This is a genomic window from Streptomyces sp. ALB3, from assembly GCF_044385685.1.
In the GTDB taxonomy this organism is placed as follows: domain Bacteria; phylum Actinomycetota; class Actinomycetes; order Streptomycetales; family Streptomycetaceae; genus Streptomyces.
In genome coordinates, this window is sequence record NZ_JBISCE010000026.1 from 447,435 (window position 1) to 502,746 (window position 55,312).

The 55,312-nt window shown below is 72.8% G+C and carries 54 protein-coding genes and 1 pseudogene (2 of these 55 only partly in view); 24 read left to right on the forward strand and 31 right to left on the reverse strand.

The window, feature by feature from the left end; translation table 11 throughout:
* The 10 genes in view from ACHFIV_RS14005 to ACHFIV_RS14050 are tightly spaced (at most 11 nt apart) and all read right to left on the reverse strand, a layout consistent with a single transcriptional unit that may run on beyond the window.
* On the reverse strand, nt 1-1,024 hold the 5' portion of the coding sequence (locus ACHFIV_RS14005) for a glycosyltransferase family 9 protein (RefSeq protein WP_398967644.1). The gene continues 8 nt to the left of window position 1, outside the view; the window shows 1,024 of its 1,032 coding nt (coding positions 1-1,024); the start codon lies at nt 1,022-1,024; its stop codon lies off the left edge, out of view.
* The gene (gene rfaE2, locus ACHFIV_RS14010) at nt 1,021-2,508 is read right to left on the reverse strand and encodes a D-glycero-beta-D-manno-heptose 1-phosphate adenylyltransferase (protein ID WP_398967647.1); all 1,488 of its coding nucleotides are present in this window, start codon (nt 2,506-2,508) and stop codon (nt 1,021-1,023) included. Before rfaE2 ends, ACHFIV_RS14005 begins: the two co-directional genes overlap by 4 nt.
* Entirely contained in the window at nt 2,505-3,128 is a 624-nt protein-coding gene (locus tag ACHFIV_RS14015; protein WP_398967649.1) for an SIS domain-containing protein, read from the reverse strand. The genes rfaE2 and ACHFIV_RS14015 overlap by 4 nt, the downstream gene beginning before the upstream one ends.
* Nucleotides 3,125-4,366: a glycosyltransferase gene (locus ACHFIV_RS14020; protein WP_398967651.1), complete on the reverse strand. Its 1,242-nt coding sequence runs from the start codon at nt 4,364-4,366 to the stop codon at nt 3,125-3,127. Before ACHFIV_RS14020 ends, ACHFIV_RS14015 begins: the two co-directional genes overlap by 4 nt.
* Complete coding sequence (locus ACHFIV_RS14025; RefSeq protein ID WP_398967654.1) at nt 4,363-5,325, reverse strand: glycosyltransferase; 963 nt, start codon at nt 5,323-5,325, stop codon at nt 4,363-4,365. The genes ACHFIV_RS14020 and ACHFIV_RS14025 overlap by 4 nt, the downstream gene beginning before the upstream one ends.
* On the reverse strand, nt 5,322-6,329 hold the full coding sequence (locus ACHFIV_RS14030) for a glycosyltransferase family 9 protein (RefSeq protein ID WP_398967657.1): 1,008 nt from the start codon (nt 6,327-6,329) through the stop codon (nt 5,322-5,324). Before ACHFIV_RS14030 ends, ACHFIV_RS14025 begins: the two co-directional genes overlap by 4 nt.
* Nucleotides 6,326-6,880 carry a D-glycero-alpha-D-manno-heptose-1,7-bisphosphate 7-phosphatase gene (locus ACHFIV_RS14035; protein WP_398967660.1) on the reverse strand — a complete coding sequence of 185 codons (555 nt, stop codon included), beginning with the start codon at nt 6,878-6,880 and terminating at the stop codon, nt 6,326-6,328. Before ACHFIV_RS14035 ends, ACHFIV_RS14030 begins: the two co-directional genes overlap by 4 nt.
* Nucleotides 6,877-7,866: a glycosyltransferase family 2 protein gene (locus ACHFIV_RS14040; RefSeq protein ID WP_398967663.1), complete on the reverse strand. Its 990-nt coding sequence runs from the start codon at nt 7,864-7,866 to the stop codon at nt 6,877-6,879. The genes ACHFIV_RS14035 and ACHFIV_RS14040 overlap by 4 nt, the downstream gene beginning before the upstream one ends.
* The gene (locus ACHFIV_RS14045; protein WP_398967666.1) at nt 7,863-9,497 is read right to left on the reverse strand and encodes a carbamoyltransferase; all 1,635 of its coding nucleotides are present in this window, start codon (nt 9,495-9,497) and stop codon (nt 7,863-7,865) included. The genes ACHFIV_RS14040 and ACHFIV_RS14045 overlap by 4 nt, the downstream gene beginning before the upstream one ends.
* 11 nt (nt 9,498-9,508) lie before the next feature.
* Nucleotides 9,509-10,504 (reverse strand): NAD-dependent epimerase/dehydratase family protein, encoded by a 996-nt coding sequence (locus tag ACHFIV_RS14050; RefSeq protein WP_398967668.1) that lies wholly within the window; start codon nt 10,502-10,504, stop codon nt 9,509-9,511.
* 494 nt (nt 10,505-10,998) lie between these two features.
* Here ACHFIV_RS14050 and ACHFIV_RS14055 point away from each other — a divergent pair, with 494 nt between their 5' ends.
* From ACHFIV_RS14055 to ACHFIV_RS14085, 7 genes are all read left to right on the forward strand, one after another.
* Entirely contained in the window at nt 10,999-11,220 is a 222-nt protein-coding gene (locus ACHFIV_RS14055; protein WP_398967671.1) for a DUF6480 family protein, read from the forward strand.
* Nucleotides 11,221-11,447: 227 nt separating this feature from the next.
* A complete protein-coding gene (locus ACHFIV_RS14060; protein WP_398967674.1) occupies nt 11,448-12,014 on the forward strand; it encodes a DUF2243 domain-containing protein in 567 nt (188 codons plus the stop codon).
* Nucleotides 12,014-12,841: a cytochrome c oxidase assembly protein gene (locus ACHFIV_RS14065; RefSeq protein WP_398967677.1), complete on the forward strand. Its 828-nt coding sequence runs from the start codon at nt 12,014-12,016 to the stop codon at nt 12,839-12,841. Before ACHFIV_RS14060 ends, ACHFIV_RS14065 begins: the two co-directional genes overlap by 1 nt.
* A 661-nt stretch (nt 12,842-13,502) precedes the next feature.
* Nucleotides 13,503-14,771 (forward strand): MFS transporter, encoded by a 1,269-nt coding sequence (locus ACHFIV_RS14070; protein ID WP_398968218.1) that lies wholly within the window; start codon nt 13,503-13,505, stop codon nt 14,769-14,771.
* Between the two features lie 49 nt (nt 14,772-14,820).
* A complete protein-coding gene (locus ACHFIV_RS14075) occupies nt 14,821-15,072 on the forward strand; it encodes a hypothetical protein (protein WP_398967679.1) in 252 nt (83 codons plus the stop codon).
* 290 nt (nt 15,073-15,362) lie between these two features.
* Nucleotides 15,363-15,566, forward strand: a complete 204-nt coding sequence (locus ACHFIV_RS14080) for a cold-shock protein (protein WP_030861277.1) — start codon at nt 15,363-15,365, stop codon at nt 15,564-15,566.
* 195 nt (nt 15,567-15,761) lie between these two features.
* On the forward strand, nt 15,762-16,058 hold the full coding sequence (locus tag ACHFIV_RS14085) for a hypothetical protein (protein WP_398968221.1): 297 nt from the start codon (nt 15,762-15,764) through the stop codon (nt 16,056-16,058).
* A 111-nt stretch (nt 16,059-16,169) separates the two neighbouring features.
* Here ACHFIV_RS14085 and ACHFIV_RS14090 read toward each other — a convergent pair whose 3' ends face one another.
* Nucleotides 16,170-16,958 (reverse strand): VOC family protein, encoded by a 789-nt coding sequence (locus tag ACHFIV_RS14090; RefSeq protein ID WP_398967681.1) that lies wholly within the window; start codon nt 16,956-16,958, stop codon nt 16,170-16,172.
* Nucleotides 16,959-17,370: 412 nt separating this feature from the next.
* Nucleotides 17,371-18,432 (reverse strand): YihY/virulence factor BrkB family protein, encoded by a 1,062-nt coding sequence (locus ACHFIV_RS14095; RefSeq protein WP_398967684.1) that lies wholly within the window; start codon nt 18,430-18,432, stop codon nt 17,371-17,373.
* 264 nt (nt 18,433-18,696) lie between these two features.
* Between ACHFIV_RS14095 and ACHFIV_RS14100 the strand changes: the two genes are divergently transcribed.
* Nucleotides 18,697-19,797 carry a glutamate--cysteine ligase gene (locus ACHFIV_RS14100; protein ID WP_398967686.1) on the forward strand — a complete coding sequence of 367 codons (1,101 nt, stop codon included), beginning with the start codon at nt 18,697-18,699 and terminating at the stop codon, nt 19,795-19,797.
* Between the two features lie 66 nt (nt 19,798-19,863).
* Here ACHFIV_RS14100 and ACHFIV_RS14105 read toward each other — a convergent pair whose 3' ends face one another.
* On the reverse strand, nt 19,864-20,829 hold the full coding sequence (locus tag ACHFIV_RS14105; RefSeq protein WP_398967689.1) for a pirin family protein: 966 nt from the start codon (nt 20,827-20,829) through the stop codon (nt 19,864-19,866).
* 121 nt (nt 20,830-20,950) lie between these two features.
* Here ACHFIV_RS14105 and ACHFIV_RS14110 point away from each other — a divergent pair, with 121 nt between their 5' ends.
* Nucleotides 20,951-21,298 carry a tetratricopeptide repeat protein gene (locus ACHFIV_RS14110; RefSeq protein ID WP_398967691.1) on the forward strand — a complete coding sequence of 116 codons (348 nt, stop codon included), beginning with the start codon at nt 20,951-20,953 and terminating at the stop codon, nt 21,296-21,298.
* A gap of 281 nt (nt 21,299-21,579) precedes the next feature.
* On the opposite strand, the gene ACHFIV_RS14115 is transcribed toward ACHFIV_RS14110, so the two are convergent.
* Entirely contained in the window at nt 21,580-22,245 is a 666-nt protein-coding gene (locus ACHFIV_RS14115; RefSeq protein WP_398967694.1) for a 4'-phosphopantetheinyl transferase, read from the reverse strand.
* On the reverse strand, nt 22,242-23,150 hold the full coding sequence (locus tag ACHFIV_RS14120; RefSeq protein ID WP_398967696.1) for a metallophosphoesterase family protein: 909 nt from the start codon (nt 23,148-23,150) through the stop codon (nt 22,242-22,244). The genes ACHFIV_RS14115 and ACHFIV_RS14120 overlap by 4 nt, the downstream gene beginning before the upstream one ends.
* A 155-nt stretch (nt 23,151-23,305) precedes the next feature.
* Between ACHFIV_RS14120 and ACHFIV_RS14125 the strand changes: the two genes are divergently transcribed.
* From ACHFIV_RS14125 to ACHFIV_RS14145, 5 genes are all read left to right on the forward strand, one after another.
* On the forward strand, nt 23,306-24,190 hold the full coding sequence (locus ACHFIV_RS14125) for an SDR family oxidoreductase (RefSeq protein WP_398967699.1): 885 nt from the start codon (nt 23,306-23,308) through the stop codon (nt 24,188-24,190).
* A gap of 38 nt (nt 24,191-24,228) precedes the next feature.
* The gene (locus tag ACHFIV_RS14130; RefSeq protein ID WP_398967702.1) at nt 24,229-25,716 is read left to right on the forward strand and encodes an aminotransferase class I/II-fold pyridoxal phosphate-dependent enzyme; all 1,488 of its coding nucleotides are present in this window, start codon (nt 24,229-24,231) and stop codon (nt 25,714-25,716) included.
* 48 nt (nt 25,717-25,764) lie between these two features.
* Nucleotides 25,765-26,136, forward strand: a complete 372-nt coding sequence (locus tag ACHFIV_RS14135; protein WP_398967704.1) for a VOC family protein — start codon at nt 25,765-25,767, stop codon at nt 26,134-26,136.
* 122 nt (nt 26,137-26,258) lie between these two features.
* Nucleotides 26,259-26,795, forward strand: coding sequence for an isochorismatase family cysteine hydrolase (locus tag ACHFIV_RS14140; RefSeq protein WP_398967707.1), 537 nt, complete (start codon nt 26,259-26,261; stop codon nt 26,793-26,795).
* A 190-nt stretch (nt 26,796-26,985) separates the two neighbouring features.
* Entirely contained in the window at nt 26,986-27,585 is a 600-nt protein-coding gene (locus ACHFIV_RS14145; RefSeq protein WP_398967709.1) for a flavodoxin family protein, read from the forward strand.
* Here ACHFIV_RS14145 and ACHFIV_RS14150 read toward each other — a convergent pair.
* Nucleotides 27,530-27,922: pseudogene (locus ACHFIV_RS14150) on the reverse strand (SgcJ/EcaC family oxidoreductase). The gene ACHFIV_RS14145 and the pseudogene ACHFIV_RS14150 overlap by 56 nt on opposite strands.
* Nucleotides 27,923-28,162: 240 nt before the next feature.
* On the opposite strand from ACHFIV_RS14150, the gene ACHFIV_RS14155 reads away from it, so the two are divergent.
* A complete protein-coding gene (locus ACHFIV_RS14155; protein WP_398967712.1) occupies nt 28,163-29,374 on the forward strand; it encodes a phosphatidylserine/phosphatidylglycerophosphate/cardiolipin synthase family protein in 1,212 nt (403 codons plus the stop codon).
* A 247-nt stretch (nt 29,375-29,621) separates the two neighbouring features.
* Entirely contained in the window at nt 29,622-30,050 is a 429-nt protein-coding gene (locus ACHFIV_RS14160; protein WP_398967714.1) for a hypothetical protein, read from the forward strand.
* A 135-nt stretch (nt 30,051-30,185) separates the two neighbouring features.
* On the opposite strand, the gene ACHFIV_RS14165 is transcribed toward ACHFIV_RS14160, so the two are convergent.
* Entirely contained in the window at nt 30,186-31,145 is a 960-nt protein-coding gene (locus ACHFIV_RS14165; RefSeq protein ID WP_398967717.1) for a MerR family transcriptional regulator, read from the reverse strand.
* 93 nt (nt 31,146-31,238) lie between these two features.
* Here ACHFIV_RS14165 and ACHFIV_RS14170 point away from each other — a divergent pair, with 93 nt between their 5' ends.
* The 5 genes from ACHFIV_RS14170 (at nt 31,239) to ACHFIV_RS14190 (ending at nt 37,719) form a co-directional block, all read left to right on the forward strand.
* The gene (locus tag ACHFIV_RS14170; protein ID WP_398967720.1) at nt 31,239-32,756 is read left to right on the forward strand and encodes an alpha/beta fold hydrolase; all 1,518 of its coding nucleotides are present in this window, start codon (nt 31,239-31,241) and stop codon (nt 32,754-32,756) included.
* Between the two features lie 199 nt (nt 32,757-32,955).
* Nucleotides 32,956-34,215, forward strand: a complete 1,260-nt coding sequence (locus ACHFIV_RS14175) for an NAD(P)/FAD-dependent oxidoreductase (RefSeq protein WP_398967723.1) — start codon at nt 32,956-32,958, stop codon at nt 34,213-34,215.
* A complete protein-coding gene (locus ACHFIV_RS14180; RefSeq protein WP_398967726.1) occupies nt 34,212-35,420 on the forward strand; it encodes a lycopene cyclase family protein in 1,209 nt (402 codons plus the stop codon). Before ACHFIV_RS14175 ends, ACHFIV_RS14180 begins: the two co-directional genes overlap by 4 nt.
* Nucleotides 35,417-36,151: a class I SAM-dependent methyltransferase gene (locus ACHFIV_RS14185; RefSeq protein ID WP_398967729.1), complete on the forward strand. Its 735-nt coding sequence runs from the start codon at nt 35,417-35,419 to the stop codon at nt 36,149-36,151. Before ACHFIV_RS14180 ends, ACHFIV_RS14185 begins: the two co-directional genes overlap by 4 nt.
* 62 nt (nt 36,152-36,213) lie before the next feature.
* On the forward strand, nt 36,214-37,719 hold the full coding sequence (locus tag ACHFIV_RS14190; protein WP_398967731.1) for an FAD-dependent oxidoreductase: 1,506 nt from the start codon (nt 36,214-36,216) through the stop codon (nt 37,717-37,719).
* A gap of 3 nt (nt 37,720-37,722) precedes the next feature.
* Here the strand turns inward: ACHFIV_RS14190 and ACHFIV_RS14195 are convergent, their stop codons facing one another.
* The 5 genes from ACHFIV_RS14195 to ACHFIV_RS14215 all read right to left on the reverse strand — a co-directional run bounded on the left by ACHFIV_RS14195 (nt 37,723) and on the right by ACHFIV_RS14215 (nt 43,130).
* Complete coding sequence (locus ACHFIV_RS14195; protein WP_398967733.1) at nt 37,723-38,730, reverse strand: DUF5914 domain-containing protein; 1,008 nt, start codon at nt 38,728-38,730, stop codon at nt 37,723-37,725.
* Complete coding sequence (locus tag ACHFIV_RS14200) at nt 38,727-39,713, reverse strand: phytoene/squalene synthase family protein (protein ID WP_398967736.1); 987 nt, start codon at nt 39,711-39,713, stop codon at nt 38,727-38,729. Before ACHFIV_RS14200 ends, ACHFIV_RS14195 begins: the two co-directional genes overlap by 4 nt.
* Entirely contained in the window at nt 39,710-41,248 is a 1,539-nt protein-coding gene (gene crtI / locus ACHFIV_RS14205; protein WP_398967738.1) for a phytoene desaturase family protein, read from the reverse strand. Before crtI ends, ACHFIV_RS14200 begins: the two co-directional genes overlap by 4 nt.
* Nucleotides 41,245-42,426 carry a polyprenyl synthetase family protein gene (locus ACHFIV_RS14210; protein WP_398967741.1) on the reverse strand — a complete coding sequence of 394 codons (1,182 nt, stop codon included), beginning with the start codon at nt 42,424-42,426 and terminating at the stop codon, nt 41,245-41,247. Before ACHFIV_RS14210 ends, crtI begins: the two co-directional genes overlap by 4 nt.
* A gap of 215 nt (nt 42,427-42,641) precedes the next feature.
* Nucleotides 42,642-43,130 carry a carboxymuconolactone decarboxylase family protein gene (locus ACHFIV_RS14215; protein ID WP_398967744.1) on the reverse strand — a complete coding sequence of 163 codons (489 nt, stop codon included), beginning with the start codon at nt 43,128-43,130 and terminating at the stop codon, nt 42,642-42,644.
* 121 nt (nt 43,131-43,251) lie between these two features.
* Here ACHFIV_RS14215 and ACHFIV_RS14220 point away from each other — a divergent pair, with 121 nt between their 5' ends.
* The gene (locus tag ACHFIV_RS14220) at nt 43,252-44,211 is read left to right on the forward strand and encodes a pirin family protein (RefSeq protein WP_398967747.1); all 960 of its coding nucleotides are present in this window, start codon (nt 43,252-43,254) and stop codon (nt 44,209-44,211) included.
* 106 nt (nt 44,212-44,317) lie between these two features.
* On the opposite strand, the gene ACHFIV_RS14225 is transcribed toward ACHFIV_RS14220, so the two are convergent.
* The 3 genes from ACHFIV_RS14225 to ACHFIV_RS14235 all read right to left on the reverse strand — a co-directional run bounded on the left by ACHFIV_RS14225 (nt 44,318) and on the right by ACHFIV_RS14235 (nt 46,340).
* Complete coding sequence (locus tag ACHFIV_RS14225) at nt 44,318-44,752, reverse strand: DUF2267 domain-containing protein (protein ID WP_398967750.1); 435 nt, start codon at nt 44,750-44,752, stop codon at nt 44,318-44,320.
* 319 nt (nt 44,753-45,071) lie between these two features.
* A complete protein-coding gene (locus ACHFIV_RS14230) occupies nt 45,072-45,506 on the reverse strand; it encodes an Hsp20/alpha crystallin family protein (RefSeq protein WP_398967753.1) in 435 nt (144 codons plus the stop codon).
* A gap of 267 nt (nt 45,507-45,773) precedes the next feature.
* On the reverse strand, nt 45,774-46,340 hold the full coding sequence (locus tag ACHFIV_RS14235; protein ID WP_398967756.1) for a hypothetical protein: 567 nt from the start codon (nt 46,338-46,340) through the stop codon (nt 45,774-45,776).
* Nucleotides 46,341-46,774: 434 nt separating this feature from the next.
* Between ACHFIV_RS14235 and ACHFIV_RS14240 the strand changes: the two genes are divergently transcribed.
* Together ACHFIV_RS14240 and ACHFIV_RS14245 are read left to right on the forward strand one after the other, a co-directional pair.
* Complete coding sequence (locus tag ACHFIV_RS14240) at nt 46,775-48,091, forward strand: APC family permease (RefSeq protein WP_398967759.1); 1,317 nt, start codon at nt 46,775-46,777, stop codon at nt 48,089-48,091.
* 252 nt (nt 48,092-48,343) lie between these two features.
* Nucleotides 48,344-48,682: a GNAT family N-acetyltransferase gene (locus ACHFIV_RS14245; protein ID WP_398967762.1), complete on the forward strand. Its 339-nt coding sequence runs from the start codon at nt 48,344-48,346 to the stop codon at nt 48,680-48,682.
* A 42-nt stretch (nt 48,683-48,724) separates the two neighbouring features.
* Here the strand turns inward: ACHFIV_RS14245 and ACHFIV_RS14250 are convergent, their stop codons facing one another.
* The 6 genes from ACHFIV_RS14250 to ACHFIV_RS14275 form a co-directional block, all read right to left on the reverse strand.
* The gene (locus ACHFIV_RS14250) at nt 48,725-50,263 is read right to left on the reverse strand and encodes a glycoside hydrolase family 43 protein (RefSeq protein WP_398967765.1); all 1,539 of its coding nucleotides are present in this window, start codon (nt 50,261-50,263) and stop codon (nt 48,725-48,727) included.
* A gap of 281 nt (nt 50,264-50,544) precedes the next feature.
* Nucleotides 50,545-51,231 (reverse strand): (2Fe-2S)-binding protein, encoded by a 687-nt coding sequence (locus ACHFIV_RS14255; protein WP_398968224.1) that lies wholly within the window; start codon nt 51,229-51,231, stop codon nt 50,545-50,547.
* Nucleotides 51,232-51,615: 384 nt separating this feature from the next.
* Nucleotides 51,616-52,224: a class F sortase gene (locus tag ACHFIV_RS14260; RefSeq protein WP_398967767.1), complete on the reverse strand. Its 609-nt coding sequence runs from the start codon at nt 52,222-52,224 to the stop codon at nt 51,616-51,618.
* Between the two features lie 96 nt (nt 52,225-52,320).
* Complete coding sequence (locus ACHFIV_RS14265; protein ID WP_398967770.1) at nt 52,321-52,683, reverse strand: hypothetical protein; 363 nt, start codon at nt 52,681-52,683, stop codon at nt 52,321-52,323.
* 101 nt (nt 52,684-52,784) lie between these two features.
* Nucleotides 52,785-54,815, reverse strand: coding sequence for a sensor histidine kinase (locus tag ACHFIV_RS14270; RefSeq protein ID WP_398967773.1), 2,031 nt, complete (start codon nt 54,813-54,815; stop codon nt 52,785-52,787).
* Nucleotides 54,799-55,312 carry the 3' portion of a response regulator transcription factor gene (locus tag ACHFIV_RS14275; RefSeq protein ID WP_398967776.1) on the reverse strand. 209 nt of this gene lie beyond the right edge of the window, so the window shows 514 of its 723 coding nt (coding positions 210-723); its start codon lies beyond the right edge, outside the window; its stop codon occupies nt 54,799-54,801. Before ACHFIV_RS14275 ends, ACHFIV_RS14270 begins: the two co-directional genes overlap by 17 nt.

Genomic DNA, 55,312 nt, shown 5'->3' on the forward strand with positions numbered 1-55,312 from the left:
ACCCGTTCGCCTCCGCGGCCCGGAAACCGCTCCTGCTGCCGGCCGTCCTCCCCCGGTCGATGTGCGACAGGACCGAGGCGACCACCTCACCCGTGCCGATACGGAGCAGCAAGGGGTCGGCCACCGTGCCGTGCGGGTCACCGGGCGGGCCGGGGTGCCAGAGCGCGGTGTGGAGCGGGTCGCCCGGGGGCGGCCCCCACAGGCGCGGGGCGACCGGGCCGAACAACGTCACCGAGGGCGTGCCGTGGGCGACTGCGAGGTGGGCGGGCCCGGTGTCCCCGCTGACCAGGCACGCGGCCTCGGCGACCAGGGCGGACAGCTCGGCGAAGGGCAGCCCTCCGGACAGCACGTCCCCGGATGCGACCCCCGAGGCGCCGGCCACGGCCGCCGTCAGTTCCTCCTCGCCGGGACCGCCGGTCACCACGACTCTGCGACCGGCCGCGAGGACCGCCCGGATCACGGTGGCGTAGCGGTCGGCCGGCCAGCGCCGGGCGGCGGCCTCGGCACCGGGGTGCACCACGACGGCGCCGGGCGCCGGGGAGGGGCCCGGCGGAGGGGAGAGCAGGACGTCCCCGGGATCCGCCTCGATGCCGTAGGCCCTCAGGAGCCGGCACCACCGTTCCCGCTCGTGGTCCTCGCGCCGCCACACGGGTGGCGCGGTCGGACCGGGGGACGGACAGGCGTACGACAGGATCCGCCGCGGGCCGAGCGCGGCGAGCGCCGCGTGACTCTCCGGACCGTTGCCGTGCAGGTCCACGGCGACGTCCGGCGGGGCACCGTGCCACCCGGTGAGTTCCGGGACCCCGCGTCGGGGGGCCGAGGCCGGAAGGAGCGTGTCGACGGCGCCGGTGGCCGAGGCGGCGTCCCGCAGCGGGGCCGGAGCGGCGAGCACGGTCTCATGGTCCGGGAAGGCGCGGCGCAACCCCCGCAGCGCGGGCACCGCGGCGAGGAGATCACCGAGGCCCAGGGCGCGCAGGACGAGCACGCGGGGGCGCCGGGCGGCGACCGGAGCGGACACCGTCACCGCCTCCTGGCCGCACGGCGGTCACCGGTGGCCGGTCCGGGTCCGAGGGCCGCCCGTTCGGCGAGCCGTGTGGTGGAACGGCCGTCCAGGTACGGCAGGAGCACCACCTCGCCTCCCCAGCTGCGTACGAGCCGTGCCTCGGGGAGCTGGGCCAGCGCGTAGTCGCCGCCCTTGGCCCAGATGTGGGGGCGCAGTTCCTCCAGCAACCGCTCGGGGGTGTCCTCGTCGAAGACGGCGACCGCGTCGACGCAGCCGAGAGCGAGCAGGACCCGGACCCGGTCGTCGGCCGGCACGAGGGGCCGTGAGCCGCCCTTGCGCCGTCGTACCGAGTCGTCGGAGTTGACACACACGACGAGGCAGTCGCCGATGCGCCTGGCCGCTTGCAGCAGCGCGACGTGCCCGGCGTGCAGCAGGTCGAAACAGCCGCCGGCGGCCACGACCGTGCCGCCCTCCTCGCGTACCCGGGTGGCGAGCGCGAACGCGTCCGGGGCCGTGTCGGCTTCGGCGACACCGGTGCCGGCGTCGGGAAGGGCTGGAGCCGCGTCGAGGCGGAGACCGGCGGCGCCGCCGTCCTCGACGTACCGGGTGGCGGCCTGGACGGCCTCCTGCACGGCGGTCTCGGGCAGCGCGCCGTCGGCGAGCAGGCCCGCGGCGGTCGCCGCGAAGCGGTCGCCCGCTCCGCAGGCGTCCCCTTCCACCGACTGCGGGGCGGACACGAGCAGCGGGTCCCCGCCGTGCGAGAGCAGCGCTCCCTCCGCACCGAGGGTCACCGCGACGGAGGTGACTCCCCAGGCGCGGATCAGCGCGCGGGCGTCGTCGGCCGACCGCCGGACATGTGCCCCCGCGCCGGTCTTCGTGACGGCCGGGGTGCCGGAGGGTCCTGGTGGGGTCCCGGGGCCTGCCGGGGTGTGCGCGGCGAACCCCCGGGCCTCGGCCGCCGAGGGGGTGACCAGCCGGGTCCCCCGCACCGGCGAGCCGCCCCGCGGGTGCGGGTCCCACACGAGGGGGACCCGTGCCGCGGCGCGCACGAGGGCATCCCGGAGCACGTCGACGGCGCCCCGGCCGTAGTCGGCGACCAGGATGGCGCCCGCCGCCGCGACGGCCGCCAGCGCCTCGTCCGTCGTACCGGACGCACGTCCCTCGCCGTCGTCCAGACGCAGGACCGGAACCCCCTGCGCCAGCACCCTGGTCTTGCAGGACAGCTCGCCGGCGAGCGGCAGTTCGACGATGCGGACCAGGCCCCGCAGGAGCAGTCGCACCGTGCGGCCCGCCTCGCCGTCGCCCAGGGCGGTGACCAGGGTGACTTCGCGCCCGTCCTGGGCGGCGAAGCAGGCGGCGAGCGCGGCGCCGCCGGGTCTCGTGACGCGTCGGGCGCTGTGGACCACCGGCACCGGTGCGTCGGGGGCCAGCCGGTCGGCCCGGCCGGACAGGTCGTGGTCCAGCAGGGCGTCGCCGACGACCAGCAGGGGGGCGGGGGCGTTCACAGGGCGCCCTCGACCGCCGGGAAGCCGGGCTTCCGGCCGGTTCCCGCCGCGCTCTCCTCACATGCCTGGTCGAACGCCTCGCAGATCATGTGGACGGCGACCAGGTGGAGCTCCTGCACGGTGGCCGACACCGGCGCGTCCACACACAGCGCCTCGTCGCAGGCCGCTTCGAGGGGGTTGGGCGCGGGGCCGGTCAGCGCCCACACGGTCATCCCGATCCGGCGCGCCTCGACCGCCGCCGACAGCAGGTTGGCGCTGGCGCCGCTGGTCGACAGCAGCATGAGGACGTCACCGGCCCGGCCGTGGGCGCAGACCTGACGGGCGAAGACCTCCTGTACCCCGTAGTCGTTGGCGATCGCCGTGGTGGAGGAGGTGTCGGCGTGCAGGGCCAGGGCGGAGAACGGCGGCCGGTCGTCCCGGTAGCGGCCGACCAGTTCTGCCGTCAGGTGCTGGGCCTGGGCGGCGCTTCCGCCGTTCCCGGCGACGAGCAGTCTGGCCCCGGCTCCGAGGCGGCCGGCGAGTTCGGCCCCCCACCGGTGGGCGACGGCGCACGAGCCACGGAACGCGGCGAGGGCGTCCGCAAGGTCGTCGCAGTGCTTGCCGTGGTGCGTGCGGTTCATCGGACGACTCCCGAGAGTGAGGGGGTGGCGTTCACCGCGCTGTAGACGCGGGCGACTCCGTCGGCGACGCGGTCCCAGGTGTAGTGCGCGAGCACCCGCTCACGTCCGGCCGCGCCGTAGCGGGCCAGCCGTACCGGGTCGTCGAGCAGCGTGCGGATCACTTCGGCGAGGTCGTGGCCGCCGCCCTCGGCGGGCGGGACCAGAGCGCCCGTGACACCGTCCACGACGGTGTCGAGGTGGCCGCCGACGGCGGTGGCGACCACCGGCGTGCCGCACGCCATGGCCTCGATCGGCACGATGCCGAAGGGTTCGTAGTCCGGCAGCGACAGGACCAGGTCGGCGCCGGACATCAGAGCGGGCATCCGCCCGTGGGGAACGGAGCCGAGCAGGGTGAACCGGTCGGCGACACCGTGGTCCTCGGCCACCTTCCGCAGTCGCTCCGCCTCCGGCTCGGCGAACAGCAGGTCGGCCGGTGGTCCGCCCGCGACGAGGAGTTCGGCGTCGGGCACTTCGGCGAGCGCCCTGATGGCGCGGTCGAAGCCCTTGCGGCGTACGAGACGTCCGACGGCCACCAGCCGTCGCGGGCCGGAGGTATCGCGGGCCCGGCCGTCGGCCGGGGTGAAGTGACGCGGATCGACTCCGCACGGCACGACGGAGACACGATCACGTTCCACGCCCATCGCGGCGAGCTCGGAGACCTCGTCGGCGCAGGTGGCCAGGACGCGTCGGCAGGAGTTGCCGATGGACGCCTCGATCGCCAGCCGCTGGGGCGGACTGGTGTCCTCCGCCCCCTGGTGACGCTTCTTCACCGTGCCGAGCGCGTGGAACGTCTGGATCACGGGGACTCCGAGCCCGCGGACGCCGATCATGGCCGCCGTTCCCGACATCCAGAAGTGGGCGTGCACGACGTCCGGCGGCTCCGACTTCCACCTCCGGGCCAGATACGAGCCGAATTCGGGCATGTAGGTGATGAGTTCGTCCTTGGGAACGCGCGACGCGGGCCCGGCCGGCACGTGGACGACCTTGACCCTGCCGGGAGTGGTGACCTCCGGTGGCAGGTCGGGTCCGTCCCTGCGGGTGTACACGGTGACGTCGTGGCCGCGACGGGCGAGGTGGTGGGCGAGCTGGGCCACGTACACGTTCTGTCCGCCCGCGTCGGGGCCGCCGAGTTCGGCCAGCGGGCTGGCGTGCTCGGAGACCAGCGCGACACGGAGGGAGGCGGAGTGGGCGTACCTCATCGTGTGACCTCTTTCAGCAGGTGTTCCCAGTCGTCCTGGAAGCGCTGCACCCCGTACCGGGCCTGTGCGGCGGACCTGGCCCGTGCCCCGGCGTGGGCGGCGCGGTCGGGATCGGCGAGGAAAGCGCGTACCGCCTCGTCGAGGACGTCGAGGCGGTTGGACACGACCCCCGCGTCGGCGGGCACCGCTTCGCGGACTTCGGTGGTGTCCAGCGCGACGACCGGCATGCCGAGGAACATCGCCTCGAGCAGCGAGAGACCGAGCGACGTCCAGCGCACCGGGTGCAGGTAGAGCCGGCAGCGGGCCATGGCCGGGTGCAGTTCCCCCTGGGGCAGGTCGCGCGCCCGGCAGCGGTCGGCCGTGAGACCGAGGTGGGCCGGCAGCCCTCCGGTCCGCATGCCGAAGACGTCCAGGGGCGCGGCGCGGGCGAAGCGCGGCAGGAGGTCGGTGCCGGTGGTGCGGCCGCGGCGCACGGGGTCGTTGACCACGACCGCGGCCCGTCGCTCCGTGCCCGTCCACAGCGGTCCCGGATCGATGATGCCGTGCTCGATCACCGTGGTGGGGGCCCTCCCGTTGTCCCACATCAGCCGGTTGAAGTGGGTGACGTGGACCAGGGGGATGTCGTCCCTGCCTGCCAGTGGGTGCCGGGTTCCGACCGCGGTCCCGTCGGGGCTGTTGTGCTCGACGTACACGGCCGGCACGTCGACGCCCGGCCGCCGCCCGGTCCAGGCCGTGGCCAGTTCGAGTTCGTGGGGCCGCTGGAGCACCATCAGGTCGATGTCCTCGTTCCGCAACCGGTCCGGGGACACCTCGATGACACCGGGCGGCCACTGCCAGGTCGCTGCCCGCCCCAGGCCGTCCGGGCCGCGGTCCGGCGTGACGGGGATCAGGAAGGTGTGCGGTCCCTGGACGAACGAGGTGGCCCAGGAGCCGTGGACGTGCCAGATGAGGATGTTCACGCGGTCTCCTCGATGAGCTTGTGTACGGCCAGGACCACGTCCCGGGGAGTGACGTCGTCGAGGCACGGATGCCCGGGGACAGGACAGTGCCGGGCACGGCTGCCGGCGCACTTGGCGGTCTGGTCGCCGAGCAGCACCGCGGGGACCCCGTAGGGGCCCCACCGTTCCGCCGGCACCACCGGGGAGAACAGCGAGACGACGGGCGTGCCGACGGCCGCGGCCAGGTGGGCCGGTCCGGTGTTGCCACTGACCAGCACGTCGGCGTTGCGCAGCACGCCGGCCAGCACCCGCGGCTCGGTACGCCCACCGAGGTCCAGCGCCACGTCACCGCAGACCTGGCGGGTCAGGCCGGTCTCGTCCGGTCCGCCCGTGACCACCACGCGATGGCCGGCGTCCGCGAGGCGCTGGACGGCGTCGGCGCAACGCTCGGGGCTCCATGCGCGGGCCGGGGCGCTGGCCCCGGGGTGGACGACGACGTAGGGCCCGTTGCCGGTCAGCGCCACGGTGTCGGGGGACGGCAGCACCCGCAGCCGGCCGTCGTCGCCGGGCGGCGGCGCGAAGCCCGTGGCCACAGCGGTGTCGAGCGCCGCCTCGGCCTCGTGACGGTCCGGCAGCCGCCGGTGCCGGACGTCGAGCAGTGTCCCGGGGTGATCCACGCTGTCGGCGCCGATCCACCGGACGCCGGCCATCCGCAGCAGCAACGCGGTGGGCAGCGGGCTCTGGTGGAAGGAGGTGAGGATCACCGCGGTGTCGTAGGCGGCCTGCCGCAGCTTCCGGACGACGGCATCGATTCCGGCCTCCTCCACGGACGGCGGGCTCACCCCCTCCCAGGGCGCCTCCCAGACGATCACCTCGTCCACCCCTGGCAGCAACCGGGCGGCCGGCTCACCACGTGGTCCGCACAACAGGGCCACCCGGGAGGCGTGCGCGGCGACCGCCCGGACCGCGGGCCCGGCCAGCAGGACGTCCCCGAAACTGTCCAGCCTGGCGACGAGTGCTCTCACGAGTGGTCACCCCGCCGGTCCAGGACCATCCGTACGGCCGTCAGGACGTCGGGGGCCGTCCACCGCTCCGCCTCGACCTCGGAGCGCAGGGTCGCGGCGTTGGGGACGAGTACGCCCCGTGCGCCCGCCGCCCGTGCGGCGAGGACGTCGGCCCGGATGTCGCCGATCACCACGCACGCCTCCGGCCGCACCCCCAGCCGCCGGGCGGCCTCCACGACGAGGCCCGGCCGCGGCTTGCGGCAGGCGCAGTCGGCCTGCGGAGTGTGCGGACAGAACACCCAGGTCCCGAGGGTGCCGAGCAGTTCGTCGGCCCGTCGGTTGACCCGCAGCACGTCGCGCTCGCGCAGCAGTCCCCTGCCGATGCCCGACTGGTTGCTGACCACCCCGGTGGCGATGCCCTCGGCGCGCAGGAGGTCGGCCGCCTCGCGTGCTCCGGGCAGCAGCCTGACCAGCCGGGGGTCCCCGTTGTAGGGAACGTCCTCCACCAGCGTCCCGTCCCGGTCGAACAGCACGGCGGACACCTGGCGGAACACGGGGGAGTCTCCGTTCACCGGGCGCCTCCCGGCGGCCGGACCCCTCGGTGCCTGATCTGCCCGGCGAACCAGTGCCGGACGGCGAGAGGAGGGATCGCCACGCTGGTGGCCACCATGGTGGCCACCTCGTGGCGGGTCCGCGGGCCTGGGGCGATGCGCGCCCAGGCGAACTCGGCCGTGGCCGCGGCCCAGAGTGACGCGGCGAGCGCGGCGCTCCGCCTGCGGCGCGTCGCCATCCCGAGGACGGCCGCGCAGGCCAGGGCCGTGGTGGCCAGGTGCCCGGGCAGCCTTCCTCGGGGTGCCTCGCCGCGGGTCCACCAGTCGCGTCCGTGCAGACGGTTCATCAGCACGTCGTCGGCGTTGCCCCGCTGCGCCCGGACCGATGCCCAGGGGCCGGCCGGGCGCACCGGGTGGAGGGTGACGCGCCGGCCCCTGCGCAGCGACCAGCCCGCGTCCATGACGCGCAGTGCCAGATCGGCGTCCTCGCGGAAGGCGCGCGGGAACCGTTCGTCGAAGCCGCCGACCTCCTTGAGCGTCGTCGCCCGGTAGGCCATGTCCGCGGTGGCCCAGGCCGCCGCCTCCAGTCCGGCGGTCCCGCGCTCCCAGTCCGTGGGCCTGCGGTCCTCGGGCAGCGGCACCGTCAGCCGCCCCTGGACGCCCCCGGTCCGGTCGTCGGCCCCGGCGAGGTCCTCGGCGAGCCGCTCGGCCCAGTCCGGCGACACCTGGACGTCGTCGTCGAGGAAGACCACCCAGGTCGCGCCGACCGCCCGCGCTCCGGCGTTGCGCGCGGCGGCGGGACCGCGACCGCCGGTGGCCACCACCCGGACCGGGAGTGCACCGACCGGTCCGAGCGGCAGACCGTCCTCGGCTCCCGGGCGGTCGTCGACCACGACCACCTCCGCCGGGCGCGGTCCGGCGCCGGCTGCCAGTGCCCGGAGGCAGTCGGCTAGACAGGCCCGGCCGATGGTGGGGACGACCACCGCGTAGTCCACCGGCGTGGTCATGCGAACGCCCTTCCCCGCCGGACCGCGAAGGGTCCGAGAGCCAGCAGGTCGACGGGAGCCGACCCGAAGCACTCCAGCGCGTCGCGGGGATCGTCGACCATGGGCCGGCCGGCCGTGTTCAGGCTGGTGTTGACGACGACGGGCAGTCCGGTACGCCGCTCGAAGGCTTCCAGCATCCGGGCCACCAGCGGCTCCGCGGCGGAGTCCACGGTCTGGACGCGCGCGGTGCCGTCGACGTGGACGACGGCCGGGATCCGCTCGCGCCACTGTTCGGCCACATCGTGGACGAACAGCATGTACGGACTCGGCAGGGGGCCGTCGAAGAGCTCGGCCGCCCGCTCCGCCAGCACCATCGGTGCGACCGGCCGGAACTCCTCGCGCCCCTTGACCGCGTTCAGACGCTCCAGGTTCCCGGCGCGCCCCGGGTGCGCGAGCAGGGAGCGGTGCCCCAGAGCCCGCGGGCCGAACTCGGAACGCCCCTGGAACCAGGCGACGACGCCGTCCCTGCTCAGCTCTTCGGCCACGGTCTCCGCGATGTCGGCGGGCTCCTCGTAGGGCACGGCGGAGCGCTCCAGCCAGCCGCGCAGCTCCTCGTCGCTCCAGCCCCGGCCGAGAGCGGGAGTGGCCATCGACTCGACGGGCTCCTTCTCACCGGCCACGTGCATGGCCGCGCCCAGCGCCGTCCCGGCATCGCCCGCGGCGGGCTGCACCCAGATCTCACGGAAGGGCCCCTCGCGATGCAGGCGTGTGTTCGCGACGCAGTTGAGTGCCACTCCCCCGGCGAGGGCGAGCACGTCGTCGCCCGTGCGGCAGTGCAGCCACCGGGCGAGGTCGAGGACGACCTCCTCCAGACACGCCTGGGCGCTCGCCGCCACATCGGCGTGGTCCTGCGTCCACGGGGTGCCCGGGTCACGTCCCGGCACCAGCTCCTCCCACGGCACGGGCCGTGCCGTGAAACCGCCCGCGTCGTCCGCACGCACGAACTCCCGCAGCCGGTCGGCGAAACGCGGCTTGCCGTAGGAGGCGAGTGCCATCACCTTGAACTCGTCGCTGCTGCGCAGGAATCCCAGGTGCTGGGTGAGGTCCTCGTAGAACAGACCGACCGAGTCCGGCAGCTGCTGGGAGGCGAGGACCGTCAGCTGGCGGTCGACGTACCGGCCGGAGAGGTGCGACCCGCACTCGCCCCGCCCGTCCAGCACCAGGACCGCGCAGTCCGGGTGCGGCGACGCCTGGCCTGCGGACGCGGCGTGGGCGACGTGGTGGGCCACGAAGCGCACCTTGCCCGGATCGAGTCCCGGCAGGGCCTCGGCGAGGAACTCCGGTGCGCGGCGCGCGTACTCCTGACGGAGGTGGTCCCAGGGGTCGTCGAGACCCATGTCGCCGGCGGGACGGGCGAGGCCGGGATCGTAGGAGTAGGCGACGACGTCGAGATCGGCGGGACGCAGGCCGGCCTGCTCCAGACACCAGCGGGCGCTCAGCTCGGGCAGTTCCCAGGCGGAGAACGGAAGGGGTCGCTTGCCGTGTTTGCGGCGGCTGAAGCGTTCCTCCTCAGCGGCCGCGACGATCCGCCCGTCGACGACCAGTGCAGCCGCAGGATCATGGAAGAGTGCGTTGACACCGAGGACGCGCATGGAAGCCTCCGTCAGAGCCGAGTGGCCGTGGACATGGTTTCGGGCAGTGCGGAGAAGTGGGCGATCGTCCGCTTGATGCCTTCCTCCCAGGTCACCTTCGGCTCCCAGCCCAGCATTTCGCGGGCGAGCGCGGTGTCGGGCCTGCGTCGCTCGGGGTCGTCCTGCGGACGCTCGATGAAGGTGAGCGGGGAGGAGGAACCGGTCAGCGCGATGACACGCCGGGCGATGTCCAGGACCGTCACCTCGTCCCCGCCGCCGATGTTCACCGGGCGGACCGCCTGGCTCTCCGCGACGAGCAGGACACCGTCGACGGTGTCGTCCACGTAGCACAGCGACCGGGTCTGGCTGCCGTTCCCCGCCACCGTCACCGGCTCCCCGGCGAGCGCCTGGGAGACGAACGTCGGTACGGCGCGACCGTCGTGGGCCCGCATCCGCGGCCCGTACGTGTTGAACATCCGTACGATGCCGGCGTTCATCTTCTTCGTGCCGACGTACGCCGTGACCAGCGCCTCGGCGAACCGCTTGGACTCGTCGTACACGCTGCGGGGCCCCACGGGGTTGACGTTGCCCCAGTAGTCCTCGCGCTGCGGGTGGACCAGCGGATCGCCGTACACCTCGGACGTGGAGGCGAGCAGGAAGCGGGCACCGTCGCGGAGCGCCACGCCGAGCGCGTTGCGGGTGCCGAGGCTGCCCACGTCCATGGTTTCCAGGGGGTGCCGCAGATAGTCCGTCGGCGAGGCCGGGCAGGCGAAGTGCAGGACGAGGTCGTACGGGCCGGCCAGTTCCTCCGTCATCGAACCGTCGGAGACGTCGCACCGCACGAACCGGAAGCCGGGGCGGCCGATCAGGTGAGCGATGTTGTCCTCGGAGCCGGAGAGGAGATTGTCCGCGCAGTCGACTTCGACTCCTGAATCCAGCAGCCGTTCGCACAGGTGGGAGCCGAGGAACCCGGCACCCCCCGTGACGACGGCCCGGCGCCAGGGGGCAGGTGACGTCAGCAGTGGCATGGGACGGCCTTTCGTCCGCGGTGAGGGATGAACGTGTCGCGGGCCCGGGAGAAACGCGTGGGGCGGGGGCGGGGAAATGGGTCGCTCCCCGGGGCTCCAGGGTTTTGCCGGCCGGATCCGGTACGGACCTGGTGTCCGCAGCGGTCCGGGCCTGCGCGACCGGCTGAGTTCCCTCGCCGGTTGGTTTCAGGCATCGCACTCTGTTTGTCTCAGCGAACCCATTGTTAGCGCGAATGCGCGCCCGGCGCTCGTCGGCCCGCTCGCGTGCCCCCGGCCGCCACGGCCGGCGGCCCCGGGAACGGACGGCCCGTCGCGAACGCGGAAAAGCCGCCGAGCAGGCCTGTTGCGGCGTGCCCGGCGGCTACGGTGGGCGATGGGCTTCGGAGGCCGAGTTCCCCGGACGGGACGCGCCTGACGTCGTCCCGTACCTCCGTGGGCACACCCGATCGGACGATCGACCGTGTGATTCCGTCCGATCGGGTTACACAGGGGACATGACCCATGGAAATCAGGACCCCGATCCGCACGAGACACCTGGCCTCGACCCGCACGGGGGCGTCCCTGTCGGGAGCACCCCTCCCGCGGAGGGCAGCATGTCGGAAGCAGGACCACGGCACGACCCGCCCCGGGGATGGGGCAAGGGACCGCTGATCGCCATCCTGGTGGTCGTCGCTCTGGTCGCGGCCTTCTTCCTGGTCTACGCGCTGCTCATCTGAGTGCCCGGTCCGGACCCGGCCGTACGCCGCCGTGAGCCCGCGCCCGCACCCGGTGCCGCGTCGCCCGCGGCACTCCGCGGCCGGGCCGAGTGATCTGACCGGCCGGAGGCGGGGCCGCCGGCACGTGGGCGAAACGGCGGAAGTACCGCACAGGTGGGTGAACGAGGCGGCCGGGCGGGCACACGTGTCCGGAAGGTCCGCGACGTCGACCGGAAGGAGTACGAGTGATGGCCGGCACAGCTGGCACGTCCCGGGCGGCCACAGGGGCACCGAACAGCCTGCGGCTGCCGGGGATCGTCCTCGGGGTGGGACTCGGCGGGTTCGTCGACGGCATCCTGCTGCACCAGCTCCTGCAGTGGCACCACATGCTCACCAGCACCGACCACGACCGCATCGGGGTGAAGTACTACGACCCGGGGACGGTGTCCGGGCTGGAGATGAACACCGTCTGGGACGGCGTCTTCCACACCGTGTGCTGGATCGCCGTCCTGCTCGGACTTGCCGTGCTCTATTCACGGGTCACGCACAACCGGCGAGCCGTCTGGACCTCGCGGGTGCTGTGGGGCTGGGTCCTGGTCGGGTGGGGCCTGTTCAACCTGGTCGAGGGAATTCTGGACCACCACATCCTGGGAATCCACCACGTGCACGGCGGCCCCCACCAGGCCTGGTGGGATGCCGCCTTCCTGGTCCTTGGCTGCCTGCTGGTGATCGGCGGCCAGCTGCTCCGGCGCAGCGGCCGGCCCTTCGACCCCGAAGCTCCCCGGGGCACGGGGCGGGCCGGGGAGCGCGCCTGATGGAGGGCATGGACCACGGCGACGCCGGCGGCATGCCGGGGGCGGCGCCGACCGTGCTGGTGCTCCTGCCGGTGGCCGCCGGCTACCTCCTGGCGGTACGCCGGGTCCGGCGCCGCAACCCCTCCCTCGGGTGGAACCCCTGGCGGTCGGCCTCGTTCCTCGCCGGGCTGGTGCTGCTGGCCGTCGCGTTGCTGCCACCACTGGGAACGGCCGCGCACACCGACTTCCGAGGGCACATGGCCCAGCACATGCTCATCGGGATGTACGCCCCGCTGGCACTGGTACTGGCGGCCCCGGTCACCCTCCTGCTGCGCGCTCTGCGGCCGACCCGGGCCCGGTGGGTCACGGCGACGCTGCACTGCCCGCCCGCGCGGGTGCTGGCCCACCCCGCGGTCGCCCTGCTGCTGAGCACGGGCTCCCTGGGGCTGCTGTACTTCACTCCGCTGTACAACCACGCCGTGAGCCACTCCGCCGGGCACTGGCTGATGCACGCGCACTTCCTGGCGTCGGGGTGTCTGTTCGCCTACGCCATCGCCGGGCCCGACCCAGCACCGTCCCGGCCGGGCGTGCGGGCCCGGCTGGTGTACCTGGGTGTCGCGATCGCCGTCCACGCCCTGGTTTCCCAGGCCATGTACGGCGGGTTCCTCGTCAACATCCACGCCCCCGTCGATCAGGTCCGGCAGGGGGCGGAGATCATGTACTACGGCGGAGACATCGCCGAACTGCTGCTGGCCGGCGCGCTGGTGGCGACCTGGCGCCCCGAACGGCGCGGCAAGGCGGCGGGCCTGCCGCGCCGCCCTGAAGCGAACATGACGGCACCCGGCTGAACCCGCGAGACCGGTCCCGCTCGCTCGCGGAAGCCCCGTCCGACCCGCTGCGGAACCTCGCCGGAAGCCGGCCGCCGCGTCCGCCTGCTCCGGATCTGCCGGGGTGGCGGTACGGGGCGTGGGTGCCGCACCCGCCGACGACGTGCCGCTCCCGCATCGGCCCTCGGCATCGGCGCGGAGTCAGCGGGACACCGGGACCGGTATTCCACACGCACGGTTCTGTGACCTCAGCCACCTGGCCGACCTCCGGGCAGCGCGCGCCCGCCCGGTGTGAGCAACGACACCGGGCGGCCAACAGCCCTCGGTGCGCCCGGATTTGGGACACGCGGAGCCGCTGGGCTCCGTCCGCCGGCTCCGACCGCGGAGAAGCGTTTGTGAAGATGAGGGGGCGCCGGCCGACGGGACTCCCGTCGCGCCCACCTCATGGGCGCCCGAGGGACGCCGGCCGGTACACGTGCCATCCGGGCAGAGTCTCCCGTCCCGTTCCCCTCTTCGAAGAGTCTCTGCCTTGTCCTTCTCCATGCCTTCCTCAGCCCCGCCCCCGGAGGGGGCCGGCTCCACCGCCGGAGCGTCCCGGGCCCGCCGCCTCTCCCCCGTGCTCCTGCGCCGCAGGTCCGGCGGCGGGGACCGGGGTGCCTGGCGGTGCCTGCGTACGCCGAGCATGCGGTGGTGGTCCCTGGCCAATCTGGTGTCCAACGCCGGCACCTGGATGCAGCTCACCGTGCAGAACCTCCTGGTCCTGCAGATCACCGGATCCGCTGCGGCGACCGGGCTGTCCCTTGCCGTGCAGGCGGGCCCCGGGCTGCTCCTGGGCGTGGCGGGAGGAGCGGTCGTCGACCGCTGGCCGCGCAAGGTCACCGCGGCGGTGAGTCAGACCGTACTGGGTGCTGTGGCCTTCTCCACTGCGGCTCTGCTCGCCCTCGACATGCTCGACATGCCGGTCCTGCTGGCGTTGGCGGCGGTCACGGGCATCGTGAGCACCATCGACGGCCCGGCGACCGCGCTGCTCGGGAACGACCTGGTCCCGGCCAGGGACCTTCCCTCGGCCATCGCCCTGGGATCGATGGTGCACAGCGCCGGCCGGCTCATGGGCACCGCGCTCGCGGCCGTCGCGGTCGGCGTGTTCGGCTCCACGGCTGCCTATGCGGCCAACGGGATCTCCTTCCTCTTCGTCGCTGCGGTGATCCCCTTCCTGCGCCCCGCCGCGGACGCCGCCCGGGAGGTGGCCACCAGGGCTTCCGCGCGGGCCACGGCCGAGCGGCAGCCCGCGGCACGGGCACACAGCAGGGAAGGGCTCACCTACTTCCTGGGGCGTCCCCGGCTCATGGCACTGGCCGCGATCACGGGGCTGAGTTCGATCTTCGGGCGCAACTACCAGTTGACGCTCGCCGTGCTCGTGACGGGCCCGCTCCACGCGGACGAGAGTGACTTCGGCACCATCTCCACGGTGCTGGCGGTAGGAGGCATCGTCGGCGCGCTGATCGCCGGGCGGATGCGGAACCCGTCGGTGCGCCTGGTCGGCGCACTGGCTGCCGCCGGTGCGCTGCTCCAGGTCGCGGCGGGGTTCTCACCGGGGCTGCTCGTGCTCGCCCTCCTGGTGGTGCCCATGGCTGTGGTGGAGTCCGTGTCGGACACGGCGGGGGCGACGGTGCTGCAGACCGACCCGCTCCCGGAGATGCGGGGCCGGGTGCTCGGTGTCTGGAGGAGTGCCAGCACCGGGTGGGGGCTGGTGGGGCCGCCCCTGCTGGGCCTCCTGCTGGAGTACGCGGGAGCCCGCGGAGCCCTCGTCTCGGGCGGACTGCTCATAGCCGGCGGGATCACCGTCGGCGCCCTCTGCCACCGCGCCCGCGGCCGGCGCCGGACTCCGCGTGCCCTGGCCGTCCCGATCACCCCGGTACCGCTGCTGCAGGAGGTGGGCCGGACGGCCTGACCTCCCGGCCGGGCGGTGCGGAGCGGAGCGGACGGGAGGAGAATGGCGGGTGAGCTTGTACAGCAGCAGGCCCGACGACACCGGTACACCTACTCCGGGAGTGAGTATGTCGAACCCGCAGCAGCCTGAACAGCGCAGGAGCGACAAGGGCGGTGGGACCCCGCAGGACAGCGCCGAGATCAAGGCCGGGCAGCCCGGCCGGGGTCCGGGCGGTAAACGGGCCCACGGGACGGACAAGGGGCACAAGGGCGGCGGCGAGGGCGGGGCGACACCCCCGGCCCAGCAGCCCGATCACCCCTGAGCCGGCGCACCGCTTCGGACGGCCGCCGTCAGTCCCCTGCCCGGCTCCCTTCAAACGGGGGCTGGGCCCGGTCCGTGAGGGGCTTCGACCTGTCGCACCGCGCGAATCCTTCGTAACACGGGAAGCCCGGTGTAGCGTCAGCGACAGCTGTCATGGTTCCGAAGTACCGGTCGCCCGTGAGCACGTTGACGCGGGCGACTTCGCTGTTCAGCGTCTCTGAGGACCAGGGCAATCATCTCGGCCTCCCGTATCGGACGGGCAGCCGGCTTCGAGTCCACTTGGAGGACAGAATGGCCAGCGGAACCGTGAAGTGGTTCAACTCGGAAAAGGGCTTCGGCTTCATCGAGCAGGACGGCGGCGGCCCCGACGTCTTCGCCCATTACTCCAACATCGCGGCGCAGGGCTTCCGTGAGCTCCAGGAAGGCCAGAAGGTGAACTTCGACGTCACCCAGGGCCAGAAGGGGCCGCAGGCGGAGAACATCACCCCCGCCTGAGCCACGAGCTCATCGGCGCCCGCTCCACCGGGGCGGGCGCCGTTCGCGCGAACGGGCGGACGGGCAGTGGCTGACGGTCCGCGTCGTGCGTGCCATGCCGTCCCCGCGCGCATCGCCGGTGCCGCGCGCACGACCGGCCTGATCCGGCCTCGAGCCGGGGCGACGGGGCCGCGGTCCGACCCGCCTACGGGAGGTCTGGTGAGTTACACCGTCGCGGCATCCGGGCAGTGGTGGGACGAGGAGGGCAATCGCCGTCTGCCGTCGGGCGAGGTGCACGCCTGGGAACAGGGCAGGAACGAGACCGTCTGCGGGCTCTCCCTCAGCCGCTCGCACCTCGGGCGCTTCCCCCATGTGGCGTGGCCGGACGTGCTTCCCGAGTCGGGCGGTTCGGCGGACCGTGTGCAGCGTGTCTGTCCCCGTTGCCGGGCAGCGGCCGGAGGACGGAAATCCGGTTCGGGGCGGCCGTGGCGGCGCGACAATCCGCGTCCCTGAGCGAGCTGCGGGCGCCGGCCCGGACGACGCGGGTGACCGGCCCACGCACAGGGCTCCCGGGGCCGGGCGGAGACGCACTCACCGCCGTTCCGTGGCCCGGTGTGCGGTGGGTCAGGCTTCTCGGTGGGTGAGTGTGAAGAGGGCGCCGCCCGGATCCTGGAGCGTGCGCGAGAACCCGGCAGGTGTCCAGGGGGTGTCCGCTGCCTGGGTCCTGCGGCCGCCTGCCTCGATCGCGGCGGCGGCGGCGCGCTCCACATCGTCGACGGTGAAGTTGACCAGCCATCGTGGCCGCAGGTGTGCGTGCTCGGACGTCTGGTGAGCGCCGCCGCGCAGGGACAGCGCCACTCGTCCGCCCTGCTCGACGAGGAGGTGATCGCTCGCGTAGGTGAGGTCGATGTCCGGCTCGTCCGTCCAGTGGAAGACCTCGCCGTAGAAGACCGCGGCGTCGAAGACGTCGCGGGTCTGCAGGTTGAGGCGGACCTGATCGACGTCCTTCTCCCCGCCCCATGCCGGAGCGGGCCCCTCCCAGAACCCGAAGGTGGCCCCCTCCCGGTCCGCGGCGAGGCCGGCTCGTCCTTCGCCGAGTGCGATCGGCCCCACCGCGACGGTGGCGCCGCGCTCCTGGATCTGCGCTGCCGTCCTGTCGGCGTCCCTGGCCGCGAAGTACGGCGTCCACACCGCAGCGGGAGCCAGGCCCGGCCGCCGGGCCCCGATGCCCGCCACCGGCCTGCCTTCGGCGGAGGCCACGAGGAACTGGCTGGCCAGCGAACTGGTCCGGAACTCCCAGCCGAGTACGGCCGAGTAGAACGCCCGGGCCGCACGCAGGTCGCCAACCATGAGGTTGATCCAGCACGGCAGTCCCGGAATCGGCGTCACGTACTCGGCCTCGGACACAGACATCAGTCTTTCTCTCGCTTCTTCACCCTGTGGGCCCGCTCCCGGCGAACCCGGTGGGTGCCGTGCCCACCTGACGGAACAGGAGCGGACGGGCACGGACAGTGACGGACGAGCACTTGTGCGGCGGCCTGCGGTGCGCGTGCAGGACGGACCCGCCCACCGGACAAGGTACGCCTCGCCCGCTGCCGGTGGCCTGAGCAGCGAGGCGGAGAGCGAAGTGTCGGTGAGTTCCGCGCTCCCTCCCTCCGGTCATCACGGTGTTCGGCGTGCGGAGGGGGCCTGCGGTCAGCGGGCCGCCACTCGCCCCCGGGCCACCTCGTCGGCGTCGTCGTGGGGCACAGGGCGGCTGACACCCGACCCGCCCGCCGTGGACAGCCGGCACACGCGGGTCGCGGGCACTCCCCCGCACCGCTCCTCAGTCGGAGCGAGGGTCGGACGGGCCGGTGTCCCCCATGCCCCTGCGATCCTGGTCGGTCCATTTGCCGGTGTCCCGCGGCGCCACGTACGGCTCCTCCAGAGGTGGGTGACCGCCGATGACGGCCCGCTCACGAGCCATCTCCGCGTCGAACTCGAGACCGAGCAGAATCGCCAGGTTGGTGATCCACAGCCACACCAGGAAGATGATCACGCCGGCCAGGGTGCCGTACGTCTTGTTGTACGAGCCGAAGTTGGCGACGTAGAAGGCGAAGGCCGCTGACGCGATCATCCAGATCACCAGCGCCAGCAAGCTGCCCAGCGACACGAACTTGAAGCCTCGCCCCTTCGCGTTCGGCGCCGCCCAGTAGAGGATGGCCAGCAGGGTGGCCACCAGCACGACCAGGACGGGCCATTTCGCGATCGACCACACGGTCACGGCCGTGTCCCCGATGCCGAGCGTCGTACCGAGCCGGCGTGCGAGGTCGCCCGAAAGCACGACGATCAGCGCACTGGCGCAGGCCAGCACCATCAGCGCCAAGGTCAGGCCGACGCGGACCGGGAGCACCTTCCAGGCCGGCCGGCCCTCGGGCACGTCGTACACGGCGTTCGAGGTCCGGATGAACGCCGCCACGTAGCCGGAGGCGGACCACAGCGCGGCGAGCAGACCCACGATCGCCATGACCCAGCCGGTCCCACTGCTGGACTGCAACTGCGTCACCGCGTTCTTGAGGACGTCACGGGCCGCACCGGGAGCGAGCTTCTGGATGTTGTCGAGCACGGTCCGGGTCGTCGACTCGCCCGCGATGCCGAGCAGGGAGACGAGGACCAGCAGAGCCGGGAACAGGGCGAGGATTCCGTAGTAGGTCAGTGCCGCCGCCCGATCGGCGAGCTCGTCCCGTTTGAACTCCTTGAGTGTGCGTCGCAGCACCGCCCCCCACGAAGCTCTGCCGACCTTCGTGGGTGTGTCCGGTGCTCTGCGCTCCACCTCCGGGTCCGGACCGGCACCCGTCCGGCGCGGGTGCGACCCTGGGCCGCCCTGGCTGTTCTGTTCGTTCGGCATGGGCAACAGACAAGCCCAGGTGCACCCGTCGCGCGACTCCACCGCCGGTCCGTGCATCCGGGTGGATGAGCTCTCCGGCCCCGCGTGCGTACGCGCCGGCGGATCGCGGCGTCGTACTTTATCGACGGTTCGGACGACACCATGGCCATGTGCGCCTCAGGCGTCCGCCTCCGGCCGGCTGCTGAGGGGCAGCCGATCGCCACGCCGCGAAAACCGGCCCGTGTCGTGCGTGGATGCCACGGGCGGAACAGTGACACTGTCCCGATGGAACCGGTCACCATCGGCGTGGAAGAAGAATATCTGCTGCTCGACTCGGTCACCGGGTTGCCGGTCGCTGCGGGGGAACAGGTGAGAGCTGCGGCGGGAATGGCCGCGATCATCGGTGAGAACGAGGTGCAGCCGGAGCTCCTGCAGGTGCAGATCGAAGTGGCCACACCCGTCTGCGAACAGTTGCAGGAGGTCGGCGGCCATCTACTGCGCCTCCGGCTCGCCGCCAACGCCGCCGCGGAGGCTCATGGGTGCCGTCTCGCCGCCTGCGGCACGCCGCCTCGCCGGGGCGGCTCGTCCGCTCCCCTGACCGAGCACGCGCGCTACCGCGCCCTGCGGTCCCAAGCTCCCCAGTTGGTCGCTGAACAGCTGATCAACGGCATGCACGTGCACGCGTCCGTTCCGGACCGGGAAGTAGGCGTGGCCGTCCTGAACCGTTTGCGGCCGTGGCTTCCCGTACTCGTCGCCATGTCCGCCAATTCGCCGTTCTGGGACGGGCACGACACGGGATTCGCCAGTTGGCGCACCGTCGTCTTCAACCGCTGGCCCGTCAGCGGGCCACCGCCCGCCTTCGCGGACGCCGCGGACGAGGAGAGGCGGATCGGGACGCTGCTGCGGAGCGGGATCATCGGCGACACGGGACAGCTGTACTGGATGGCCCGGCTGTCCGACCGGTTCCCCACCGTCGAAGTACGGTGTTGCGACGTCCAGCTACGGGCGGACGAGGCAGTCATGTTCGCCGGCATCGTGCGCGCCCTGGTGACCACCGCCATCCAGGAGGCCGAAGCCGGAGCCCCCACGCCCCGCCTCCTCCCGGAAGTGCTGCAGGCCGCGACGTGGCAGGCTGCCCGGCACGGCCTCGGCGGACACCTGATCACCGCCACCGGTGAACGCATCAGCGCCGGTGACGCGGTCGCCCGGCTGATGGAGCACATCACGCCGGCGCTCGACGCGGCCGGGGAGACCCGGGAGCTCGCCGCACTCGTGCACCGGCTGCTGCGCCAGGGCACGCCCGCCGATCGCCAGCGACGGGCACTCGGGGACGGCGGTCTCAAGGCAGTGACCGATCTGATCATCGCCGACACCACGGCAGACTGATCGAGGCCCTGTCCACCGGCCGGCGGCGGGGCCCGCCGCCCGACGAGCGCCTGGGACGCCACTACGTCAGCGCACCCGGCCCCTGGGTTTCAACGCCACCGGCGGCAACGCCGGAGCAGGGAGCCGGCCACCGTCGTAGCCCTCGACCCGGCCGAAGCGGGAGCCCTCCATCCAGTCCTGGCGAGCCTCCTCGATCTCCTCGTGGGAACGCCCCACGAAGTTCCACCACATGACGATCTCCTCCTCGAACGGCTCACCGCCGAGAAGCATCAGTCCGGCGTCGGAGACGGCACGCAGTGGCAGCTCGTCGCGGCCGCAGCCGAGGTAGAGCATCGACCCCGGCAGGACCGGGACACCGTCGACCTCGGCCTCGCCCGACATCGACAGGACGGCGTACTCGAAGTCAAAGACCAGTGGCAGCCTCGCCTCGGCTCCCTCGGCCAGGGCCAGGTCGGCTCCGACGATCGGGGTGTAGGCGGTGCCGGGCGACACCGCCCCGTCGAGTTCGCCCAGGATCACGGTGGCGGTGACCCCCGGTGCGGTGACGGTGGGCAGACCGGTGTGGTGCTGGAAGTGCGGCTCGACATGCCGGTCGGAGCCGGGCAGGGCCACCCACAGCTGGGCGCCGTGGAGGAACCTGGCGTGGGGCTTCGGGCTTTCCTCGGAGTGGCTGATGGCCCGGCCTGACGTCATCAGGCCCAGCTCCCGCGGCCGGACCGGCTGGACGCTGCCCAGGCTGTCGCGGTGCAGGACCTCCCCCTCGTGCAGCCAGCTGACTGTCTGCAGGCCCATGTGAGGGTGCGGCGGGACCTGCATACCGGGCTCGTCGGCGATGTCGTCGGGGCCGTAGTGATCCACGAACGCCCACGCGCCGACCATGCGACGCCCCAGGTTGGGCAGGAGTCTGCGCACCTCGGTGGACTCTCCGAGCTGGACCCGGCGGGGGGTGAGGAGTTCACGCACGGGTTCGGCGACGACGAAGCCACGGCCTCCGCAGACGGAGAGTGCGGCTTGGCGATCGAGATTGCTCATGGCGCTCAACCTATTCCCGTACGGTCGGGGAGCGCCGGGGTCCCACGCCGAAATTTTAGTGGAATGTTTAACTACCTGGTCGTGTTGACGGGCCTGTAAGCATTTCGGCCGAGGAGGAGAAGTGGACGACACCTACTACGAGTTCGGCACGCCGGCCGACCGCTGGGACCGGGCTCAGATGTTCTTCGAGGCCAAGGAGTACCTGACCGCGGCGCGCATCCTCGGCGGTCTGGTGCGGGAGGTCCCGGAGCAGGTCGCCCCGCGGCTGCTGCTGGCTCGCGCCTACTACCACTCGGCGCGGCTCACCAAGGCCGAGACGGAGCTGCGTGAGGTACTGGAGCGCAACCCCGTCGAGGACTACGCGCGACTGATGCTCGGGCGCACCCTCGAGCGCCAGGGCAGGCACGCGGAGGCAGCCGCTCACCTGCGGATGGCTCAGGCGATGACCGGGGACCCCGGGCAGGACTGACCGCGCGGAGAACCGGCGCCAGGGGTGACACCCGTACGAGCGGGCGGCGCCGGGGAGCGGGGCCACCCCGGCCCGCTCCCCGGCGTGACACCCAGGCGCGGTACCACTCGTCAGCGGCCGCAGGAGGTGCACATCGCCGGGGAGCGGCCGGCAGCGGGAGCAGGTCGCGCTCGCCCCGGTCGGACGACGCCGCCGCCGGCGCGCAGGACACCGGCCGCCCCTTGGCCCGGCGGATCCGGATCACGGCGTACGGAGGCCGTGGGGACGTCGGGCGGACGGGCTCACGGGCTCACGGGCAGGACGATCGCGGTGACCGCGAAGCCGTCGTCGATCAGCCACCTGCCCTCGTACGCCTCCGGCATCCCGGGCGCCGTCCTCAGGAGCTCGGCGGTGAACGTCCCCCCGGTGGCCGCACCCGGACCGGTGCGGAAACTGACATCGGCCTCCTGGAAGTCGAGTTCGATCCTGGTGAGCGGGAACCACGTCTTGAAGACGCTCTCCTTGGCACTGAAGAGGAGCCGGTCCCAGTGGATCGCCGGCCCGTCCGTAGCCGTCGGCACCCGGGCGCGTTCCGAAGGCAGTGACACGAGCTCCCACACACCGGGCGGTAGCGGCTCGTTCGGCTCGGCGTCGATACCGACGGCACGCACCTCGGTCGCCCTGGCCAGTGCCGCGGCCCGGTAGCCGTCACAGTGCGTCATGCTGCCGACGGTCCCCTCGGGCCACAACGGCATGCCGCGATGGCCTCGCATCACCGGCGCCGGGGGCAGCCCGAGGCCTGCCATGGCCCGCCTGGCGCAGGCGCGTACGACCGCGAACTCGCGTCTGCGCCGGTCCACGCTCGTGGCCACCAGCTCCGCCTCCTCCGGGTACAGGGTGCCGGCCGGAGCGTCGGCGTCGAAGGTGTCCGCGCACGCCACGCAGTCGGGAAGAAGCCGTTCGATCACGAGACGTCCTCGCCTCTCGCGGCCACGGGCTGCTGTCCGCGGTACGGCAGGATCTGCCGCAGGAGCCCGCGCGGGTGGCCCCGTTTGCGCCATTCCCGGGGGTAGCCGATCGAGACCTCCTCGAACCGCACACCGTCGTGCCACGTGGTACGGGGGATGTGGAGGTGGCCGTAGACGACGGCGGCGACGTTGAATCGGCGGTGCCAGTCGGCGGTGAGTTCCGTACCGCACCACTGCGCGAACTCCGGGTACCACATGACGGAGGTGGGTTCGCGCAGGAGAGGCCAGTGCCCGGCGATCACGAGGGGGAGCTCCGGGTCGTGCGCCGCCAGCCGCCGCTCGGTGAGTGCCACCCTCGCCCGGCACCAGTCGTCGCGGGTCGGATAGGGGTCGGGGTGCAGCAGGTACTCGTCGGTGCAGACGACGCCCGCCTCGTGGGCGCGTGCCAGGGACTCCTCCTTCGTCGTCGTCCCCGGTGCCCTGAAGGAGTAGTCGTACAGGAGGAACACGGGGGCCACCGCCACCTCGCCGTCCGCTCCGCGCCACCGCGGGTAGGGGTCCTCGGGCGTCGACACCCCCAGTTCGCGGCACACCTGGACGAGGTGCTCGTACCGGGCCTGGCCACGCAGCCGTACCGGGTCCTTGTCCACCGTCCACAGCTCGTGGTTCCCGGGGGTCCACACCACATGGGCGAATCGTCCCGCGAGCAGCTCCAGGGCGCGTTCGACCTCTTCCGCCTGCTCCGCCACGTCCCCCGCGACGATGAGCCAGTCCGCGTCCGAGGACGGTCGCAGACGGTCGGCGACCGGGCGGTTGTCGGCGATGCCGACGTGCAGATCACTGACTGCGAGGAGCCGGCCGCCCTCTTCCGGCGGGTGGGAGACGGGTTCGGTCGGAGAACTCATTGTTCGAATTTATCGTCTCGGCGCGTCTGCCGGGTGCACTCCGCTCAACGTGCCCGCCGTTGGTCCGACCGGGATGATTGACCAAGCGCGTCCGGGGAACGCGGCGACACAAGTTCAGCATGCCCACAGCACATGACGCAGAAAGGGAGGCCCCGATGGCCGACGCCGAGCAGCCGGATCCGACACGCCGCCATCCGCAGCCGGATTTCCCCCAGCAGGACCAGGAGCACCCGGGCTGGACCGGACCGATGGATCCGCCGCCGGACCACGGGGAGGACTCCTACGAGGGGAGTGGGCTCCTCGTCGACCGCAAGGCGGTCGTCACCGGGGGCGATTCCGGCATCGGCAGGGCGGTGGCCCTGGCCTTCGCGCGGGAAGGGGCGGACGTGCTGCTGACACATCTGCCCGAGGAGAAGGGCGAAGCACAGGAGACGTGCCGCCTGGTCGAACAGGCCGGCCGCAAAGCGATTCCCGTGGACTGCGACATCCGTGACGAGAAGCAGTGCCGGGCCCTCATCGAGAGGGCGGTGTCCGAGTTCGGGCGGATCGACGTCCTGGTGAACAACGCCGCCTACCAGATGTCACAGCCCGACGGCATCGCCGCCATCTCCACCGAGCAGTTCGACCGCGTGGTGCGCACCAACCTGTACGGGATGTTCTGGCTGTGCAAGACCGCTCTGCCGCACATCCCGGCGGGCGGCTCGATCATCAACACCACCTCGGTGCAGGCCTACAAGCCCAGCCCTCATCTGCTGGACTACGCCATGACCAAGGGCGCCATCGTCACGTTCACCCAGGGCCTCGCGCAGATGCTGGCGTCCGACGGCATCAGGGTCAACGCGGTCGCTCCCGGGCCGGTCTGGACGCCGCTGATTCCCGCGACGATGCCTGACACCTCGGAGTTCGGGAAGCAGAGCCCTCTGGGGCGGCCGGCCCAGCCGGCCGAGATGGCACCCGCCTACGTGTTCCTCGCCTCGTCGAACGCCTCCTTCATCACCGGCGAGATCATGAACGCGACCGGCGGTACGCCCCTGCCATAGACGTGATTGACCGGCGGACCGCGGGAAAGGCGCAGTAGATGCGTGTAAACCATCAAGAAGCACCCGTACTCGACGCACTGGCCGCCTACAGGGACGGAGGGGAACTGGGTTTCTCCCCTCCCGGCCACAAGCAGGCGCGCGGCGCCGCCCCCGAGGTGCGGGCCGTGCTCGGAGATGCCGCGTTCTACGGCGACGTGCTCGCCTCCGGCGGGCTGGACGACCGCCGCCAGGGCTCCAACGTCCTGCAGCGCGCGGAGGAGCTGATGGCCGACGCCGTCCACGCCGAGCACACGTTCTTCTCCACCTGCGGCAGTTCCCTGTCGGTCAAGGCCGCCATGCTCAGCGTGGCCGCTCCGGGCCGGAAGCTCCTCGTCGGCCGGGACGCACACAAGTCGGTCGTCGCCGGGCTGATCCTTTCCGGTATCGAACCCGTCTGGGTCGAGCCGCAGTGGGATCCCGAGCGCCATCTGGCCCACCCTCCGTCGGCAGAAGCGTTCGACAGGGCCTTCGACCGGCACCCTGACGCCTGCGGGGCCCTGGTCACCAGCCCCACCCCGTACGGATCAGCGGCTGATCTGGGTGCCATCGCCGAGGTGTGCCACCGGCGGTCCCGCCCGGTCATCGTCGACGAGGCCTGGGGGGCCCATCTGCCGTTCCACCCGGATCTGCCGTCCTGGGCCATGGATGCCGGGGCCGACGTCTGCGTCACCAGCATCCACAAGATGGGCAGCGGCCTCGAACAGGGCTCGGTCTTCCATCTCCAGGGTGATCTGGTCGACCACGACACGCTGGCCTCTCGCGCGGACCTGCTCGGCACCACCAGCCCCTCCGTCCTGCTGTACGCGGGTATCGACGGCTGGCGGCGGCAGATGGTCCTGGAGGGGCACACCCTCCTGTCCAAGGCGCTCGCTCTGACCGCGGAGGTCCGGGAGCAGATCGAGAAGATCGACGGGATGCACGTGAACGGCTTCGAAGACTTCTGCGGTCCCGGCAGGGCCGCCGAATTCGACCCGCTGCCCGTGATCATCGACATCAGTGAGCTCGGGCCCGGCGGATACCGGGCGGCCGACTGGCTCCGCGCCCACCATCGGATCGACATGCACCTCGTCGACCACCGCCGCATCAGCGCCCAGTTCACGCACGCCGACGACGAGGACACCGCCGCCCGCCTGCTGGAGGCCCTGCGCGATCTGTCGCGGCATGCCGACACTCTCGGCCCGGCACCCGTCGTCGAGATCCCCGGACCGGACGAACTGCGCCCGGACCAGGCACGCCTCCCCCGTGACGCGTACTTCGCCGCCACCGAGGACGTGCCGGCCGACCAGGCCGTCGGGCGCGTCGCCGCGGAGATGATGACCCCTTATCCCCCCGGGATTCCCGCGGTCCTGCCCGGCGAGCGGCTCACCGAGCCACTGCTCCGGTATCTGCGCTCGGGTGTCGAGGCGGGCATGAACGTGCCCGACCCGGCCGACCCGGCCCTGCGGACGGTGCGGGTCTGCGTGGACGGCGAGAATCCCGGGACCTGACCAGCCGCACAACGGACTCGTACACGGAACGTGACGGAAGGACCGGCCATGCCCATCGCCACATACAGCCTTGTCGCTCTCGACTGTCCCGACCCGAGGCCGCTGGCCGAGTTCTACCAGGCCGTCCTGGGCGGCGAGGTCTCGAAGTACGACGAGGACTGGTACGACCTCCACGTCCCGGGCGGCGCACGCATCGCGTTCCAGCGGGCTGTGGACCACCGCCCGCCGGAGTGGCCCCGGGGGGACCGGAACTCGCAGCAGGAACACCTGGACTTCGACGTGACGGACATGGAGCGTGCGCAGGAGGAGGTACTGGCGCTCGGCGCGACCCCCCTGGACGTCGACGACCGGGACGGCGAGCGGGGGTTCCGCGTGTACGCCGATCCGGCGGGTCACCCCTTCTGCCTGTGCCGTCAGTGACCTTCCTGCCCGCGCGGAACGCGCGGGGGGGGGCCGTCCGGCGTGGGCGGCCCCCCGCGCGGCTGGTGCCGGGCCGTGTCGCAGGCGCGCCTCAGCGAACGGAACGATGAGAATATGGAACTATGAGTCGAAGTGCCCTGATTGTCATCGACATGCTCAACACCTACAGCCACCCCGATGCCGAGCTCCTCATCCCCTCCGTGCGCGAGGCGCTTCCCCGAATCGTGGATCTCATCGGACGGGCCCGGGACGAGGACGTGCCGGTCATCTACGTCAACGACAACTTCGGGCAATGGCGGTCGCACCACGGTGAGATCGTCGAGACGACGTTGTCGGGGGCGCACGGCGACCTCGTGGAGCCGGTGCTGCCGGACGACGATTCGCTGTTCGTCGTCAAGGCCAGGCACTCGATCTTCTACGAGACGCCACTCACCTACCTGCTCTCGCAGCTGGACGTGGACCGCGTGGTCCTCTGCGGCCAGGTCACCGAGCAATGCGTCCTCTACTCGGCGCTCGACGCACACATCCGCCACCTGAAGGTGACGATTCCGGACGACGCGGTGGCCCACATCCACAAGGACCTGGCCCAGGCCGCCCTGCAGATGATGGAGCGCAACATGAGCGCCTCGATCCGGACAGCCGCGAACGTCGAGTTCTGAGTCGTCCGGCGCACGGGCGGCACGCGATCCGCACGGGACCTCGGCGCCGGGGAGCGAAGGCACCTCTTCCGCACTTCCGTACGGAGCATTTCTTCCGCCGTCGCGTGCCGTGTCGAGCGGAACAGGCGGTCGAGGTGCACAGTGGCGCAGAACCCGACGTGCAGCGTCACTTCGAAGGAGTGCCCCCGCGATGCGTGCCCTGGCCTTCGTCTGTACCCTCAGCCCTTTGCCCGCCCCCTCGAGCAGCCATCTCCTCGCCGACCAGGTGATGGCGGAGTTCGAAAGCCTCGGAGTGCAGGTCGAAGTGGTCCGCGCGGTCGATCACGACATCCGGCCGGGAGTGCAGGTGGACATGGGTGACGGGGACGCCTGGCCGGCCCTGCGCGAGAAGGTCATGCAGGCCGACATCCTCCTTCTCGCCACCCCCATCTGGCTCGGGCATCCCTCCAGTGTCTGCCAGCGCGTCCTGGAACGACTGGACGCGGAACTGTCCGAGACCGACGAGCAGGGCCGGCTGCTCACGTACGGCAAGGTCGCCGCCGTGGCCGTGGTCGGCAACGAGGACGGCGCCCACAAGGTGAGCTCGGACCTGTTCCAGGGCCTCAACGACCTCGGATTCTCCCTGGCTCCGCACGCCGTCACCTACTGGGTCGGCGAGGCGATGCACGGGCAGGACTACAAGGAACTCGAAGGCCCTCCGGAGGCGGTCGCCTCGACGACCCGTACCCTCGCCGTCAACGCGACCCACCTGGCACGCCTGCTCGACGGCGGCCCCTACCCCGCCTCCTGACACGCCGCGGGAGGCGCCGGCCGGCGTGTGCCCGGGTGTTCCGGCAGACGTGCAACAGCCACGCGCCGTCGTCCTGCTGGGTCATGACGTAAAGCGGAACACCCTCCGATTCGCCCTCCGCCAGTGACCTCGCCCTCCCACTCGGCTGCGGGAAGCGCCGCCCGTGTGAACTCGGCGATCGCGCCGAGTCCGGGCAGGACCTTGCCGTGGCCGGTCGTCCGGAGCGCTACGGGGTGGAAGAGCGCGAGGAACCCTTCGGCGTCCCTGGCCCGCCGCTGCGCTCCACGGTGGCGACCACCCCTTCGATCGCCTTGATGTCTGCGGTCTCCGTGTCCATGCGCACCGGCCTGTGACCTCAAGCACACCTGAGGTCACGTGGTGGACGACCGGCCCCGGGCGTGGCCGGGCACCATCCGGTACGCACGGGCCGTGACCGGCCGCACCGGACGGCCGCGTCCCCGAAGGCGGGCGCCGGGGGCACGGCGACCGGTGGGCGACCTGACGCCGTCCCGGAGTACGAGGCCGGAGCGGGGGTACAGTCGCCCTGCCCCATCGCCTTCAGCCCACCAGGTGAGAGATGTCCAGCCACATAGACCAGAGACCGACGCCCGCCCACCCCGACGACGCCTTCTACGCGGAGCGCGCGCGGCGGTTGCGCCGGCGGCTGGAGCGCCTGATCGGCATCGCGGCGACCGAGGGCAACAGTCTCGTACCGCTCCGTAACGGTGACCAGATCTTCGCCTCCATGCTCGACGCCATCCGTGGTGCCCAACACACCGTGGACATGATGACGTTCGTCTACTGGCGCGGTGACATCGCCTGCGAGTTCGCCGAGGCGCTGTCGGAGCGGGCTCGCGCCGGAGTGCGGGTGCGGCTGCTGCTGGACGGGTTCGGATCCCGGCTGATCGAGAAGGCCCAGCTGGCCCTGATGGACGAGGCAGGGGTGGAGGTGGCGTGGTTCCGCAAGCCGCTGTACCTCTCGCCGCTCAAGCAGAACCACCGCTGCCATCGCAAGGTCCTCATCACCGATGAGGAGACGGCGTTCACCGGCGGGGTGGGGATCGCCGAGGAGTGGTGCGGTGACGCCCGCGACGAGAGCGAGTGGCGGGACACCCACGTGCGGGTGCAGGGCCCTGCCGTGGACGGCCTCGCCGCCGCGTTCGCGCAGAACTGGGCCGAGTGCCACGACGAGCTGTTCACCGAACGCGACCGCTTCGTCGCAACCGCGCAGCACGGCGACTCGGTCGTCCAGGTGGTACGCGGGTCGGCGGGCTTCGGCTGGCAGGACATGCAGACGCTGCTGCGCGTCGTCCTGGAGTCCGCCGAGGAGCGGGTCCGGCTCACCACGGCGTACTTCGCGCCCGACTCGTACTTCATCGGCGTGCTGTGCGACGCGGCCCGCCGAGGCGTGTCCGTGGAGATACTGCTGCCGGGGCCGCACACGGACAAGCGGGTGTGCCAGTTGGCCGGACAGCACCACTACGAGCAACTCATCGGCTGCGGCGTGAAGATCTACCAGTACCAGCCGACCATGCTCCACACCAAGGCGCTGACGGTGGACGGGATCGCCTCGCTGATCGGTTCGACGAACTTCAACCGCCGCTCGCTCGAACACGACGAGGAAGTGATGCTCGCGGTCCTGGACCGGGAGTTCACCGTCACGCTGGACGGCCACTTCGACGAGGACGTCAAGCGGAGCGTCCTGATCGACGGAGGGCGGTGGAAGCGCCGCTCGCCCGTCCAGCGGATGCGGGAGGCGGCGGTCCTGCCGATCCGCCGCTGGCTGTGACCCGCGCGGGGCGTACGGCCGGGTGGGCCACCGAGCGGAGCGGCGGGCCGCCGGTCCTTCCCGGGCGGCCGGTCAGCCGCCCGGAGGCCGGCTGAGGCGTACGACGCCGACGATCTCCGGACAGGGCCCGCGACGGCGGGACCGTCGGTCACCCACGACCCGGTCATCCCCCTTCCGGGGGTGTGGCGGCCTCCGCCGGGGGCATACGGGCTGTCACCTGCCGCTTGTCAGGTGAAGGGAGTGGTCCATGAGCGAGTTCGTCGAGACACGGCCGGACACCACCGCGGTGGTCACGGAGCCCGTGCCGGATCTGCAGCTCCAGCTGTTGATCCAACTACTGGACAGAGAACAGCGCTCCAGCCTGCCGATCACCCTCGCCATGGCCGGTGGCGTGCTCCACGGAGACGTGATCGGCCACGAGGCGTGGAAGGCGGACTGGGCTCGGAGCCTCCGCCAGGTGGAGGGCGAAGGCGCGAACCTGCTGGCGGAGTTCCCGGAGACGGTGGACCAGGGCATCAGGGAGCTGGGGGCCGATGACGGCACCGCGCAGCTACCGCGCTGGATCCATCTCAGGGACGCCACCTTGGTCTTCGGCGGTACGGGGTCCTTGAGCCTGCCCCTGTGGCGCGGGCGCCTCGCCGATGTGTCGGGCTGGGCTCTGGGGAGACCGCAGTGACGTGACCGTGACCGCCGGGAGCGCGGGCGGCCTCGGGGACGGGAGACACTCCCCTCCCCGAGGCCGCTCCCGCCAGGGGAGGGCGACGCCCGGGGAAGACCGTCCGTTCATGGCCTCGCGGTCCGCTTTCCTGTCCTATGCGGGCAGCGCCGTCCCCGACTGGGCCTCCAGCGCGGCGAGCAGCCAGTCGTGGGCCGACCCCGGGGTGGGTTCGGGCCGGCCGGACGACGGGCCGACCAGCTCGGCCGTCAGTTCCCAGTACTGGTCTATGCGCGGATCGGCCGCGAGCTGCCGGGCCAGCACACGGCGGAATCCCGGGGTGTCGGCTGCGCCGTGCGCGCTCGCGTAGGCGTCCACGAACCCGTCCAGGGCCTCCCCCGGATACGGCGCCCTGTCGCGGCGCATGTCGACGGCCGCCAGGTCGTAGGCCTCGGCGAGTCCCGCGTAGAGAACGGCCGCCGCACGGGCTCCCGCGGCCTTGTGCGCATGGGGCTGGGTGGGCTCGTCCGAGTCGCAAGGGCTGGCCACCAGGGCGTACAGGCGGGCCAGGGCCAGCACTTGGGCAGGGCCTGGGTCCTCGGGCGGCTGCGGGACCGCCCGCTCCAGGAACGCGGTGACGGACCGGGCCGGCATGCGCGGCGGCAGCCACCCGCGCCAGAAGCGGACCAGGGGCGCCGTGTCCGGCGGTGCGGTCACCGCGCCGATCAGCCTCAACCGTCCGGCGCGTTCCTCCGCCGGGCACTCCTGCACCGACCGCAGCGCCGCCTCCCGCCAGCGCAGCGCTCTGAGCTCGGTGCCGACCGCGCGCAGCCGCTCCGCCACCGCGTCCTCCAGGACACCGCCCGCGCGGCCCGCCGTGTCCTCCTCGTCCAGGACGCGGCGCACCACGGAGACCGGCAGGTCCATGGCGCGCAGGGACCTGATCATCCGCAGGCGCTCCAGCGAGCCGGCACCGTACCGGCGGTGACCGCCGGCGCTGCGGGACGCTTCGGGCAGCAGGCCGGCGTCGGAGTAGAAGCGGACCGTCTTGACGCTCACACCGGCGCGCTCGGCGAGTTCACCGATGCCGCACAGTCCGTCGTTCGACGTGAACACTTGAATCTCCCTCAGGGGGAGTTCCTACGGTACCCGCGGGAGCGGCCGGGCCACCGGGCCGGTCCGTGGACGAGGACGTATCGAGGAGAGATCATGACCGTGTTCATCCTGGTGTCAGGTGTGTTCACCGGACCGCACGTGTGGGACGCGTCGGCGGCGGCGCTGACGGGGGCGGGCGCCGAGGTCCATGCCGTGGCCCTGACCGGGCTCGGAGGACCCGGCCCCGGCGGGGGTACGGACGTCGACCTGGAGACACACATCGCGGACGTCGTCGCCGTGATCGACGCGGTCGGGCGGGCCGACGGCCGGGAGATCGTGCTGGTCGGCCACGACTACGGGGTCCATCCGGTCCTGGGGGCCGCCGACCGGCGCGCGGGGTCGATCGCCAGGATCATCTGCCTCGACTCGGGGCTGCCCCAGGACGGCGTCCCGGCCCTGGCCGCCGTGCCCGACCAAGGAGTGCGCGAGCAGGTGCTGCGCGCCGCGGGGGAAGGCGCCCGGGAGGCGGACGCGGCGCTGCCACCGCCGGCCCGCGACGCGTGGCGGCTCTGGGGCAGCACCGCGGACGTCCCCGACGCGGCACTCGACCGGCTCACCGCCCTGGCCTCACCGCAGCCGCTCGGTACGCTGCTCCAGCCGCTGGAGCTGACCGGTGCGGCGGCGACGGTCGCGATGGCCGGAGTGCTGTGCACCGGCAACGGGGCGAGCATCGCGATGGTCCAGGCGCGCCTGGACTTCGGCGAACCCTCACTCCAGGCGCTGGCCGATCCGCGGGTGACCTTCCTCGAACTGGACACGGGGCACTGGCCGATGCTGTCCGACCCCGCCGCACTGGCGGCGACACTGCTGAGGGCCGCGGCCGGCGAAGGACGTCGTCTGACTCCGAGGGGTGCCACTCCGGCACAGCCGTTCCTGCTGGACGTACCCGGGACCCCCCGTGAGCGGCACGACAACATCGACCTGTACCTGCCGCCCGGCGCCCGTGGTCCCCTTCCGGCGGTGGTACTCGTCCACGGTGGCCCGGTGCCCCGCGAGGCCCGTCCCACTCCACGGGACTGGCCGGCCCTGACGGGTTACGCCCGTTACGCGGCGGCCGAGGGCGTGGTGGGGGTGACTCTCGACCACCGGCTGCACTCCGTGGCCGACTACGGGACCGCCGCCGGTGACGTGGCGGACGCGGTCGGGCGGGTCCGGGCCGACCCGCGGGTGGACGGGGACCGGATAGCCCTGTGGTTCTTCTCGGGCAGCGGACCGCTCACAGCCGACTGGATGAGGAGGACGCCGCCCTGGCTGCGGTGTCTGGCTGCCCATTACCCGGTGATGGCGCCCCTGCCGAACTGGGGGCGGCTCGACAGCCGGTTCCACCCCGCGGAGGCGGTCGCGCACGCGGGTTCCCTGCCGCTCGTCCTGGTCCGTGCCGGGCTGGAGACGACCGCTGTCGCCGCCACCGTGGAGGAGTTCATGACGGCGGCGCGGACGTGCGGAGCGGCCGTCGAGGTGGTCGACGTGCCGAACGGCCATCACGACTTCGAGACGGTCGACCGGACCGACGAGTCGCGCGAGGCCGTGCAACGGGCCATGCGCACGGTTCTGCGTCACCTGACGGCCTGAGGCGACCGTCCCCGCGTAGTCCGCCCGCTCCCGGTGCCCGAGGAATCGCGGCGGCTCCTCACCGCCGGGTGGGTGGCGGCCCGGGCAGCCACACGGGTCACCCGAGGAGACGGTTCCGTGGCGGCTGCTGGCTTCGGGGCCCGGAACGTGATCGGGTTGACAACCCGTCACCGTACGGGGGCCGAGTCGAGGGGCACGGATGACGAACCGACCGCACCCACCGCCGCCGGACGCCGTCGTCGTCGGCGCAGGCCTCGCGGGACTGGCCTGCGCGCTCGACCTGAGCCGTGTGGGCCTCCGCGTGGAACTGCTGGAGGCCTCCGACGGGGTGGGCGGCCGGATGCGCACGGACCGCAGGGACGGTTTCGTGCTGGACCGCGGCTTCCAGGTGTTCAACACCTCCTACCCGCAGGTGAAGAGGCGCCTGGACCTGCGGGCGCTGCGCCTGCGGCCGTTCACCCCCGGGCTCATCGCCCGGACCGCCTCGGGGCGGGTACGTGTCACCGATCCCACCCGGCGGCCGGGCGACGCGGCCCAGCTGCTGCCGGGCCGCGTCCTTCCGGCCCGCGACCTCGCCGCGCTCGCCGCGCTCACCGCCCGTGACGCCCTGCTCCCCGCGAAGCGCCTGGGACACATGCCTGACCGCACGGCGTCGGAAGCCCTCGTCCGCGCGGGGCTCTCGCCGCGCGCGATCGAGGACTTCGTCCGGCCCTTCCTGTCGGGCGTGTTCCTGGAGGAGGGCCTGGAGACCTCAGCGCGCTTCCTGCACCTCGTCTGGCGCAGCATGGCACGCGGCACGCTCTGCCTGCCCTCCCGAGGCATCGGTGCCGTGCCGGCCCAGCTGGCCGCCCGGCTGCCGGACGGCGTACTCCGGCTCGGCTCGGCCGTCACCGAGGTCACGGAACGCGGTGTGCTCCTGGCCGACGGGAGTGAGCGGCCGGCCACCTCCGTCGTCGTGGCCACCGACTCCGCCACGGCCGCCCGACTGCTGCCCGGTCTGCCGGTACCGGCGGGCCGCACGGTGACGACGTACTACCACGCGGCCGACCGGTCGCCGCTGACCGAACCGACACTGGTCGTGGACAGCGGCCTCGCGGTCCTGAACAGCTGTGTCATCACCGAGGTCTCCCCCGGCCACGCTCCCCGGGGCACCGCGCTCGTGGCGACCTCCGTCCTCGGCGCGGGTCCGCCCGAGAAGACGGTCCGCGCCAGACTGGCCGAGCTCTACGACGTGGACACGAGTACCTGGGAGACCGTCGCCGCCTACACCGTGGAGGGTGCCCTGCCCGCCATGCGGCCGCCCTGGCCATTGAGCCGGACGACGCGCTTCGCCCGGGGCCGCTACGTCTGCGGGGACCACCGTGCCACCGGGTCGGTGCAGGGGGCGCTCGCCTCGGGCAGCAGGGCGGCACGTGAGGTGCTCGCCGACCGGGCGGCTGCGCGGACTCCCAGGACGTGACCGGGCGCGTGCGGGGCCGGGTGGACGACGCCGTCATCGTGGGCGGCGGCGCCGCCGGACTGTGCCTCGCGCACTGGCTCACCAGGACGGGCCTGGCAGTGACGCTCGTCGAGGCCCCCGACGGACCGCTGCGCCCCGCGGAGCGCACCTGGTGCTACTGGGAGGCGGGCGACGGTGAGTTCGAGGACGCGATCGTCGCCTCGTGGCAGCGGCTCCGCGTGCGCGGACCGGACGGGAGCGTCATCGAGTCGGCCCCCGCGCCCCTGCGCTACCGCATGGTGCGCTCGGGGCCTTTCGAACGGCTCGTCCACGCGCGGCTGGAGGCGTCACCCGCGGCCCGCGTCCTGCGCGCCACGGCCCACGAGGTGCGCGACGCACCGTACGGCGCGGACGTGCGCTGCACGACGACGGACGGGCAGCCCCTGACCCTTCGCGGCAGTCGCGTCTTCGACTCCCGGCCGGTGCGGGACACACCGCCGCACCGCACACTGCTGCTCCAGCACTTCCGGGGCTGGTTCGTGCGCACCGCCGTCCCCCGTTTCGAGCCCGGGGTGGCGGACCTCATGGACTTCCGGGTGCCGCAGCCGGACCACGGGCTCGCGTTCGGCTACGTGCTGCCGCTCGCCCCGGACCGGGCGCTGGTGGAGTACACCGAGTTCTCCCGGGCCCCGCTCACCACGCCGGCGTACGAGGCAGCCCTGCGGCAGTACACCGCGGACGTCCTGCGACTCGGCCGGTTCGGCGTGGAGTCCGCCGAGCAGGGCGTCATCCCCATGACCGACGCCCGTTTTCCCCGCCGGAGCGGTCGCGCCGTCTTCCGGGTCGGGGCCGCCGGGGGTGCGACACGCCCGGCGACCGGCTACACGTTCGCCGCCGTGCAGCGCCAGAGCCGGGCGATCGCCACCGCCCTGCGCGCCGGGGCCGCGGACGTGCCCCCACCGCACGGCCGCAGGGCTCTGGCCATGGACGCCGTCCTGCTCCGTGCCCTCGACACCGGGCGGGTGGACGGGCCTCGCTTCTTCACCGACCTCTTCCGCCGCGTCCCCATGGAGCGGCTTCTGCGTTTCCTCGACGGCGGGAGCACACCCTGGGAGGAGTTCGGCATCGGGCTGCGCACACCGGTGGGCCCGATGCTCCGCACCGCCGCCGAACTCCCCTTCCTCGCCCGCCGGACCCCCGGCCGACCACAAGAGAGCCCTCGATGACCCTGCTGCGGGACCACGACCTGGCGCGCGCCTTCGACCACGCGTCACACACGTACGACCGGCTCACCGCCCTGAACCCGGGCTACCGTTCCGGCCTGCTCCACTCGGCGCACCGCCTCCGGCTTCCCCGCGGAGGGCGGGGACTGCGCGTGCTGGACCTCGGCTGCGGTACCGGCGCGTCCACGCGGGCGCTGCTGCGGGCGGCCCCGTACGCCCGGATCACGGCTGCCGACGCCTCGGCCGGCATGCTGGAGAGGGCACGCGCGAAGCGCTGGCCACGGAACGTGCACTTCCTGCACCGGTCCGCGGAGGAACTCGTCACCACCCATGACGACGGCTCGTACGACGCCGTCTTCGCCGCCTACCTCTTCCGCAACGTCAGCGAACCCGCCGGGGTCCTCGAAGCCGTGCGCGCCCTGCTGCGGCCCGGCGGCCGTCTGCTGGTCCACGAGTACAGCCTCAGCGGCTCACCGGTGCACCGCGCCCTGTGGAACGCGGTCTGCCGGGGCGTCATCGTCCCGGCGGGCACCCTCTCCGGCAACGGCGAGCTGTACCACCATCTGTGGCGCAGCGTCCTGGCGTTCGACACGGCGCCGGCCTTCGCGCGGCGGATCTCCTCGGCCGGGTTCCCCTTCGTGCGGACCGTGCCCGTCCGTGGCTGGCAGACGGGGATCGTCCATGTGTTCCTCGCCCGGCGCGGCGGCGGACACGCCGGGTCCGAGGCGTCGTGAGTGCCCGCCGGCACCGGCCCGGTTCCGCGCGGCACGGACGCGACCGCCGGGCGGAGGTGCTCGTGCCGCGACCTGGCCGGGAGCGCTTCGCCGGGGACGCGCCTTCGGCCGCGGTGGTCGGCGGGGGCATCGCCGGCCTGGCGGCGGCGACCGCACTCGCGGAGCGCGGCGTCCGCGTGACGCTGTACGAACAGGGGGAAGCACTCGGCGGGCGCCTCGCGGGATGGCCGGTCCGTCTGGCCGACGGGTCCGAGGCGACCATGAGCCGTGGCTTCCACGCCTTCTTCCGCCAGTACTACAACCTGCGCGGCTTGCTGCGCCGTGCGGATCCCGGACTCGCGTCGCTCACTCCGCTGCCCGACTACCCGCTCCTGCACCGCGACGGTACGGCGGACAGCTTCGCCCAGGTGCCGAGGACCCCGCCGTGGAGCGCACTCGGATTCGTGGCGCTCAGCCCGACGTTCGGCTGGCGGGACCTCGCGGCGATGAACCCGCGCGCGGCTCTCCCCCTCCTCGACGTGCGGGTCCCCGAGGTGTACGAGCGGTTCGACGGGGTCAGCGCCGAGGCGTTCCTGCACCGGATCAACTTCCCGGAGGCGGCCCACCACCTGGCCTTCGAGGTGTTCTCCCGCAGCTTCTTCGCGGATCCCCGCGAGCTGTCCGCCGCCGAGCTGCTGCTGATGTTCCACATCTACTTCCTCGGGTCGTCCGAAGGCCTTCTCTTCGACGTGCCGAACGAGCCGTTCCCGCAGGCTCTCTGGGATCCGCTGGGCGGCTATCTGCGGCGGCTCGGCACGGAGGTGCGCACCCGTACTCCGGTGCTCCGGGTCCGTCCCGCCGCCGACGGGGACCTGATGGTGGAGACCGAGGGGGCGGCCGACCGCCACCAGGCCGTGGTCCTCGCTCTGGACACACGTGGTCTGCGTCATCTCGTCGCCTCATCCGAACAGTTGGGGCAGTCGGGGGGCGCGTCATGGCGCGCGGACATCGCGGCGCTGCGCACCGCGCCGCCGTTCCTGGTGTCCCGGCTGTGGCTCGACCGCCCGCTGCGTGAGGACCGCGCGGGGTTCCTCGGCACGAGTGGCTTCGACGGGCTCGACAACGTCAGCGTCCTCGACCGCTGGGAGGGCGAGTCGGCCCGCTGGGCCGCGCGGACGGGCGGCTCGGTGGTCGAACTCCATGCCTACGCCGTCGCCGAGGGCACCGAGCCGAAGGAGGTCCAGCGCCGGATGCTGGACCGGTTGCACGAGATCTATCCGGAGACCGCGGACGCCGGAGTCGTCGACGCCCGCCATGAGTGGCGTGCCGACTGCCCCGTCTTCTCCGTGGGCGGTCACCGGCGCCGACCGGGCGTACGCACGCCTCATCCTCGTGTCACTCTGGCGGGCGACCTCGTCCGCACCGGCCTGCCCGTCGCGCTGATGGAGCGCGCGGCGACGTCGGGCTTCCTGGCCGCCAACGCGCTCCTCGCGGACTGGGGGGTCCGGGGCCAGGTGCTCTGGACCGTCCCGCGTGCCGGTCGCTCCCCTTTCCTGCGCGCCCTCGCGGGCCGGGCCGTGAGACGGTGACGCTCAGCCCGGGAAGCGCCCGGTGCTCCGCAGCGACCACCGGCGCTCGGCGTACGCCAGGTCGTCGCGCCAGAGCCGGCCCGCCGTCCTGCGCATCAGGGGGCGCAGGGCAGGCGCGGCGGCTCGCGCCAGGGCGAAGCCCCGCCGGCCCGAGGCCGCGACCACGGCCTCGACCACGGCGGTCCGGGGGTCTGCCGCACCGGGTACGGTGAGCGGCGTCGCGTGGGTCTCCACCACCGAGCCGGCGCCTTCGCCGTCCGTGATGCGCATGACCACCGTGCGTGGTCCGGGCGCGGTGAACACCGCCCGCACCGGCACCACCAGCCGGCCGGCGACCCTGAACGAGACGTCGACGGCGAACGAGTCGTCCTCACCGTCCTCGGGGGTGGCCGCCACCCTCAGGCCGACGAACGCGTAGGGATGGAACCAGGAGCCGTGCCAGGGGTCGAGCCGGTTCGCGACCACGTCCTCCGGCTCGCACCTCCCCACCGTCGTGCAGACCGCGTCCACCGCGTGATCCGGTGCGGGTCTCGCCGGTACGACGGGGCGCTCAAGGGGGGTACCGCCCCCCGCCAGGTCGAGCCTCACCCAGACCAGCACGCCGTCGTCGTGCACGGGGTACGGTTCCCAGCCGGCGAACGGACCGCCGTCGAGGGCCAGACCGTGCCAGTGGCACAGGAGCGTTCCGCACACCACCCGGCTGTCGCGCAGCGGGGCTCCCAGGTGGGGGCACTCCCCGGGGCCGGCGTGCAGCGCGCCGTCCCGCGACCGCCACAGGACGACTTCCGTCCCGGCGACCGTACGGCCGTACGGCCGGTCCTGCGCGCCGACCTCCCGGGATGACCCGACGACGTACCAGTTGCCCCACGGCCGGGCCGCGGCCCGGCCGAGCGCTTCGGCGATCACGGCGGGCCTCGCCTCGCGCCAGGTGGGAGTCTGGCGTTCCCAGCGGGGTGCGCGCGCCACCCGCAGGGGTGACGTCCATGTCCTGCGGTGGCGTGGGTGGTTCATCGGGTGGAGCCCTCCGCCCCGGCGACCGCGCCTGCCGCCGCGGCGGGCGGGTCGGCGCGCAGCCGCGCTCCCAGGATCCGGACGAGTCCGCCTGCGGCGGTGACGGCCCGCCGCCGGCGTGTCACCACGGCGCGGCGGTGCAGCACCCGGTGGTCGTCGGCCGCGATCGCGTCCAGGATCCCCCGGTACAGGACGAACGCCGTGCGGATGCAGGGCCGTACCCGCGGTTCCAGCATGGCGACGCCCGGTTGCGCCTCCCGGTAGACGGTGCGGATCACCGCCTCCGCCTCGGTGAAGGCGGCCCGGATCCGCGGGTCGTGGCGTCCGGTGCGCCGGCTCCACTCCAGCAGGGGCCGGTCCACCCCGTGAGCGGCGAGCAGGTCCGCCGGCAGGTAGACACGCCCACGGTCCAGGTCCTCGCCCACGTCCCGCAGGAAGTTGGTCAACTGGAAGGCCACGCCGAGGGCGGCCGCGTGCGGGGCGGCCTCCTCCCGGGTCACGACCGTCCCGAGCACGGGCAGCATCTGGAGACCGATGACCGCCGCCGAACCGTGCATGTAGGCGCGCAGATCGGCGTACGTCGGGTAGTCGGTGACCGTCAGGTCGCTGCGCATGGACGCCAGGAAGTCGGCGAAGAGGGTGTGGTCGATGGCGTAGCGCCCGGCGGTGTCCGACACGGCCCTGACGACGGGTTCCCCGCCTCTGCCCGTACGGAGCGCGTGGGCCAGGTCGCTCTCCAGCAGACGCAGTAGGCGGTCGCGTTCCCCGGGCGGCTGCCGGCGGTCCAGGTCGTCGACGATGTCGTCGGCCCACCGGGCGAAGCCGTACAGGGCGTGCACGGCACAGCGGCGTTCCACGGGCAGCAGCCGGGTGGCCAGGAAGTACGTCCGCCCGTGCTGGGCGTTGAGCCGCCGGCAGCGGACGTAGGCGGCACGCAACGCGGGCTCGGTGATACCCGCGGCGTCGAGTTCGCGTCGGCTCATCGGCTCTGCCCTTCGTGGACGGCGGGACGAGGACGGCGGGCGCCCGTCGCTCGCGGAAGGCCGGTGATGCGGCCGGCGGCGAGCTTGCCGCTGATGAGGACGGTGGGCACTCCCACCCCGGGTGTGGTTCCGCATCCGGCGAGGACGACGTTGTCGAGGCCGCGCACGAGGTTGCGGGGCCGGAAGGGGCCGGTCTGCGCGAAGGTGTGCGACACGGAGAACGGGGTGCCCGCCGCGTGGCCCTGGGCGGTCCAGTCCACGGGGGTGACGAGCAGCTCCTGGTCCAGGGACGCCTCGAAGCCGTCGAGTCCCCGGCGCTCCAGCTCGGCCAGCAGGCTGTCGCGGTATCGCGGTCCCAGGCCGCGCCAGGTGCCCGCCGAGGGGCCGGTCGTGGTGTTGGGGCAGGGGGCCAGGACGTAATGCAGGTGCCTGCCCGGCGGGGCGAGCGACGGGTCGTGCGTCGTCGGGCGCGTGATGAGCAGCGAAGGATCGCTCATCAGTCGTCCGGACCGGGTGAGTTCGTCGAAGGTGCGTTCCCAGGCGGAGCCGAAGGAGAGCGTGTGGTGCGCCAGTGCGGACCATGTGCGGTCGGTGCCCGCGTGCAGGACGACGGCCGACGGAGCGTGGCGCAGCGGGACGGCGCGGCGCGGCGCCCGGCCCAGGAGGCGGTGGGCGACGGGCAGATCGGGGGTCAGGACGACCGCGTCGCAGGTGATCCGCTCGCCCGACGTCAGCCGTACGGCCCGCACGCGCCCGGCCGACCTCTCCAGCTCGCCGACCTCCTCAGACCAGCGGAACTGTCCTCCCGCGTCCGCGGCGGCGTCCGCCATCGCCAGGGGCAGTGCGTGCATGCCGCCCTTGGGGAACCAGACGCCCGCGACGGTGTCCATGTAGGCGATCACGGCGTAGGCGGCGAGTGCCCGGGCCGGGGCGACTCCCGCGTACAGCGCCTGGAAGGAGAACACCCGGCGCAGCCGCGGGTCCGAGAGGAATCTGCCGATCTGGGGGTCCAGGCGGCCGAAGCCCCCCAGGGCCGCCAGCCGGGCGAGGTCCGGGTGAAGGAGTTGGAGGGGCGAGTCGAAGTTGGTGTCGATGAATCGGTTCATCTGGGCCCGGTAGAGCTTCTCCAGCCAGCGGCGCAGCCGGCGGTACCCCGCGGCCTCCGCCGCCCCGGCGAACCTCCGCACCTCGGACTCCATGGCGTCGCGGTCCGTGTGGACGTCCAGTCCGCTGCCGTCCGCGAAGCGGGCCCGGTAGGCCGGATGCAGCGGGATGAGCTCCACCCGTCGGTGGAGGCTGTCCCCGACGGCGGCGAAGGCCTCGTCGGCCAGGTGCGGCATGGTCAGCACCGTCGGCCCGGTGTCGACCCGGTACCCGCCGAGTTCCAGCCGCCCCGCACGGCCTCCGGGCCCGGCGTCCCGTTCGACGACGGTCACCCGGCGGCCCGCGCCGAGCAGGTGAAGGGCGGCGGCGAGCCCGGACAGCCCGGCACCGACCACCACCACGTGGTCCGTGGGGCCGGACACGGTCCTCACGCGCCCTCCCCGTCCTGGGCGGGAACGGTGCCCACGGCTCTGGCTACCAGCGCGGCGAACTCCCGGCGGGCACGGGCGTCGGACGCGGCGGCGGCGAAGTGACGCAGGCTCGCCTCCGCGAGGTCCGCGATCTCCTCCTCCACCGCCGCCCGCGCGCCCGTGCGTTCCAGGGCTGCGCGCATCAGGCCGACCGTTCCTCCACCGGGCGTGCCGCCCTGCGGGCCCAGCACGGCCAGAGCCTCCTCGTCACCGGACTCCGCGGCGGTCCGGAGAGCGACCGCGAGGAGATAGGTCAGCTTGCGTGCCCTCAGGTCCTCGTCGGCCGGCTTCCCCGTGACGGCCGGGTCCCCGAAGGCGCCCAGCAGGTCGTCACGGAGCTGAAAGGCGAGTCCCGCGCACCGTCCGGCGGACCGCAGTCCGTCCATGGTGCGGGCGTCCGCCCCGGCCAGGGAGGCACCCAGGGCCAGCGGCCGTTCCACGGTGTAGAGCGCGCTCTTGAGTGTCGCGATGTTCCTGGCCTGGACGGGGTCGGACGAACCGGTCGCCTGGGCCCTCATGTCCAGGTACTGGCCGGCGACCATCTCGCCGCGCATCGCCTTCCACTCCTCGTGCAGCCGCTCGCCGTACGGGGACGCCAGCGCGGTCTCGGTGAGCAGATCGTCCGCCCACGCGAGCGCCAGGTCCCCGGCTAGCACAGCCGCGGTGGCCGAGTACGACGCGGCCGACCCGCGCATGCGGCCCGCCCGGTGCGTGCGCGCGAAGTCCGCGTGCACGGCGGGCGCGCCCCGGCGCACCGGTGATTCGTCCATGACGTCGTCGTGCACCAGCGCGCAGGCCTGCAGCAGTTCCAGGGCGGCGCCGATGCGCAGCGGCGTCCCGGGGTCCCCGCTGCCTCCGGCGGCCAGCCACCCGCACCAGACGAAGGCCGTCCGCAGCCGCTTCCCTCCGTGCAGGACGAACGTGACGAGACGGGAGGCCACCTCATCGGCGAACAGTGCGTCCAGCCGCCTGGCCTCGCGCAGCCTGCTGTGCAGGTGCTCCGCAAGGACCGTCTCCACGGCCGCGGCCGCCTCCCGGGCCGTGTGCGGAGGCCTGCGCGGGCCGGTCCCCGCGCAGGGGTCCGCCTGGGGGCCGGCGTCGCCGCTGGTCCCTGTCCGCGTCGCCCGTGGACCGAGCATGGAGAGCCCCTTTCGCTCGGTTGTCCGCTTCCGCGTCCACCAGTGCTTCCGGCCGCGAGGTTCGCGGACGCTCCCTATGCCTGCCCGGCGCGCGGCCATGTCGGCGCGGAGTTCACCCGGACGGCGGGCGGAATCGGGGACCCGGATCCGGGCGGCGACGCTGCGGCAGCGGTCACGGGGCCTCGGCGCGGTGGGGACGCCGTCCCCTGGCCGCCTCACTGCCTGGGGACACCGCGCACGGGGTGCTTGCTCAGGATGGAGACCCGGTTGAAGGCGTTGATCGTGACAGCCACCCAGATCACGGCGGCGATCTCGTCGTCGGACAGGACGAGGCGCGCCGTGGCGTAGGCGTCCTCCTGCAGCGCGGAGTCGGCGGGGTGTGTCGTCGCCTCGGCCAGGGCGAGGGCGGCACGCTCCCGGTCGGTGAACACCTCGGTGTCGCGCCAGGCGGCCAGCACTCCCAGCCGCCGGGCCGTCTCGCCCGCACGCAGCGCGGCCCGGGTGTGCACATCCAGGCAGTACGCGCAGCCGTTGATCTGTGACACCCGGAGGTTGACCAGTTCGACCAGCGCGCGGTGAAGCCCCGCCTCCTGGGCGGCCACCCGTACCGCTTCGGCCGTGGCGGTCAGGGCGCGGTAGGCCTTCGGGCTCTGCTTGTCCACGTAGACCCGCTGCTCCTCGTGGCCCGCCTCTGTGCCGTTCACGCCGGACTCCTCACCGGGACGTACCGCCCCTCGCCGTGCCGCGCGCCCGGGTGGGCGACGGCTTACCATCAAGCATGATCGTTGAACATGAAAGCACCTTTGTCGTACAGGCGGTCCTCCGATGAGCGTCGGTGCGGGCCGGATCACGCCGCCCGCGGGCCCCGGCGACCCGCAGCCCTGCCCCGTCCCGGCCGTCGAGGTACTGACACCGCGGGACGTGCCTCTGGGCGGCCCGAGAGCGATGACGGTGCGGCGTACGCTGCCGCAGCGGAGCCGCACGCTCATCGGGGCCTGGTGCTTCATCGATCACTACGGCCCCGACGACGTCGCCCGGACGGGCGGAATGGACGTGGCTCCGCACCCGCACATCGGACTGCAGACCGTCAGCTGGCTGTTCAGCGGGGAGATCGAACACCGCGACAGCATGGGAAGCCACGCGTTCGTGCGCCCCGGAGAGCTCAACCTCATGACCGGTGGCCACGGAATCAGCCACACGGAGGTTTCCACCCCCGGCACCACGGTCCTGCACGGAGTCCAGCTGTGGGTGGCGCTTCCCGGGGAACACCGGCACACCGGTCGCGACTTCCGGCACCACGTGCCGGCTCCCGTCCACCGGGACGGTGCCGTCATCCGGGTGTTCCTCGGCTCCCTCGCCGGAGACACCTCACCGGTCCCGGCCTTCACGCCCCTGCTCGGCGCGGAGATCGTTCTCGGCCCGCACGCCACCACGACACTCGACACCGACCCGGCTTTCGAACACGGCCTCCTCGTGGACCAGGGGAGCATCCGCACGGACGGGACGGTGCTGCGCGGGGGCGAACTGGGCTACCTGCGCCCGGGGCGCGCCGCGGTGACCCTGGTCAACGAGACGGACGCACCCGCCCGGGCGGTGCTCGTGGGGGGAACGCCGTTCGACGAACCGATCGTCATGTGGTGGAACTTCGTGGGCCGTACGCACGAGGACATCAGCCAGGCGCGCGAGGACTGGGAGCACGGCACCCGCTTCGGCGTCGTGGAGGGCTATGACGGGGACCGCATCCCGGCGCCGCAGCTGCCCACCACCCGGCTGAAACCGCGCTGAACCCGACCGTTCCCCGGCGCCCGGCGCCCCGTCGATCCGGGCGGCCGGACGCCACGGGAACCCGCTGTCCGAACCCCGCTCCCGGGCGCACCGCTCCGGGAGACGTTCACGCAGCCTGGATGAGCTCTGCCCGGCCGAACAGCAGCGCGTATCCGGAGGGGAGCTGGGCGAGGATGCGGTCGAGGAGGCCCGGGCCTGCGAGGGCGCCGACGGTGGCGAGGACGGCTCCGGCGTCCCAGCGTGCGGTGGCGGGGGTGCCGCCTGTGCCGGCGGCGAGCTCCGTCACGAACTCCCAGCCGGTGAGCGGGGCGAGGTCAGGGATCTGGGCGGTGAGGACGAGGGCGGCCTCGGTGGGGAGGCGGGCGGCGAGGTCGACACGTTCGTCGCCGGTCAGCCGGCGGCCGAGGCCGGCCAGCACCGCGTGGGTGACGCTCTCGGCTCGTTCGCGCGTCGGGTACTCGCCCTCGTCCTTGATCTGGGCCAGCATCTGGTCGTAGGTCATGCCGGCGGTGTCGAGGGCCGGCTCACGCAGGGAGCGCATCGGTGGAGTGCCTTTCTCGGCGCGGGCCGGTGGCTCCTGCCTGCCCAGGCAGGAGCCACCGGCCGCAGTGATGGTCCAAGGGGTGGCTCGCGAAGTCACGTGTGCCCCGGGTCGCGGAGGCAAGTCCTCGCACCTCTCGTCGTATCCGTTCCGTTACCGTCCGTTCCGCGACCGCCCGCGCGCGCAGCAGCGCGGACCGCTCCGGGGAACGGTCCGCGCTGCGACTGGGCAGGCATCGATCAGCCGTCCGGGGGCCGACGGCGCTTCCGGCGCGAAGCTGGTCCGGCCGGCGTACACGACCGGTGGGCACGACCGGCGGTCAGCCGCCGAGCTGCCTGGGGGCGGACTCTCCGCCGATGGCGATCTTGCGCGGCTTGGCGCGCTCGGCGATCGGGATCCGCAGGGTCAGCACCCCCGCGTCGTAGTCGGCCCTGATGCGCTCGCTGTCCAGGGTGTCGGCCAGGACGAGCTGCCGGGAGAAGGCGCCCAGCGGGCGCTCGGCGAGCTCCATCTGCACCTCGTCGCCGGTCGCGACGGGACGGCGCTCCGCCTTGACGGTGAGCATGTTCCGCTCCACGTCGATGTCGATCGCGTCCCTCGCGACACCGGGCAGGTCGAGGGCGATCACGTACTCCTCGCCCTCGCGATAGGCGTCCATCGGCATCGCCGACGGCCTGGACCAGGTCCCTGCGGCACCCGTGAACTGCTGGGCGAGACGGTCGAGTTCGCGGAACGGGTCGGTGCGCATCAACATCGCGAAAACACCTCCATCGGTCAGGCAGAAACTGCCAATGCGCTGCGTCTGACACCGTTGTAGCACGTCATCCAAACGATGACAACCGTCATGTCATCGAAAGGGTGACACCCAGGGGCGCAGCCCCTGTACAGGCGGGCAGCACATCGACGGGGGCGTTCACACATCGCTGCCGCCTCGCACCCCGGATGACGAGCGGGGCGTGTTCCGGGCGGGGCGCGGGTCGCCCCGTTCACCGACGCCCCTCACCGGCGGCGAGGAGCGGGACTACAGGTGCAGATCGCGGTGGGCCACGCGCAGCACGATGCCTTTCGCCTGCTGGGAGGGGCGCTGCTGCTCCCCGTGCAGTGCGTTCAGGACAGCGATGCCGGCGGTCAGCACGGGAATGGCCCATTGCACGAGAGTCAGGTGCTTCTGGGCCTGTTCCACGTCGACGGGGTGCTTGGCCGCCTTCTCGACGTCCTCGGGATCCGGCGAGCTGGCGAGGCCCACCTTCTTACCCAGGACACCCGCGTAAGCGGTGGCGGCGAGAGCGGCGCCGGTCAGTACCGCCTTCGCCACCGTGGAGCCCGCGACCCCCTTCTGGTTCTGGACGCGGGCGCGGTTGGCTGCGAGCAGCCCCGTGCCGCCGATCAGGTGGACTCCGATGGCCAGGGCGTTGACGGGCGCCCACCTGGCCCAGCCGGCACTGGCGATCCGCGCGGTGGTGGCCTCGGTCGCGCCTTCCTGCTCGGCGGCTCCGTTCAGGCCGACGGCGCCCATGAGGGACCCACCGAACCAGGCCCCCAGGCCGAGGTCGTGCATGCTGCGCAGGACGGTGTTGCGTTCCGACATCTGAGATCCTCTTTCCGACGTACTGCGGGCAGTGCTGCTCACGCATCCCGAGGCTCCGTCACCGGGGGCGGGGGAGCGACACGGGTGACCCACCTGAGCGAAACAGGGCCCCTGCCTCCGGTGCCTGCCGCCCTGCGGACCGTGGCACCCCGTACCCTTCGGTGGGCAGGGGCCACGGGGCGGGTCCTGCCCGGCCCGCTCGGCCGTCGGGTGGCAGGCGTCGGTCCGGTACCCGCCGGACACCCGGCCACCGCATCACTCCCTTCCGGCGAGCTCTCGCTCCGGCAGGGCCGCCCGGACCCCGCCGGGGGACGGAGGCGGCTCCCTGCCACGCCCGGAAGGCGCGGAGAGGACGCCGGCCTCCGTGACGCGGTGCGTGCCCGCAGAGTCCCGGCCGCCCGCATGAGGTCACCGCGACGTGGAATCAGGTGTGCATGAACAGCAGCGCTCACGATGACATGGCACTCCCGGACACACCGCTCAAACGCACGCTGACCACGTCGCTCCTCTACTTCTTCATCCTCGGCGACGTGCTGGGCGCAGGCGTCTACGTCCTCGTGGGACAGGTGGCCGCGGAGTCCGGCGGGGCGGTGTGGGTGCCTCTGGTGGTGGCCCTGGGCCTTTCCCTGCTGACGGCCTCCTCCTACGCGGAACTCGCCACGAAGTACCCGCGCGCCGGTGGCGCCTCGCACTACACCACCCTGGCCTACGGTCCGTTCGTCGGGTTCTTCGCGGGTTTCTGCATGCTTGCCGCCGGCATCGTGTCCGTGGCTGCCCTGGCCCGGGGATTCGGCGGTGACTACCTCAGCGTTTTCGTCTCGCTGCCCGTGGCGCTGGTAGCCGTACTGTTCCTCGGCGCGCTGGCCCTGCTCAACGCCCGGGGCATCAGGGACTCGACCCGGGCCAACGTGGTCGCGACAGTGATCGAGGTCGCGGGCCTCGTGCTGGTCATCGGCCTCGGCGTCTGGGTGGTGCTGCGCGGCGACGGTGATCCGGGCCGGCTGACCCAGCTCGGTACGCCCGAGCACTCACCGGCCGCCGCCGTGCTGAGCGGATCCGTCCTGGCCTTCTACTCGTTCGTCGGCTTCGAGACGTCCGTCAATGTGGCCGAGGAGACCCGCGACCCCCGGCGGTCCTACCCCCGGGCCCTGTTCGGCGCACTGGCCACGGCCGGTGTGGTGTACGCGCTGGTCGGTGCCGCGGCCAGTTCCGCGGTACGCACGAGCACGCTCGTGCAGTCCAGCGGTCCGCTGCTCACCGTGGTCGAGGTCGCGGGCGGCGTGCCGACGCGACTCTTCAGCGTGATCGCCCTGATCGCGGTGGCCAACGGGGCGCTGCTCACCGGCATCATGTCCTCCCGGCTCGCGTACGGCATGGCACGCGACGGGCTCCTGCCGCGTTTCCTGACGAAGGTTCTTCCTGGCCGGCGTACTCCCTGGGCCGCCATCGCGACGACCACCCTGCTGTCTTCGGTGCTCGCGGTGACGGGAGACGTGGCGGCGCTCGCGTCGACTCTCGTGCTGCTGCTCCTCGTCGTCTTCTTCCTGGTCAACACGGCCGTTCTCCGACTGCGCCGCGACACCGTGGCTCATGCCCACTTCACGACCCCCAAGGCGGTCGCCCTGCTCGGCGCCGCGTCCTGTGTGCTGCTCGCCACGCAGATCGAGGGAGAGGTGTGGGTCCGAGGGGCGATCGTGCTGGCCGTCGGCCTGCTCCCGGCGTGGATCGCGTCCCGACGCCGCCGGACATGACTGACGACGCGGCCCGCTGACGACGCATGGGCCGGAAGACGCCGGCGGTACCGGCCGCCGCCGGTACCGCTGTCCCCCCTTCAGGGCCGTGAGGCCGCCACGGCGAGGGGGCAGGTCCGGCGGTCATATGATGGGACTCTCGGCGTCCGGGTGCTGTGGCCGGTGGGTGCCCGAGTACGTGAGCCACCCTGACAGTCGTCGTCGAGGCCCGCCACTCCCCCGGCACCCCACCGCCCCGAAAGGCAGCACATCATGACCCAGGCAGCCGCCCCGACCGTCCGGAACGTGGATGTCCGGCACCGCTACGAGATCCTGGTCGAGGAGACGATGGCGGGGTTCACCGCCTACCGCGACCGCGAGGGGCAGCGCGTGTTCTTCCACACCGAGATCGATGACGCCTTCGCCGGTCAGGGCCTGGCCTCCGTCCTGGTGCGGGACGCGTTGAGCCACGTCCGCGCGTCGGGCAGGCGGATCGTGCCGGTCTGCCCGTACGTGGCGAAGTTCCTCACGAAGCACGGGGAGTTCGCCGACATCGCCGACCCGGTCACGCCCGAGGTCCTCCAGTGGCTGGAGTCCGCCCGGGCTCGCTGAGCGTCTCCGCCCACGACCGCCCCGGCCGGAAGCGGCACCCCGTCAGGCCGGACTCAGTTCGAACCAGTCGAAGGCCGGGGCGCCCTGGGTGGCGTACATGCCGATGACCCGGCCGGTGAAACCTCCGGCGACCTCCGTGGTGAGGTAGCGGCCGTCGAGTTCGGCGAGTATCTCGAAGACCCCGTCGCCGGTCTCGTACCCCATGCGGAAGGTGTCGGGACCACCGACGCGGAGGCCGGAGGGAGCCGCGGACTCCAGGTCACCGGGGCGCACGGTGACGGTGGGCGGCAGGACACCTGTGGTGGTCACATCGGCCCTCAGGGTCAGCGGGCCCTCACGCACGGCCCGTTCGGCCACCGTCTGACGCACCGGCCCGATGCGGGCGACCACCCGTACCGTGCCGCCCTCCCTCTCCACCTGGTAGTGGTGCGCCTCGTCGAGCCGCACGGCAAGGCCGCCCCGCCCCGTCCGGCCGACGTCCACCCGCGTCCTGGCCGTGCAGTCCGCATCGCGCTGGCGGCGCCCCACGAACGTCGCGCCGGGACGGTCCATGCCGTCCGCGAGGGCGTGCAGCACCAGATGCCCCGGGCGCTCGTCGAGGCGCACGGCGGCCGGGTCGCTCCGTCTCGGCGTCACCCAGCAGGGCGCGAGTACGGGTGCTTCGAACCCGTCGCGGCGCGGCTCGCCGGGCCATGGGTGCGGAGCGAGCTCAGGCGCGGGCGCGCGGAGTTCCAGCGGCCCCGGCAGCGGCCACTCGTCCTCCCAGCGCACCGGGGCCAGGAACGTCTCCCGGCCCATCCCGTGGAAGCCCGGGGTGTCCCCCCGGGGCCGGGTGCCCAGCAGCACCATCCACCACGTTCCGTCGTGCGCCCGCACCAGGTCGCCGTGGCCGGTGTTCTGCACCGGGTGACCCGTACTGCGGTGCGACAGCACGGGGTTGTCCGGGTGCGGCTCGAAGGGGCCCGGCAGGGCCCGGGCCCTGGCCACCGACATGGCGTGCCCGCGCTCCGTCCCGCCCTCCGACAACAGCAGGTACCACCAGTCCCCGACCCGGTAGAGGTGCGGGCCCTCGGGGTACTGGAGCCCGCTCCCCGACCACATCTCCACGGGTTCGCCGAGCAGTTCGCCCGTCGTCGGCTCGATGCGCACTCCACGGATCCCGTCGTGCGAGAACACGCACCAGCAGTTCCCCTCCTCGTCCCAGGCCAGGTCCGGGTCGATGCCGGGTATACCGACCGGAACGGGTTCCGACCACGGCCCGGCGGGATCCTCGGCTGTCACCAGTACGGTGCCCGCGCCGGCCACCACGGTCGTGATCATCCAGAAGCGGCCGTCGTGGTGCCGCAGCGTGGGGGCGTACACCCCGCACGAGGACGGGGTCGTGTCGGGAAGCGTCAGCTGCGAAGCCCTGCCGAGGGCGTGCCCGATCAGCCGCCAGTGCACGAGGTCCCGGCTGTGCCACAACGGCACCCCTGGCACGTACTCGAAGCTGGACGTCGCCACGTAGTAGTCCTCGTCCACGCGGCAGATGCTGGGGTCCGGACTGAAACCGGGTATCACGGGATTGTCGAAGTACGCCATGGTCCGTCCTCGGAGCTGGGGGCCAGGACCGCGTCCCAAGGCCATGATCGTTGAAGCGCTTCGACGATGGCAGCCGGGTGGAAGGGTGTCAATAGACCGGGTGGAGAACAGCGGAGACGAAGCGTCAAGGTCCGTACGCATGCGGCGGGAACCACCACAGCCGGACCGTTGCAGCCCGGCGTCGAAGCGCTTCAACACCTCCTGGTCCCACGCCGTCCGGGCGATGGAGCAGCGGCACCCGGACCCGGTCCGCGCTTCACCGCTGTCCGCCGGCGCCCGGCTCAGCCGGCCAGGCAGCAGTCCCCGCACTTCGCACCGGTGGGGGCCCGGTAGTAGAGGCAGCAGCTCCGGCGGCGGAAGGCCAGGTCCGGTCCGGTGATACGCCCGGTGCCCACGAGCCGTCCCGTGGCCAGGAGTTCCGTCACCAGAGCGGTCAGCGGGGCCCGCAGCCCGGGGTGTGCGGCCCGGAGCACCCCGGCCGAGCCGGCCAGCGCGGACGCGGCGTTTCCGTCCAGCAGGCGCGGGGCGATCTTGACGCCGAGGCCGGCCTCCAGTGTGCTCAGGTGGCCCATCACCTGCGCGTACATGGCCCCGGTACGGTCGGGCAGCCGGTCGGCGTACCAGCCCGCGGGCCGCGGGAGCCTGACCTCGGAGCCGGTGCCGGCGTGCTGCAGCGCACCCAGGTCGGGCACGATCCCGTGGAGCAGGGTGGAGGCGAGTACGGGTGACCAGAGGCGGGCCGCGTGACCCAGCTGGGCGATGGACACTCCGACACGCAGGTCAGGCGCGCGGTACCGGTCCGAGACGGCCGCGGACAGGCCGGCGAACCCATGGGCGTAGAAGTGGCGGACGGGATGCCAGCCCGCGTCAGGACCGCCGACGCGCAGGGCGAAGAAGCCACCGATGTCCGCGACGCCGTCCAGGGCCGCCGCCACGGCGTCGGCCGGCGCACGCGCGGCATCGGCCACGGCGGACGCGTAGCCCTCCGTCCGGGTGGCGGGGCGCCGCACCGGCGCGGAAGTCTTCCGGACGTGGTCGTCGGACACTCCGGACCACCCCCTCTCCGCCGGACGCACTCCTGCTCTCCCGGACCGCCGCCCCCTGGCATCGGCCATCATCGCACCCGGGTGCTGTGCACCGGGCCGGTTCCCGCACCACGGCCCCGTGCCGGGCAGCGCGTCACTCCTCGACGAGCGGCTTCACGTACGCACGTCCCTTGACGTACGGGGCGAAACCGTCGGCGAGGCACTCGGACGTCGACAACGTTGTCATGCGCACTGCGCGATCATTCTCGGCCCGCATACGTGTACCTCAAGAGTTACGGCGGACCGGGGCCGACGGGCGCGGCCGTGTCAGCGCGACGTCGCGTAGACGATGAGGTTGTCGACGGGATGACCGTCGGCGTCGAAGGCTCCGTCGCACGTGATCAGCCGGAGTACCGGCTCGTCGGTGGTCGCGTAGACCTTCTCGGTGGGGAAGGCCTTCTTGCTGACGGTCTCCGTGCCGGTGACCGTGAAGTCGGTCCTGCCCCCTTCCCCGTCGTACACGGTGATGTCCGCGCCCTCGGCGATCGTGTGCAGGTCGTGGAAGACGCCCTTGCCGAACCGCGTGTCGTTGTGGCCGATGAGGACGGCTGCACCGGGCTCTCCGGGGACTGCACCACCCGCGTACCAGCCTGCCGTCATGCCCTTCTCGGCGGGTGGGACCTCCACCGTGCCGTCCTCGTTCAGCCCGAGCCGCAGCAGCGCGGTGTCCACCCCCAGCGAGGGGACCGTCAACCGTGTCGGCGACGGTGCCTTGGGCGCTTCCGGTACGCCTGACACCCGGGGCGTGTCCGAGGCCGTCCTGACGGACGTCCGGGGTGTGTCGGCCGTGCCGCACCCGCTGACAGGAACGAGCAGCAGGCCGGCTGCTGTCAGGGACGCGGCTGCCCGCCTTGTCGAGTGCGCGGTGAGGGGCATGGGGAACTCCGGTGCGGTGAGAGGGCGGAAGAGGGAGCCGGGGAACGGCGGGTGGCGCCGCCCCCGGGCGGGAGCGGCGCCACCGTGAGCCGGGGATCAGCCGTCGCGCAGTGCGGCGGAACGGCGGCGCAGCACGAGGACGCCGGCGCCCGCGAGCAGCACCGCGCCGGCCGCGGAACCGTACAGCGCGGTGCCGGTGGCGCTCTGCGCCGGGCGCTCCCCGGCGTCGACGCCGCCTCGCGGCACCGTGCCGGCCGGCACGGACTCGGCCGGCACCGGGGTCGCCGCCTCGGTGGGTTCACCGCTTTCGGGCGCGGGCGCGGCGCTCGGGCTCGCGGTGCGCTCGGCGGGCGCCGGTGTGGGCGTGCCGTCGGCGACTGCCACGGCGGACGGAAGCAGGACCGCGCCGAGGCCGGCAGCGGCGAGTACTGCGGTGCGCAGGGTCGGGCGAAGGGACATGAGGAACTCCGATTCCAGCTCGGCGTTGGTGGTGCCCGCGCACGGATGCGCGTCGGGCGCCGGGCATGTCCTCAGACTGGAGTGGAGTTGTGAGGAAGCTGTCAGACCGCCGTGTCCATCGGATCAGGGCCGCCCGGCGGGAGCCGCAGGGTGAACACCGATCCCCGGCCCACCGTGCTGGTCACACCGGTCGTCCCGCCGTGCGCCTCGACGAGTTTGCGGACGATCGCCAGTCCCAGGCCGCTGCCCCCGGTGCGGCGGCTGCGGGACTTCTCCGCCCGCCAGAACCGGTCGAAGACGTACGGCAGGTCCTCCGGCGCGATGCCGCCGCCGGTGTCCGCGACCTCCACGACCACCCGTTCGTCCGCTCCCCCGGACCCGGTGGCGAACGACCGCAGGGTCACCCTCCCCCCGGCCGGGGTGTGGCGTACGGCGTTGGACACCAGGTTGCCGATCGCCTGCCGCAGCCGGACCGGGTCGGCCGAGAGCTCGGGGGCCGGCCCGTGCCCGTCCGGGAAGGCCACGGCGAGGCCCACCCCGGCCGCTTCGGCCTGCGCCTGGTGCGCCGCCACCACGTGGGCGAGCAGTTCCTCGATCCGGACGGGGCCGGGGTGCAGGCGCAGGACCCCGGCATCGGCCGCAGACAGGTCCTGGAGGTCGTCGATGATGTGCTGCAGTTGCAGGGCCTCCTCCAGCAGTGAGGAGATGAACGTCGCGTCCGCTTCGGCGACTCCGTCCTGGGCACCCTCCAGCCATCCTCGGATGTTGCTCAGAGGGGTGCGCAGTTCGTGCGCCACGTCGCTGACCATCACCTTGCGCTGTTCCTCCAGCCGGGCGCGGTGCGCCGACATGTCGTTGAAGGCGGCGGCCAGCCTGCCGATCTCGTTGTCCGCAGCCACCACCACCTGCGACGGGTCCTCCCCGTCCCGCATGCGCTGCGCCGCTCCGGTCAGCGCGTGCAGCGGCCGCACGAGCCGGACTCCGGCGAGCACCGAGGCGCCGACGGTGAGCGCGAGGACGAGCGCCGCGACCCCGGTGATCTTCGCCGTGTTCGCAGGCGACAGCTCGAAGCCGGGGACGGCGCCACCTCCCGGATCGCTGATGAACAGCAGCGCGGGTGAGGCGACGTACGAACTGAGCTGTTCCTGGCGGGCGATGCCGACGCACGAGGCGATGTCGCGGTCGTTCTCGCTGTCGAGGGACACGGAGGTGGGGGACGCCGTCGGCATGAGCTCCCGGGGCACGCTGACGCCGGGAGCGGGGGTCGGCGCGGGCACCGCCGTTGCGGGGTGGGGTTCCGGGTCCGTGTTCCATGAGAGGTCGAGATCGAGCCGTACGGCCTCGCGGCCCTGCCGGTCCAGGCAGGCGTTGACGAGTTCGTTGAGTGCGGTGAGCGCCTTCGCCTCCGTTCCGGTGGGGGTGTCCAGGGCGTCGGTGGCGCACCGGCTGCCGCGCACCCGGTCCGGGTCGTTGCCCACGACCTGGACGCGGGGCCGCCCGCTCGGTCCCTCGACCACGTCCGAGGCGATCCCGGACCGGCTGAGGCACTGCACCGCCTGGTCTGCGGTGCGCCTCAACGACGTACGTTCGGCCTCGGGCAGCCTGAACGGGCCCACGGCCCTCGGGTCGACCCTGGCGTTCCCGGAGCGCTGTTCCCCGTCCGTGCCGGGCGCCGCGATCGTCACGGACCCCGTGGACGGCTCCGGCCCCGTGGGCTCGGGGGCCACGGACAGGGGGTCGACGACGGCAGAGGCCTGCGGCGGCAGCGACGGGGGCGGCGGGGAGGAGTCGGCGGAGTCGGCGGAGTCGGCGAGTATCTCCCGGCTCTGCTTCGTCAGCGTGATCCGCCGGCCGGACGCGTCGGCCAGCTCGTCGACGGTGGGGCCCACGCCGTCCCAGGTCGGATGTCCGGCCGCGTAGGCGAGCAGGGCGTCGAGGACCCGGGTGTCGGCGGCCAGGTTGCGGCCCTGTTCCTGCTCGATCGCACCGGACGTGGTCTGCACGGCCAGCCACGCGGTCGCGGCGACCGAACACGCCGCGACGAGCGCCGACACCGCCAGCAGCCTGCCGAGAAGGCTCTTGCGCAGGGGAAGCCGCAGACGCTGTCCGCCGTGCTCAGCCCGTCCAGGCACGCGGGGAACCCTTCTGCGGGTCCATGAGTTTGTAGCCGACTCCGAACACCGTGACCAGCCGGACCGGGCGACGGGGCGCGCGCTCGATCTTCTTGCGGAGGTTCATGATGTGCACGTCGACCGTGCGACTGCTGATGTACCGGTCGAAGCCGTGGAGTTCGGCGAGCAGTTGCTCGCGGGTGAAGACCCGTCCGGGCTCGGCCGCCATGGTCGCGAGGAGCCTGAACTCGCCTGGTGTGCACTCGATTCCCGTGCCGTCGACGGCGACCTCGTGGCGTACGGGGTCGACGGCGAGCGTTCCCACCCGCAGCACATGGTCTTCCTCGCGTACCCGTTGCCGCCGGGTGCGCCGCAGGAGGGTGCGCACACGTGCCATGAGCTCGCGGGGACTGTAGGGCTTGGTCATGTAGTCGTCAGCGCCCAGGTCCAGTCCGAGGAGCAGGTCCTCCTCCGTCGCCCGGGCGGTGAGCATGAGGACCGCCAGTTCCCTCTCCTCG

What these genes read in the sequence shown, in the direction of transcription:
- ACHFIV_RS14015 (WP_398967649.1), bottom strand. Translation starts at nt 3,128, where the DNA reads ATGAACCGCACGCACCACGGCAAGCACTGCGACGACCTTGCGGACGCC.
- ACHFIV_RS14020 (WP_398967651.1), bottom strand. Translation starts at nt 4,366, where the DNA reads ATGAGGTACGCCCACTCCGCCTCCCTCCGTGTCGCGCTGGTCTCCGAG.
- ACHFIV_RS14040 (WP_398967663.1), bottom strand. Translation starts at nt 7,866, where the DNA reads ATGACCACGCCGGTGGACTACGCGGTGGTCGTCCCCACCATCGGCCGG.
- ACHFIV_RS14045 (WP_398967666.1), bottom strand. Translation starts at nt 9,497, where the DNA reads ATGCGCGTCCTCGGTGTCAACGCACTCTTCCATGATCCTGCGGCTGCA.
- ACHFIV_RS14050 (WP_398967668.1), bottom strand. Translation starts at nt 10,504, where the DNA reads ATGCCACTGCTGACGTCACCTGCCCCCTGGCGCCGGGCCGTCGTCACG.
- ACHFIV_RS14055 (WP_398967671.1), top strand. Translation starts at nt 10,999, where the DNA reads ATGACCCATGGAAATCAGGACCCCGATCCGCACGAGACACCTGGCCTC.
- ACHFIV_RS14060 (WP_398967674.1), top strand. Translation starts at nt 11,448, where the DNA reads ATGGCCGGCACAGCTGGCACGTCCCGGGCGGCCACAGGGGCACCGAAC.
- ACHFIV_RS14065 (WP_398967677.1), top strand. Translation starts at nt 12,014, where the DNA reads ATGGAGGGCATGGACCACGGCGACGCCGGCGGCATGCCGGGGGCGGCG.
- ACHFIV_RS14070 (WP_398968218.1), top strand. Translation starts at nt 13,503, where the DNA reads ATGCGGTGGTGGTCCCTGGCCAATCTGGTGTCCAACGCCGGCACCTGG.
- ACHFIV_RS14080 (WP_030861277.1), top strand. Translation starts at nt 15,363, where the DNA reads ATGGCCAGCGGAACCGTGAAGTGGTTCAACTCGGAAAAGGGCTTCGGC.
- ACHFIV_RS14090 (WP_398967681.1), bottom strand. Translation starts at nt 16,958, where the DNA reads ATGTCTGTGTCCGAGGCCGAGTACGTGACGCCGATTCCGGGACTGCCG.
- ACHFIV_RS14095 (WP_398967684.1), bottom strand. Translation starts at nt 18,432, where the DNA reads ATGCCGAACGAACAGAACAGCCAGGGCGGCCCAGGGTCGCACCCGCGC.
- ACHFIV_RS14100 (WP_398967686.1), top strand. Translation starts at nt 18,697, where the DNA reads ATGGAACCGGTCACCATCGGCGTGGAAGAAGAATATCTGCTGCTCGAC.
- ACHFIV_RS14105 (WP_398967689.1), bottom strand. Translation starts at nt 20,829, where the DNA reads ATGAGCAATCTCGATCGCCAAGCCGCACTCTCCGTCTGCGGAGGCCGT.
- ACHFIV_RS14120 (WP_398967696.1), bottom strand. Translation starts at nt 23,150, where the DNA reads ATGAGTTCTCCGACCGAACCCGTCTCCCACCCGCCGGAAGAGGGCGGC.
- ACHFIV_RS14125 (WP_398967699.1), top strand. Translation starts at nt 23,306, where the DNA reads ATGGCCGACGCCGAGCAGCCGGATCCGACACGCCGCCATCCGCAGCCG.
- ACHFIV_RS14130 (WP_398967702.1), top strand. Translation starts at nt 24,229, where the DNA reads ATGCGTGTAAACCATCAAGAAGCACCCGTACTCGACGCACTGGCCGCC.
- ACHFIV_RS14135 (WP_398967704.1), top strand. Translation starts at nt 25,765, where the DNA reads ATGCCCATCGCCACATACAGCCTTGTCGCTCTCGACTGTCCCGACCCG.
- ACHFIV_RS14140 (WP_398967707.1), top strand. Translation starts at nt 26,259, where the DNA reads ATGAGTCGAAGTGCCCTGATTGTCATCGACATGCTCAACACCTACAGC.
- ACHFIV_RS14145 (WP_398967709.1), top strand. Translation starts at nt 26,986, where the DNA reads ATGCGTGCCCTGGCCTTCGTCTGTACCCTCAGCCCTTTGCCCGCCCCC.
- ACHFIV_RS14155 (WP_398967712.1), top strand. Translation starts at nt 28,163, where the DNA reads ATGTCCAGCCACATAGACCAGAGACCGACGCCCGCCCACCCCGACGAC.
- ACHFIV_RS14160 (WP_398967714.1), top strand. Translation starts at nt 29,622, where the DNA reads ATGAGCGAGTTCGTCGAGACACGGCCGGACACCACCGCGGTGGTCACG.
- ACHFIV_RS14170 (WP_398967720.1), top strand. Translation starts at nt 31,239, where the DNA reads ATGACCGTGTTCATCCTGGTGTCAGGTGTGTTCACCGGACCGCACGTG.
- ACHFIV_RS14175 (WP_398967723.1), top strand. Translation starts at nt 32,956, where the DNA reads ATGACGAACCGACCGCACCCACCGCCGCCGGACGCCGTCGTCGTCGGC.
- ACHFIV_RS14185 (WP_398967729.1), top strand. Translation starts at nt 35,417, where the DNA reads ATGACCCTGCTGCGGGACCACGACCTGGCGCGCGCCTTCGACCACGCG.
- ACHFIV_RS14195 (WP_398967733.1), bottom strand. Translation starts at nt 38,730, where the DNA reads ATGAACCACCCACGCCACCGCAGGACATGGACGTCACCCCTGCGGGTG.
- ACHFIV_RS14200 (WP_398967736.1), bottom strand. Translation starts at nt 39,713, where the DNA reads ATGAGCCGACGCGAACTCGACGCCGCGGGTATCACCGAGCCCGCGTTG.
- ACHFIV_RS14210 (WP_398967741.1), bottom strand. Translation starts at nt 42,426, where the DNA reads ATGCTCGGTCCACGGGCGACGCGGACAGGGACCAGCGGCGACGCCGGC.
- ACHFIV_RS14220 (WP_398967747.1), top strand. Translation starts at nt 43,252, where the DNA reads ATGAGCGTCGGTGCGGGCCGGATCACGCCGCCCGCGGGCCCCGGCGAC.
- ACHFIV_RS14225 (WP_398967750.1), bottom strand. Translation starts at nt 44,752, where the DNA reads ATGCGCTCCCTGCGTGAGCCGGCCCTCGACACCGCCGGCATGACCTAC.
- ACHFIV_RS14230 (WP_398967753.1), bottom strand. Translation starts at nt 45,506, where the DNA reads ATGTTGATGCGCACCGACCCGTTCCGCGAACTCGACCGTCTCGCCCAG.
- ACHFIV_RS14235 (WP_398967756.1), bottom strand. Translation starts at nt 46,340, where the DNA reads ATGTCGGAACGCAACACCGTCCTGCGCAGCATGCACGACCTCGGCCTG.
- ACHFIV_RS14240 (WP_398967759.1), top strand. Translation starts at nt 46,775, where the DNA reads ATGAACAGCAGCGCTCACGATGACATGGCACTCCCGGACACACCGCTC.
- ACHFIV_RS14245 (WP_398967762.1), top strand. Translation starts at nt 48,344, where the DNA reads ATGACCCAGGCAGCCGCCCCGACCGTCCGGAACGTGGATGTCCGGCAC.
- ACHFIV_RS14250 (WP_398967765.1), bottom strand. Translation starts at nt 50,263, where the DNA reads ATGGCGTACTTCGACAATCCCGTGATACCCGGTTTCAGTCCGGACCCC.
- ACHFIV_RS14260 (WP_398967767.1), bottom strand. Translation starts at nt 52,224, where the DNA reads ATGCCCCTCACCGCGCACTCGACAAGGCGGGCAGCCGCGTCCCTGACA.
- ACHFIV_RS14265 (WP_398967770.1), bottom strand. Translation starts at nt 52,683, where the DNA reads ATGTCCCTTCGCCCGACCCTGCGCACCGCAGTACTCGCCGCTGCCGGC.